At 72.4% G+C, this 55,969-nt stretch carries 53 protein-coding genes and 3 tRNA genes (1 of these 56 only partly in view); 18 read left to right on the top strand and 38 right to left on the bottom strand.

All coding sequences use genetic code 11. From position 1 onward, the window contains the following. The 4 genes from ACIA3K_RS15860 to rsmD all read right to left on the bottom strand — a co-directional run. Positions 1-365, bottom strand: partial view of a YceD family protein gene (locus tag ACIA3K_RS15860; protein ID WP_355051548.1) — the 5' portion only. It extends 199 nt beyond the left edge of the window; 365 of the gene's 564 nt are visible here — the first part of the coding sequence; it begins with the start codon at positions 363-365; its stop codon lies off the left edge, out of view. A 110-nt stretch (positions 366-475) separates the two neighbouring features. Further along, positions 476-973, bottom strand: coding sequence for a hypothetical protein (locus ACIA3K_RS15855; RefSeq protein ID WP_234590503.1), 498 nt, complete (start codon positions 971-973; stop codon positions 476-478). Between the two features lie 259 nt (positions 974-1,232). Beyond that, positions 1,233-1,721, bottom strand: a complete 489-nt coding sequence (gene coaD, locus ACIA3K_RS15850; RefSeq protein WP_396801706.1) for a pantetheine-phosphate adenylyltransferase — start codon at positions 1,719-1,721, stop codon at positions 1,233-1,235. After that, positions 1,718-2,281 carry a 16S rRNA (guanine(966)-N(2))-methyltransferase RsmD gene (gene rsmD / locus ACIA3K_RS15845; RefSeq protein ID WP_396801704.1) on the bottom strand — a complete coding sequence of 188 codons (564 nt, stop codon included), beginning with the start codon at positions 2,279-2,281 and terminating at the stop codon, positions 1,718-1,720. Before rsmD ends, coaD begins: the two co-directional genes overlap by 4 nt. A 305-nt stretch (positions 2,282-2,586) precedes the next feature. Here rsmD and ACIA3K_RS15840 point away from each other — a divergent pair, with 305 nt between their 5' ends. Continuing rightward, positions 2,587-4,116, top strand: a complete 1,530-nt coding sequence (locus ACIA3K_RS15840) for a cell wall anchor protein (RefSeq protein WP_396801703.1) — start codon at positions 2,587-2,589, stop codon at positions 4,114-4,116. Positions 4,117-4,904: 788 nt separating this feature from the next. Here ACIA3K_RS15840 and ACIA3K_RS15835 read toward each other — a convergent pair. The 3 genes from ACIA3K_RS15835 to ACIA3K_RS15825 form a co-directional block, all read right to left on the bottom strand. Next, on the bottom strand, positions 4,905-5,198 hold the full coding sequence (locus ACIA3K_RS15835) for a hypothetical protein (RefSeq protein ID WP_396801702.1): 294 nt from the start codon (positions 5,196-5,198) through the stop codon (positions 4,905-4,907). Positions 5,199-5,260: 62 nt separating this feature from the next. Beyond that, on the bottom strand, positions 5,261-7,459 hold the full coding sequence (gene recG, locus ACIA3K_RS15830) for an ATP-dependent DNA helicase RecG (protein ID WP_396801700.1): 2,199 nt from the start codon (positions 7,457-7,459) through the stop codon (positions 5,261-5,263). Then, on the bottom strand, positions 7,456-9,069 hold the full coding sequence (locus ACIA3K_RS15825; protein ID WP_396801699.1) for a DAK2 domain-containing protein: 1,614 nt from the start codon (positions 9,067-9,069) through the stop codon (positions 7,456-7,458). The genes recG and ACIA3K_RS15825 overlap by 4 nt, the downstream gene beginning before the upstream one ends. Positions 9,070-9,372: 303 nt before the next feature. Here ACIA3K_RS15825 and rpmB point away from each other — a divergent pair, with 303 nt between their 5' ends. Beyond that, on the top strand, positions 9,373-9,564 hold the full coding sequence (rpmB, locus tag ACIA3K_RS15820; protein WP_091671657.1) for a 50S ribosomal protein L28: 192 nt from the start codon (positions 9,373-9,375) through the stop codon (positions 9,562-9,564). Positions 9,565-9,657: 93 nt separating this feature from the next. On the opposite strand, the gene ACIA3K_RS15815 is transcribed toward rpmB, so the two are convergent. Continuing rightward, positions 9,658-10,119, bottom strand: coding sequence for a GNAT family N-acetyltransferase (locus tag ACIA3K_RS15815; protein ID WP_396801698.1), 462 nt, complete (start codon positions 10,117-10,119; stop codon positions 9,658-9,660). A gap of 29 nt (positions 10,120-10,148) precedes the next feature. Next, positions 10,149-11,081 (bottom strand): thiamine-phosphate kinase, encoded by a 933-nt coding sequence (locus ACIA3K_RS15810; protein ID WP_355051696.1) that lies wholly within the window; start codon positions 11,079-11,081, stop codon positions 10,149-10,151. A 153-nt stretch (positions 11,082-11,234) separates the two neighbouring features. Here ACIA3K_RS15810 and ACIA3K_RS15805 point away from each other — a divergent pair, with 153 nt between their 5' ends. Together ACIA3K_RS15805 and ACIA3K_RS15800 are read left to right on the top strand one after the other, a co-directional pair. Next, positions 11,235-11,468 carry an Lrp/AsnC ligand binding domain-containing protein gene (locus ACIA3K_RS15805; protein ID WP_007456453.1) on the top strand — a complete coding sequence of 78 codons (234 nt, stop codon included), beginning with the start codon at positions 11,235-11,237 and terminating at the stop codon, positions 11,466-11,468. A gap of 9 nt (positions 11,469-11,477) precedes the next feature. After that, on the top strand, positions 11,478-12,158 hold the full coding sequence (locus tag ACIA3K_RS15800; RefSeq protein WP_396801697.1) for a DUF3515 family protein: 681 nt from the start codon (positions 11,478-11,480) through the stop codon (positions 12,156-12,158). A 52-nt stretch (positions 12,159-12,210) separates the two neighbouring features. On the opposite strand, the gene ACIA3K_RS15795 is transcribed toward ACIA3K_RS15800, so the two are convergent. Together ACIA3K_RS15795 and ACIA3K_RS15790 are read right to left on the bottom strand one after the other, a co-directional pair. Continuing rightward, positions 12,211-13,311, bottom strand: coding sequence for a D-alanine--D-alanine ligase family protein (locus ACIA3K_RS15795; protein WP_396801696.1), 1,101 nt, complete (start codon positions 13,309-13,311; stop codon positions 12,211-12,213). 172 nt (positions 13,312-13,483) lie between these two features. Further along, complete coding sequence (locus tag ACIA3K_RS15790) at positions 13,484-13,702, bottom strand: hypothetical protein (protein ID WP_088946586.1); 219 nt, start codon at positions 13,700-13,702, stop codon at positions 13,484-13,486. A gap of 274 nt (positions 13,703-13,976) precedes the next feature. Between ACIA3K_RS15790 and ACIA3K_RS15785 the strand changes: the two genes are divergently transcribed. Together ACIA3K_RS15785 and ACIA3K_RS15780 are read left to right on the top strand one after the other, a co-directional pair. Then, positions 13,977-14,822, top strand: coding sequence for a helix-turn-helix transcriptional regulator (locus ACIA3K_RS15785; RefSeq protein ID WP_357131152.1), 846 nt, complete (start codon positions 13,977-13,979; stop codon positions 14,820-14,822). A gap of 7 nt (positions 14,823-14,829) precedes the next feature. Further along, complete coding sequence (locus ACIA3K_RS15780; RefSeq protein ID WP_396801694.1) at positions 14,830-15,030, top strand: DUF397 domain-containing protein; 201 nt, start codon at positions 14,830-14,832, stop codon at positions 15,028-15,030. Positions 15,031-15,103: 73 nt separating this feature from the next. On the opposite strand, the gene ACIA3K_RS15775 is transcribed toward ACIA3K_RS15780, so the two are convergent. From ACIA3K_RS15775 to ACIA3K_RS15755, 5 genes are all read right to left on the bottom strand, one after another. Next, complete coding sequence (locus ACIA3K_RS15775) at positions 15,104-16,153, bottom strand: ROK family protein (RefSeq protein WP_355051534.1); 1,050 nt, start codon at positions 16,151-16,153, stop codon at positions 15,104-15,106. Between the two features lie 189 nt (positions 16,154-16,342). Continuing rightward, positions 16,343-17,128, bottom strand: a complete 786-nt coding sequence (locus tag ACIA3K_RS15770; protein ID WP_396801692.1) for a putative protein N(5)-glutamine methyltransferase — start codon at positions 17,126-17,128, stop codon at positions 16,343-16,345. Beyond that, on the bottom strand, positions 17,129-18,247 hold the full coding sequence (locus ACIA3K_RS15765) for a cystathionine gamma-lyase (protein WP_396801691.1): 1,119 nt from the start codon (positions 18,245-18,247) through the stop codon (positions 17,129-17,131). It lies immediately after the preceding gene. Between the two features lie 7 nt (positions 18,248-18,254). Then, positions 18,255-19,262 carry an NAD(P)H-dependent glycerol-3-phosphate dehydrogenase gene (locus ACIA3K_RS15760; protein WP_357131168.1) on the bottom strand — a complete coding sequence of 336 codons (1,008 nt, stop codon included), beginning with the start codon at positions 19,260-19,262 and terminating at the stop codon, positions 18,255-18,257. Continuing rightward, positions 19,259-19,993 carry a lysophospholipid acyltransferase family protein gene (locus ACIA3K_RS15755; protein ID WP_396801689.1) on the bottom strand — a complete coding sequence of 245 codons (735 nt, stop codon included), beginning with the start codon at positions 19,991-19,993 and terminating at the stop codon, positions 19,259-19,261. Before ACIA3K_RS15755 ends, ACIA3K_RS15760 begins: the two co-directional genes overlap by 4 nt. 127 nt (positions 19,994-20,120) lie before the next feature. Here ACIA3K_RS15755 and cofC point away from each other — a divergent pair, with 127 nt between their 5' ends. From cofC to ACIA3K_RS15730, 5 genes are read left to right on the top strand one after another with little or no spacing between them, the layout of a single operon-like run. Then, complete coding sequence (gene cofC / locus ACIA3K_RS15750) at positions 20,121-20,768, top strand: 2-phospho-L-lactate guanylyltransferase (RefSeq protein WP_396801688.1); 648 nt, start codon at positions 20,121-20,123, stop codon at positions 20,766-20,768. Positions 20,769-20,820: 52 nt separating this feature from the next. Further along, entirely contained in the window at positions 20,821-21,018 is a 198-nt protein-coding gene (locus ACIA3K_RS15745; protein WP_007456426.1) for a cold-shock protein, read from the top strand. Positions 21,019-21,072: 54 nt separating this feature from the next. After that, complete coding sequence (locus ACIA3K_RS15740; RefSeq protein WP_396801686.1) at positions 21,073-23,418, top strand: RNA degradosome polyphosphate kinase; 2,346 nt, start codon at positions 21,073-21,075, stop codon at positions 23,416-23,418. A 24-nt stretch (positions 23,419-23,442) separates the two neighbouring features. Continuing rightward, on the top strand, positions 23,443-24,963 hold the full coding sequence (locus tag ACIA3K_RS15735; protein ID WP_396801684.1) for a CHAD domain-containing protein: 1,521 nt from the start codon (positions 23,443-23,445) through the stop codon (positions 24,961-24,963). Continuing rightward, complete coding sequence (locus ACIA3K_RS15730; protein WP_396801682.1) at positions 24,951-25,829, top strand: NUDIX domain-containing protein; 879 nt, start codon at positions 24,951-24,953, stop codon at positions 25,827-25,829. The genes ACIA3K_RS15735 and ACIA3K_RS15730 overlap by 13 nt, the downstream gene beginning before the upstream one ends. A 75-nt stretch (positions 25,830-25,904) precedes the next feature. On the opposite strand, the gene ACIA3K_RS15725 is transcribed toward ACIA3K_RS15730, so the two are convergent. The 4 genes from ACIA3K_RS15725 to leuC all read right to left on the bottom strand — a co-directional run bounded on the left by ACIA3K_RS15725 (position 25,905) and on the right by leuC (position 30,991). Continuing rightward, on the bottom strand, positions 25,905-27,956 hold the full coding sequence (locus tag ACIA3K_RS15725; RefSeq protein ID WP_396801681.1) for an endonuclease/exonuclease/phosphatase family protein: 2,052 nt from the start codon (positions 27,954-27,956) through the stop codon (positions 25,905-25,907). 144 nt (positions 27,957-28,100) lie between these two features. Beyond that, positions 28,101-28,772 (bottom strand): HU family DNA-binding protein, encoded by a 672-nt coding sequence (locus ACIA3K_RS15720; RefSeq protein WP_396801679.1) that lies wholly within the window; start codon positions 28,770-28,772, stop codon positions 28,101-28,103. 171 nt (positions 28,773-28,943) lie between these two features. After that, positions 28,944-29,531: a 3-isopropylmalate dehydratase small subunit gene (gene leuD / locus ACIA3K_RS15715; RefSeq protein ID WP_357392976.1), complete on the bottom strand. Its 588-nt coding sequence runs from the start codon at positions 29,529-29,531 to the stop codon at positions 28,944-28,946. A gap of 14 nt (positions 29,532-29,545) precedes the next feature. Continuing rightward, positions 29,546-30,991 carry a 3-isopropylmalate dehydratase large subunit gene (gene leuC, locus ACIA3K_RS15710; RefSeq protein WP_396801677.1) on the bottom strand — a complete coding sequence of 482 codons (1,446 nt, stop codon included), beginning with the start codon at positions 30,989-30,991 and terminating at the stop codon, positions 29,546-29,548. A 49-nt stretch (positions 30,992-31,040) separates the two neighbouring features. On the opposite strand from leuC, the gene ACIA3K_RS15705 reads away from it, so the two are divergent. Beyond that, positions 31,041-31,727 (top strand): IclR family transcriptional regulator, encoded by a 687-nt coding sequence (locus ACIA3K_RS15705; RefSeq protein ID WP_091671614.1) that lies wholly within the window; start codon positions 31,041-31,043, stop codon positions 31,725-31,727. 335 nt (positions 31,728-32,062) lie between these two features. Here the strand turns inward: ACIA3K_RS15705 and ACIA3K_RS15700 are convergent. The 4 genes from ACIA3K_RS15700 to ACIA3K_RS15685 form a co-directional block, all read right to left on the bottom strand. Continuing rightward, positions 32,063-32,135, bottom strand: a tRNA-Glu gene (locus tag ACIA3K_RS15700). A gap of 381 nt (positions 32,136-32,516) precedes the next feature. Continuing rightward, positions 32,517-32,589, bottom strand: a tRNA-Glu gene (locus tag ACIA3K_RS15695). 135 nt (positions 32,590-32,724) lie between these two features. Then, a tRNA-Gln gene (locus ACIA3K_RS15690) sits at positions 32,725-32,796 on the bottom strand. 108 nt (positions 32,797-32,904) lie between these two features. After that, a complete protein-coding gene (locus tag ACIA3K_RS15685; protein WP_357131201.1) occupies positions 32,905-33,708 on the bottom strand; it encodes a fumarylacetoacetate hydrolase family protein in 804 nt (267 codons plus the stop codon). A 174-nt stretch (positions 33,709-33,882) separates the two neighbouring features. Between ACIA3K_RS15685 and ACIA3K_RS15680 the strand changes: the two genes are divergently transcribed. After that, positions 33,883-35,400 carry a hypothetical protein gene (locus ACIA3K_RS15680; protein WP_396801676.1) on the top strand — a complete coding sequence of 506 codons (1,518 nt, stop codon included), beginning with the start codon at positions 33,883-33,885 and terminating at the stop codon, positions 35,398-35,400. Positions 35,401-35,434: 34 nt separating this feature from the next. After that, on the top strand, positions 35,435-36,298 hold the full coding sequence (locus tag ACIA3K_RS15675; RefSeq protein WP_396801674.1) for a 3-methyladenine DNA glycosylase: 864 nt from the start codon (positions 35,435-35,437) through the stop codon (positions 36,296-36,298). 11 nt (positions 36,299-36,309) lie between these two features. On the opposite strand, the gene ACIA3K_RS15670 is transcribed toward ACIA3K_RS15675, so the two are convergent. The 9 genes from ACIA3K_RS15670 to ACIA3K_RS15630 all read right to left on the bottom strand — a co-directional run bounded on the left by ACIA3K_RS15670 (position 36,310) and on the right by ACIA3K_RS15630 (position 43,615). Then, complete coding sequence (locus ACIA3K_RS15670) at positions 36,310-36,903, bottom strand: TetR family transcriptional regulator (RefSeq protein WP_396801673.1); 594 nt, start codon at positions 36,901-36,903, stop codon at positions 36,310-36,312. A 74-nt stretch (positions 36,904-36,977) separates the two neighbouring features. Next, on the bottom strand, positions 36,978-37,976 hold the full coding sequence (locus ACIA3K_RS15665; protein WP_396801672.1) for an aldo/keto reductase: 999 nt from the start codon (positions 37,974-37,976) through the stop codon (positions 36,978-36,980). A gap of 111 nt (positions 37,977-38,087) precedes the next feature. Then, positions 38,088-38,513, bottom strand: a complete 426-nt coding sequence (gene arfB / locus ACIA3K_RS15660) for an alternative ribosome rescue aminoacyl-tRNA hydrolase ArfB (RefSeq protein WP_396801670.1) — start codon at positions 38,511-38,513, stop codon at positions 38,088-38,090. Positions 38,514-38,547: 34 nt separating this feature from the next. Continuing rightward, positions 38,548-38,853, bottom strand: a complete 306-nt coding sequence (locus tag ACIA3K_RS15655) for a hypothetical protein (RefSeq protein ID WP_396801668.1) — start codon at positions 38,851-38,853, stop codon at positions 38,548-38,550. 99 nt (positions 38,854-38,952) lie between these two features. Further along, positions 38,953-39,813: a S1C family serine protease gene (locus tag ACIA3K_RS15650; RefSeq protein WP_396801667.1), complete on the bottom strand. Its 861-nt coding sequence runs from the start codon at positions 39,811-39,813 to the stop codon at positions 38,953-38,955. Positions 39,814-39,847: 34 nt separating this feature from the next. Continuing rightward, positions 39,848-40,807 (bottom strand): VWA domain-containing protein, encoded by a 960-nt coding sequence (locus tag ACIA3K_RS15645; RefSeq protein WP_396801665.1) that lies wholly within the window; start codon positions 40,805-40,807, stop codon positions 39,848-39,850. Then, positions 40,804-41,829: a DUF58 domain-containing protein gene (locus ACIA3K_RS15640; RefSeq protein WP_396801664.1), complete on the bottom strand. Its 1,026-nt coding sequence runs from the start codon at positions 41,827-41,829 to the stop codon at positions 40,804-40,806. Before ACIA3K_RS15640 ends, ACIA3K_RS15645 begins: the two co-directional genes overlap by 4 nt. Next, the gene (locus ACIA3K_RS15635) at positions 41,826-42,875 is read right to left on the bottom strand and encodes an AAA family ATPase (protein ID WP_396801662.1); all 1,050 of its coding nucleotides are present in this window, start codon (positions 42,873-42,875) and stop codon (positions 41,826-41,828) included. The genes ACIA3K_RS15640 and ACIA3K_RS15635 overlap by 4 nt, the downstream gene beginning before the upstream one ends. A 230-nt stretch (positions 42,876-43,105) precedes the next feature. Beyond that, positions 43,106-43,615: a hypothetical protein gene (locus ACIA3K_RS15630; RefSeq protein WP_396801661.1), complete on the bottom strand. Its 510-nt coding sequence runs from the start codon at positions 43,613-43,615 to the stop codon at positions 43,106-43,108. Between the two features lie 294 nt (positions 43,616-43,909). Here ACIA3K_RS15630 and ACIA3K_RS15625 point away from each other — a divergent pair, with 294 nt between their 5' ends. Then, positions 43,910-44,911 (top strand): endonuclease/exonuclease/phosphatase family protein, encoded by a 1,002-nt coding sequence (locus ACIA3K_RS15625; protein ID WP_396801660.1) that lies wholly within the window; start codon positions 43,910-43,912, stop codon positions 44,909-44,911. 49 nt (positions 44,912-44,960) lie between these two features. Here the strand turns inward: ACIA3K_RS15625 and ACIA3K_RS15620 are convergent, their stop codons facing one another. From ACIA3K_RS15620 to cimA, 5 genes are all read right to left on the bottom strand, one after another. Next, entirely contained in the window at positions 44,961-47,507 is a 2,547-nt protein-coding gene (locus tag ACIA3K_RS15620; protein ID WP_396801658.1) for a GDSL-type esterase/lipase family protein, read from the bottom strand. Positions 47,508-47,621: 114 nt separating this feature from the next. Further along, on the bottom strand, positions 47,622-49,370 hold the full coding sequence (locus ACIA3K_RS15615) for an ABC transporter ATP-binding protein (protein WP_396801656.1): 1,749 nt from the start codon (positions 49,368-49,370) through the stop codon (positions 47,622-47,624). After that, positions 49,367-50,896 (bottom strand): ABC transporter transmembrane domain-containing protein, encoded by a 1,530-nt coding sequence (locus tag ACIA3K_RS15610; RefSeq protein WP_396801655.1) that lies wholly within the window; start codon positions 50,894-50,896, stop codon positions 49,367-49,369. The genes ACIA3K_RS15615 and ACIA3K_RS15610 overlap by 4 nt, the downstream gene beginning before the upstream one ends. 11 nt (positions 50,897-50,907) lie before the next feature. Continuing rightward, positions 50,908-51,957, bottom strand: a complete 1,050-nt coding sequence (locus tag ACIA3K_RS15605; RefSeq protein WP_396801654.1) for an ArsR/SmtB family transcription factor — start codon at positions 51,955-51,957, stop codon at positions 50,908-50,910. 118 nt (positions 51,958-52,075) lie between these two features. After that, entirely contained in the window at positions 52,076-53,659 is a 1,584-nt protein-coding gene (cimA, locus tag ACIA3K_RS15600; protein ID WP_396801653.1) for a citramalate synthase, read from the bottom strand. Between the two features lie 246 nt (positions 53,660-53,905). On the opposite strand from cimA, the gene ACIA3K_RS15595 reads away from it, so the two are divergent. From ACIA3K_RS15595 to ACIA3K_RS15585, 3 genes are all read left to right on the top strand, one after another. Further along, entirely contained in the window at positions 53,906-54,436 is a 531-nt protein-coding gene (locus ACIA3K_RS15595; RefSeq protein WP_396801651.1) for a carboxymuconolactone decarboxylase family protein, read from the top strand. 155 nt (positions 54,437-54,591) lie between these two features. After that, entirely contained in the window at positions 54,592-55,050 is a 459-nt protein-coding gene (locus ACIA3K_RS15590; protein ID WP_396801650.1) for a PRC-barrel domain containing protein, read from the top strand. Between the two features lie 50 nt (positions 55,051-55,100). After that, positions 55,101-55,853: a tyrosine-protein phosphatase gene (locus ACIA3K_RS15585; protein ID WP_396801762.1), complete on the top strand. Its 753-nt coding sequence runs from the start codon at positions 55,101-55,103 to the stop codon at positions 55,851-55,853. Positions 55,854-55,969: the final 116 nt, after the last annotated feature.

Here is a 55,969-nt window from a genome sequence, read left to right as displayed (position 1 = left end):
CCCTGCATCCGGCCCACCTCGTCCTCGTCGGTCGTGGCGTCCGTGGTGCTGTTCTCGTACGCGTACAGCTCCTGGATCGTCACGGCCATCGATTCGTTGATCTCGCGCAGGCAGCGCCCGCACTCGCCCCGGACGGGACCGGTGATGGTCCCCGAGACGAGCACACCCTCGGACACCGACTGCAACCTCAGATCGAGGTCGAGGTCCGCGCCCTCCGGTACGGCGATCAACTCCACACCGAGGTCCACCGGTGCCGGCACGACCCGCTGGACCTCACGCAACGCACCAGGGCGGCGCGGCAGGTCTCTCGTGTCGAGGACCAGCGGCGACCTGGGGTCGAGTGTCGATGGCGAGTGCTTGGGCATAGTAAGACTCCGGCCGGTGAGAGGCCGACAAAAAAGGTTACCTGGGCGACCGCCCGGCCGTCGAACCGGGGGCGACGCCGAGGCGCGAATGTCGGCTGGTGAGGTGCCGCTCAGAAGGGTAGCGGGCGTTCCGCCTCATCCCCACCGAAGGTGCCGATCTCCCGCAGCGCGTGCATCTTGTCGCGGCCACGCTCTATCGAGGCGAGGGCCCGGGTGAGGAACTGCTCGAAGTTGGCCAGCGCCGTGTCGACGTAGTCGTCGACCTCCTCACGCAGCCGCTGCGCCTCGGCACGGGCCTCGGCGATGATCCGGGCACCCTCGTGCTCGGCTGACACGGTGATCTCGTTCACCGACACGAGGCGGGCGTGTTCTGCCTCACCCTCGCTGATGATCCGGTCCGCCTCGCGCTTGCCCGCGTCCATGATCTTGTCGCGCTCCTCCAGGAGCGCGGCGGCGCGACGCAGGTCGGCGGGGAGGTCCGCGCGCATCTCGTCCAGAGCGGCGATCATCTCGCCCCGGTCGACCATGCAGTTGTTCCGCGACATCGGGACGGAGCGCGCCTGCTCCACCATGGCGATCAGTTCGTCGATGCGATCGAGCGGGTCCACCGGTACCTCACTCCTGTCGTTCGTCGGCCGACCTCCATGATGCGGGCTACGGCCGGTTTCCCGCTGCGCCCATCATGGCCTGCCCGCCCCACCCGATCCCCCACCACCCCAACCCGGCGAGTCGCGACATGGTCACTCCCCGCCCCCCGCTGCCCCTCGATTCGCGTCGATCTTGCACTTTCGGTCGCCGCGAAGCACCCTGAAACGGGGTGATCCGGAAACAGTAAGTGCAAGATCGGCGTGAGGGAGAAGGGCCGGGTCAGGTACGGGGTGGGGGGCCCAGGCGGGACTGGAGGGCCTCGCGGACCGGGTCGGGGACGTGCGCGGAAATGTCGCCGCCCCACTTGGCCACGTCCTTGACGAGGCTGGACGAGAGGAACGAGTAGAGCGGGTTGGTCGGCATGAAGAGCGTCTCGACGCCGGCCAGCCCGATGTTCATCTGGGCCATCTGCAACTCGTAGTCGAAGTCGCTGACCGCCCGCAGCCCCTTGATCAGGACGCTCGCCTGCTGCGCCCGGCAGAAGTCGACGAGCAGTCCCCGGAACGACTCGACCCGCACGTTGTCGTACGACGAGGTCACCTCGCGGAGCATCTCGATCCGCTCGTCGACGGTGAACAGGCCGCTCTTGGACTGGTTCACCAGAACGCCGACGATCACCTCGTCGAACAGCCGGCTGGCGCGGCCGATGATGTCGAGGTGCCCGTTGGTGACCGGGTCGAACGAGCCGGGACAGACCGCACGTCTCATGATCGGCGACCGTACCAAAGGGTGGTCTCGCCGTACCGGCGACTGCGCTCCGGCGTGATCCCCTCCACCCACTCGAAGTCCCTGGTCCGGCGCGACCGCTCCACCACCACGAGGGCGTCCGGCGTCAGCCAGCCGCCGTCGACCAGCGTCGTCAACAGCGCGGTGATCTCCGCGTCCGGCACGGCGTAGGGCGGGTCGGCGAAGACCACGTCGTACCCGCCGCCGTCCGGACCGGCGGCCAGCACCGTCGCCACCTTGCCGGCCACCAGGCGTACGGCGGCGCCGGCCCGCAGGGTCGCCACGTTCTCCCGGATCACCCGGGCGGCCCGCGGGTCGGACTCCACCAGCAGGACGTGCCCGGCGCCCCGGGACAGCGCCTCCAGCCCGACCGCGCCGGAGCCGGCGTACAGGTCGGCGAAGCGCGCGCCGTCGAGGTCGACCTCGGACTCGACGGCGCTGAAGAGCGCCTCCCGGACCCGGTCGGACGTGGGCCGGGTGCCGGCGCCGGGCGGTGCGGCGATCCGTCGGCCACCGAGCGTCCCGGCCACGATCCGGGTCACCGTCTCCTCCTGCTCATGACCTGGACGCTACGCGATCAGCGGGACTCGACGGCCGACACGGTCGGTACCTCCACGCCGACCATGTGATCACTTCTCGTATATCAATGATCTCAACTTCATAACATCAGTCTTAGCAAATCCTGAGCACTGTCTCACGCGGGGCGATATCGCTAGGGTCTGCCGGGTGCCGGCGACAACCCGCCGGCCCACGGCTCGGGAGGGCGCCTTTCCGATCGGACGTGCGGTGACCGTCCACCGTCTCTCCCGTGCCACACCCCTGACGCTTCAGCACTCCAGGAGTACCCGTGATCCGTCCCAAGCTGTCGCTCCGGCGACCGCTGGCCATCCTGGGAGCCGCCATCGTCGGCCTCACCGGGGTCGTCGCGGTGGCCGCCCCAGCCAGCGCACACCACACCGAGATCAGCGCCACCGCCGACTGCGACCGGCAGACCGGCGAGCGCGTGATCACGTGGAAGGTGTTGAACAGCGAAGCCAACAAGGACGCGACCATCCAGAAGGTGACCACCGACCCCGGCACCCCGGTGACCTCGCTGGTCGTGGGGGTGAAGGAGGCGCAGCCGCTGCAGGGGCTGATCGTCCCAATGGGCTCCTACAAGCTGGCCACCCAGCGGGTGCCCGGCAACACCACCACGGCCCACCTCCAGGTGTACGCGGAGTGGATCAAGGAGGGGCAGGAGACCAAGAACCACACCGCCAACGGCGAGATCAACCTCGCTGCGGACAAGTCCTGCGCGCCGGCCCCGAAGTGCGTCGAACTCGACAAGGCCAAGTTCAGCCACACCTTCGACGGTCCGAAGGGCACCGCCACCGTCAAGCTCGACGGTGACCTGCCGATCTGCGGCGACGGCAAGCAGTACTTCACGCTGGTGTCGTACTTCGCGCCGCGGCCGCAGTTCGCCACCCCGCAGTACGTTTACGGCACGCCGGACAGCGACTTCGTCAGCGCCACCCAGACCGAGATCAAGCTGAACGTCGAGATCCCGGACTGCCACACCCAGGTCGACCTCATCTGGGGCGACAAGGACCAGGTCATCGACGAGATCGTCGACGGCGGCAAGCGCTACGACAACAAGAAGCTCGGCTCGCCGGGCGCACCGGGCAACCGGTCCAAGGGCCCGCAGGGCTGGTACAACGGCGGCAGCAAGAGCTGCGTCACCCCGGCCTCGACCTTCGCGTCCAACTGCGACGGTTCGGTCGCCGTGTCGCTGAGCAACGACGGCAAGATCAGCAAGTACGCCGTCGAGTTCGAGGTCAAGGGCGAGAACGGCTTCACCAAGAAGGTCTCCGTGGCCCCCGGCAAGGCCGACACCAGCATCGTGGTGCCCGCCGCCGACGCCGGCAAGATCGAGGTCCTGGTCGACGGCAAGGTCATCGAGAACGGCACCTACTCGTGGGCGCGCCCCGAGGACTGCCCGCTGCCGGCCGTCACCACCAAGGCCGACTGCAAGGAGTTCGCCCTCACCGTCACCAACCCCGAGGGTGGCCTGCCGGTGAAGACCACCTTCACCTACGGCGACAAGACCGAGACCCGTACGGTCGCGGCCGGCGCGTCGGAGACGGTGACCTTCAAGGCCGGCAAGGACAAGACGGCGATCGTCGCCCTGCCGGACATGGACCTGGAGCTTGAGGCCATCTACACCCCCGAGGGCAACTGCGGCGGTGGCGGTGGCGGTGGCAAGGACGACGACGAGCCGGGCCTCCCGGTCACCGGTGCGGCGGCGGGCGGCATCGCCGCCGGCGCGATCGCCCTGCTGATCGCGGGCGCGGTGCTCTTCGTCATCGCCCGTCGGCGTCGGGTGACCTTCACCGCCTGACCTGACCTGAGCTGAAGCCCGAGGGCGCGTCGACCACCCGGTCGACGCGCCCTCGGTCGCTTCCGTGGCAGCACCTGAGCGGTTCGGTGCGCTGCAAGCTGGAGATGCCTAGGCAGGGCCCTGCGGGTCATCCTCTGATCTGATCAACATCACACCCGCCACCAAGCGGTCGCCGCCGGGGCCAACCAGACCAACTCTGGCGGTCTGGCCGTCGAGAAGATGAGTCAGTCGACCAGCGGGGCCAGTTATCATTCCGACCGTCAAGACCGCCGCATTCGCAGGGTTACCCAGCCTTTGCCCCGCACGCACGACACCGCCCTCGGCTCGTACGGTACAAACCACAGAATCATCACGGACGTCCCGTACGTCGAGTATCCGCAAGCAATCTCGATCCGCTCCGGGAACCGGTTGGATCGCAAGCGCCGGTTGGGCAACCTCGAAGGTGCCGCGAAGCTCGTCCTCACTCAGCCCAGGCATGACGAAGTTCAAAGCTCTGATATGAGCATGGAAGTCGTCTGGCAGCGCAACGTCGTGTACGTCCACCAGATCCGCCGCGATCCGCGGCCAGACCCAAATGCCGTCGGTCAAGACGCTCTCCCCGCCCGGGACCATCGGGCCGGACGGCGTCAGCGGATCACGCATGCCGCCGGGCACGACCACTAGTGGCAGCCCAGCGCGAAGGTACGCCACGACAAGCGACTTGTCGCCGCTCGTGGAGCGTCCGACGTCCCTGAGCTTCACACCTTCACCGATGACATATCCAAGGTCTTCGTAGAAGCCGAAGTATCTCAGTCGTCGAGGAGCCACGAGTCACCCTCCACTTTATGTCCCACGGCTCGCGCGCAGACGACGCATACACCCTCCAGCCACTCGATCTTCCATTCGGAAGTTCGGAACAACGTGGCGAGCTCGTCCTCATCTCTCGCCCAGAAATCGCCGCCATCGGAGGGGTTCTCAAGGTCATCCACGAGATACACGTAAAAACCACCGGTGACGTCCGCGTCGAAGTGGACGTGCAGGAGGTAACCCTCACTCTCGCCCGCAAGGATCCGGCCGAATCTCTTCAGCGGAATCTCCGACATACTTCACCCCACCCCGGCGAACATAATATCGACTCGACAACCTACGTTTCGAGACGCGCAGGTCAGCCCTTCTCCAGGTACTCCGCGCGGTCCTCGTCGACGAGCGCCGCCACCGACGCGGCCAACGCCGGATTGCCGGTCAGCTCCGGGTCGTCCCCGATCAGGGTGATGGCCTCGGCGCGGGCGTCGCGGATCAGGTCGGCGTCGCGTCGCAGGGACAGCAGCCGCAGGTGCGAGCGGTGCCCGGACTGGGTGGCCCCGAGCACGTCGCCTTCGCGGCGCTGCTCCAGATCCAGTTCGGCGAGCTTGAAACCGTCGCTGGTGGAGGCCACCGCGTCCAGGCGTTCCCGCGCCGACGAGCCCTCGGCGGCCTCGCTCACCAGTAGGCAGAGCCCGGCGGCGGCCCCTCGGCCGACCCGCCCCCGGAGCTGGTGCAGTTGCGAGACGCCGAAGCGGTCGGCGTCCAGCACGATCATCACGGTGGCGTTGGGTACGTCCACACCGACCTCGATCACCGTGGTCGCCACCAGCACGTCCAGGTCACCGGCGGCGAAGGAGCGCATCACCGCGTCCTTTTCGTCGGCGGGCAGGCGGCCGTGCAGCACCCCGATTCGCAACCCGTGCAGCGGACCCTCGGCCAGCAGTGGCGCCACCTCGGTCACCGCCAGCGGAGGCCGCCGGCCGTTGTCGTCCTCCGGGGGCGGCTCCTCGTCCGACGTCGGGCCGTCTCCGATTCGCGGGCACACCACGTACGCCTGGTGGCCGGCGGCCACCTCCTCGCGCAGCCGACGCCACGCCCGGTCCAGGAACGCCGGCTTCTCGGCGGCCGGGACCACGTGCGAGGCGATCGGCGACCGGCCCCGGGGCAGCTGGGAGAGGGTGGACACCTCCAGGTCGCCGTAGACGGTCATCGCCACCGTTCGCGGGATCGGCGTCGCCGTCATCACCAGCGTGTGCGGCGGCTGGTCGGCCTTGGCGCGCAGCGCGTCCCGCTGCTCCACGCCGAAGCGGTGCTGCTCGTCGACCACCACGAGACCCAGGTCGGCGAAGTCGACACCCTCGTAGAGCAGGGCATGCGTGCCCAGCACGATGCCGGCGGCGCCGCTGGCCACCTCGCCGAGCGCCCGGCGGCGGGCCGCCGCGCCCAGCGAGCCGGTGACCAGCTCGACCCGGGTGGCGTGGTCGGCGGAGTCCAGCTCACCGGCCCGGCCCAGCGGCCCGAGCAGGTCGAGCATGCCCCGGTAGTGCTGCGCGGCCAGGACCTCGGTGGGGGCCAGCAGCGCGGCCTGCCCGCCCGCGTCCACCACCTGGAGCATGGCCCGCAGGGCCACCACCGTCTTGCCCGAGCCCACCTCGCCCTGCAACAGGCGGTGCATCGGATGCGCGGCGGCCAGGTCCTCGGCGATCTCCGCGCCCACCTCGCACTGGCCGGCGGTCAGCTCGTACGGCAGACGGGCGTCGAACGCCTCCAGCAGCCCGCCGGCGCGCGGCGGCCGGGGCCGGGCCGGCCAGTCGGCGGCCCGGTGCTTGCGCTGCACCAGCGTCAACTGGACGGCGAACGCCTCGTCCCACTTGAGCCGCCGTCGCGCCCGGTGCAGGGCCTCCTTCGTGGACGGTCGGTGGATCTCCCGCAGCGCCGCGCCGAGGTCGACGAGGTTGCGGCTGGCCCGGACGGCGGCCGGCAGCGGATCGTCCGGCGGGGTGAACGTGTCCAGGACGACCCGTACACAGCGGGCGATGACCCAGGTCGGTACGGCAGCGGCGGCCGGGTAGACGGGGATCAGCGCGCCCGCGAACTCCTCGATCTCGTCGTTGACCGCCGCCTCGCCCTCGCCGCCCTCGCCGAGCAGGACGTACTCCGGGCCGTTGAGCTGCCGTTTGCCCCGGAACTCGGTGACCTTGCCGGCGAACAGCCCCCACCGGCCGGGCCGCAGCTCCCGTTCGCGCCACGCCTGGTTGCCGAAGAACGTCAGCGTCAGAACGCCGCCGGAGCCGTCGCCGACGGTCACCTCGAGCAGGTTGCCCCGACGTTGACGCATCGGCCGTACGGCGGTGCGTTGCACCTGGGCCAGCACGGTGACCTGCTCTCCGACGTCCAGCGACCGGATGTCGGTGTGCTCGCCCCGCTCGTCGTAGCGGCGCGGGAAGTGGTAGATCAGGTCGCCCGCCGTGTGCAGGTCGAGCTGGGAGGCCAGCGCCTTCGCCGTCTTGTCGCCGACCAGCTTCTTCAGCGGCGTGTCCACCGTGGCCAGCTCACTCATTCGACCCCCACCAGGAGCGGATAGAACGGCTGACCGCCCGGGTACGCCTGCACCTCGACGAACGGCCAGCGTCGCGCGACGTGCGCGCGGACGGCATCGGTGAGCCCGGCGGGGGCGTCCACCCCGGCGAGCAGGGTGACCAGCTCTCCGCCACCGCCGAGCATCCGGTCGACGACGGCGGCGCAGGTGTCGGTGAGATCTGTGCCGATCAGGTGCACCTCGCCCTCGACCAGCGCCAGCACGTCACCGGGACGGCAGGGGCCGGCGACCGTGAGCGCCTCGCGGCTGGCGTGGCAGACCTCGGCGTAGCGGCAGGCGCCGGCCGCCTCGGCCATCGCGATCACGTCGTCCTCGAACCGGCGGGTGCCGTCGCGGACCGCGAGGGCCGCGAGGGCCTGCACCGGTGAACGGGTCGGCACCACGCTCACCTTGACGCCGTGCCGGTGCGCCTCGCGGGCCGCCGCGCTGGCGACCGCCTCCGTGTTGGGATCGTTCGGCAGGACGACCACCCGGGTCGCCCCGGTGCCGCGCACCGCGGCCAGCAGGTCACCGATGGACGGGTTGCCGCGCACCACCGTCGCGCCCTCGGCGGCGAACAGCTCGGCGATCCCGGCGCCGGTGGCCACCACCACGGCGGCCCGGCCGTCCTCGGGCGGACCGCCGGACGGCTCCGGCTGATCGGCGAAGCGGGTCACCGAGATCCGGTACGGGCGGCCGGCGGCGATGCCCGCCTCGACCGCCGCACCCACGTCGTTGACGTGCACGTGCACGGTCCAGGTGCCGTCCGGTTCGCGTCCGTCACCGACGACGACCAGCGAGTCGCCCAGCGCGTCCAGGGTGCGGCGCAGCGCGGCCACCGCGTCGGCGCGCGCGTCGAGCAGGTACTGCACCTCGTAGGCGTACTCCTCGGAACCGGTCTCGCGCGCGACGGTGGCCGCCGGACGGGCGGTGCGCGGCGGCGGCGCGGGTGGGGTGGCGCTCTCCCCGGTGAGGACCTCGACGAGGGCGTCGAGCAGGACACAGAGCCCGCGCCCGCCGGCGTCGACGACGCCCGCGCGGGCCAGGGCCGGCAGTTGCTCGGGCGTCCGGGCCAGGGCCTCGGCCGCCGACCGCGCCGCGTCCCGGGCCACCACCGCCAGGTCGTCGCTGCCCGCCCGCTCGGCCCCCGTGGCCGCGGCGGCGACAACGGTGAGCAGGGTGCCTTCGACGGGACGGCCGACCGCGGTGTATGCGGCGGTGGTCGCCGCCCGCAGCGCGCCGGCCAGGGCCCGCCCGCGCACCGCCGGCACGCCGACGACCGCGTCGGCGAACCCGCGCAGGATCTGCGAGAGGATGACCCCCGAGTTGCCCCGCGCGCCCAGCAGCGCGCCCTGCGCCATCAACCGCAGCGCGTGCCCGTGGGCGGTCGGGCCGCTGTCGGGGAGGGTGTCCAGGTCCATCGACAGGGCCTGCTGCGCCGAGGTGAGGGTGAGCACCAGGTTGGTGCCGGTGTCGCCGTCGGGCACCGGGTAGACGTTGAGCTGGTCGATCTCGCCCTGGTGACGCTTGAGCGCGACCAGCCCGCTCGCGCACCAGCGGCGGACCGTGGCGGCGTCGAGGGTGTCCAGCACGGGCAGAAGCCTACTGGCGCGCGCCGACACACGTCGGACTCGTCCGGCGTGTCCGGTTGCGCCGACGCCCGACGGGCCCCCACCCTCCCGGCCCGCACGAGCGGGATCCGCCCGCCAGGTACAGTTGCCGCCGGAACCACCCCCGTCACCCGGCGGGCCGGCCACCAGCCACTGAGCGGTGGGGCGGCTGCTCCGCGGGTCAGGGCGGTTGGTCACCTCGGCGGGGCATCGGGTAGGCTGACGCGGTTGCCCGGGCAGCACCTGCCGGCGACCTCATGAACGTTTCAATCCCAGGAGTATCCCGTGGCTAGCGTGTGCGACGTCTGTGGCAAGGGACCGGGCTTCGGCCACAACGTGCCCTGGTCCAAGAAGAAGACCAACCGCCGCTGGAACCCGAACATCCAGTCGGTGCGCACCCCGGCCGGTGGTGGCAACACCAAGAAGCTGCAGGTCTGCACCTCGTGCATCAAGGCCGGCAAGGTCACCCGCGCCTGACGCGGCAGCACCAACTCTTCTCGTTCGGCTCAGCCGGCGGGCCCTGCGGCCCGCCGGCTCTGTCGTGTCCGCACCCGGCTTGACGCCGGTCGCTCAGAGCGTGCGGCCGAAGGAGACGCAGCCCTCCGCGTCCTTGTAGAACCCGAAGTTGGGAATCCGGTCATAGCCGGCGGACGCGTACATGGCGATCGCCTCGGGCTGCTTGTCCCCACACTCCAGGACCATCCGCTTGCGGCCGTGCTCCCGGGCCGAGCGTTCGACGGCCGCGAGGACCGTGCGCGCCACGCCGCGGCCACGCGCGGTCGGGGCGGTGTACATCCGCTTCAGCTCGGCGGTGTCCGTGCCGTGGCTGCGCCAGCCGCCGCAGCCGACCGGCTCACCGGCCAGGTAGGCGACGAGGAACGCGCCGTCCGGCGGCTCGAACTCGCTCGCCGCGACCGGGGTGTCGTCGCCGGTGCCCCCGTACCGGGCGGCCAGGTCGGCCAACGCGGCCTTGATCAACTGCTGCGCCACCGGCGCGTCGAACCGCACCAGTCGAATCTCGATCTCACTCACGGTATCCAGCGTACGGCCGCCGAATGGCCTCACCGGAAGTGGTCCCAGCCCCGGGGCCCGTCGTAGGCGCCGCCGTCGACCGTCACCCCGACACCGTCCGTCACCGTGCCGATGGGTCGCCACTGCGGCGGCAACGCCACCGTCGGAGGGAAGGTCGCGGCCAGCGCGTGGTCCTCGCCACCCGCCAGGATCCAGGTGTACGCGTCGACGCCGAGCGCCTGCGCGGCATCCGCCATCTGCCGGGGCACCTCGAAGGCGTCGCGGCGCACGTCGATCGCCACACCGCTGGCCCGCGCCACGTGCCCCAGGTCGGCGAGGAGCCCGTCCGAGACGTCGATCATCGAGGTCGCGCCGAGCTGGGCGGCCTGCGGGCCGGCCGGGTAGGGGACGTTCGGCCTCCGGTACGCCTCGACCAGCAACCGGGGAGTGCGGAAGCCGCGGCTGAGCACGGTCAGCCCGGCCGCCGCGTACCCGATGCGACCCGCCAGGGCCAGCACGTCGCCGGGACGGGCGCCGGAGCGCACCACGGGCGCCCGGCCACCGAGGTCGCCCAACGCGGTGACCGCGATGGTCAGGGTGGGGCTCGACGACATGTCCCCGCCCACCACGCTCGCGCCGACCGTGGCGGCCTCCGCGGCCAACCCGTCGGCCAGGTCCTCCGCCCAGCTCGCCTGGAGGTCGGCGGGCATGCAGAGGGCGACCAGCAGAGCGGTCGGGACGGCGCCCATCGCCGCGACGTCGGCCAGGTTGGCGGCGGCGGCCCGGTGACCGACGTCGCGCGCCGACCCCCAGTCCCGCCGGAAGTGCCGCCCGTCGACGAGCACGTCCGTGCAGGCGACCACCCGGCCGTCCGGCGCGGCCACCACCGCCGCGTCGTCACCCGGCCCGAGCACCGTCGTCGGGCCCATCGACAGGCGGGCGGTGACCCGCCCGATCAGCCCGAACTCGCCGATCCCGGCCACGCTGGCGGCACTGCCGGCGTTCGACCCGTTCTGCCCGGCACCGCCGCGCTCGCTCACCGCTGCTCCTTGACCACCGATAGGGATCGGACCTGGTCCGTAAGGTAGTTTCACCCTTCGGGCCGCCTTCGGGCGGCGACGGACGGAGGTCGAGTCGTGGTACAGGCGTACATCCTCATCCAGACCGAGGTCGGCCGCGCACGGGACGTGGCGGGTCTCATCGCGGACATCGCCGGCGTGGTACGCGTCGACGCCGTCACCGGGCCGTACGACGTGGTCGTCCTCACCGAGGCGAACACCGTCGACGAGCTCGGCAAACTCATCGTCAGCAAGGTGCAGATGGTGCCCGGCATCACCCGCACCCTCACGTGTTCGGTGGTGCGGCTGTAAGTGGACGAGATGACGACCCCCTCGGCGGTTCGGGACGACGGCGAGCGGGAGCCGGCGGACACCTCGCCCGAGCCGGCTGAAGGTACCCGCGCGGACGCCGATCCGGCCGCCGACGCGCCGGCCGGCCGGGACCGGACCGTCCGGGGAGCAGCCCTGCTCGCCACGGTGATCGCACTACCGGTCACGCTGCTGGTGGCCGTGCTGGCCTTCGCCAAACTCGCCCCGGAGACGCCGGCCGCCGCGCCGAGCCCGTCCGCGAGCACCACCCGGGCACAGTCCAGCGCGCCGGTCGAGATGGCCGCGCCGGCGCTGGCCGAGCGCCCGGCCACGGTCTGCCGGGCGCTGCTCTCCCAGCTCCCCCAGACCATCCGCGACCTGACCCAGCGTCCGGTCACGGCGGGCCCCGAGCAGAACGCCGCGTACGGCGACCCCGCGCTCACCGTGGCCTGCGGAGGCGCCGAGCCGACCATTCCGGCCACCGACGAGGTCTGGGTGGTCAACCGGGTCTGCTGGCACCCCGTCGAGGAGACCGACATGACGGTCCTCACCACCGTCGACCGGGAGGCGCCGGTGACGCTCCGGATCCCGCGCTCCTACACGCAGCCGTTGCAGTGGGCCGCCCCGATCTCCAGCGCCATCGTGGCGTCGGTGCCCTCGGGCGGCACCGTCCCCGCCGGCTGCCAGGGCTGACGCGCCGACGCGTGGCCCGTACGACGGGCCACGCGTCGAGGACGTCCTCGGCTCAGTGCAGGCCGACGCCGCGCCGCTGGGCGGTACGGATCAGCCGGCTGACCAGCTTGGGGTACTCCAGGCCGGAGGCCGCCCACATCCGGGGGAACATCGACGTCGGGGTGAACCCGGGCATCGTGTTGACCTCGTTGAGGTAGATGTCCAGGTCCGGGGTGACGAAGAAGTCGGCCCGGGCCAGGCCGGCGCAGTCCAGCGCGGTGAACGCGCGGATGGCGTACTCCTGCACCTGGCGGGTCACCTTGTCGGGCAGGCCGGCCGGGATGTCGTACTCGCAGGAGTCGTCGAGGTACTTGGCCTCGAAGTCGTAGAAGTCGTGGTCGGCGACGACACGCACCTCGGCCAGCACGGAAGCCTCGGGGGTGCCGCCGGCCTCGCCCTCCAGCACACCGCACTCGATCTCGCGGCCGACGATCGCGGCCTCGATGATGACCTTGGGGTCGAACTGCCGGGCGGTGGCGACCGCCTCGTCGAGCTGCGCCCAGTCGGTCACCCGGGTGATGCCGAACGAGGAGCCGGCGCGGGACGGCTTGACGAAGACCGGCAGGCCGAGCCGCTTCTTGTCCTGCTCGCTCAGCGTCATCCCGTTGCGCAGCACCGCGTACGCGCCGACCGGGATGCCCTCGATGGCGCAGAGCTTCTTGGTGAACTCCTTGTCCATCGCGGCGGCGGAGGCGAAGACGTTCGCCCCCACGTAGGGGATGCCGGCCATCTCGAGCATGCCCTGGATGGTGCCGTCCTCGCCGTACGTGCCGTGCAGCACGGGGAAGACCACGTCCACGTCGGCCAACGCCCGGGGGCCTTCGGTCGGGTCGAGCACCATCAGCCCGTTGCCGGTGGGGTCGGCGCGCAGCACGATGTCCGCGCCGGACTCTGCGGTGATCTCCGGGAGCTGGCGGGCGTCGATGGCGAGCTGGGCGGGATCGCCGCTGGTCAGCACCCACTGGCCGGCGCGGGTGATGCCGACCGGCACCACCTCGTACTCGTCGGGGTCGAGGGCGCCGAACACGCTGCCGGCGCTGACGCAGGAGATGCCGTGTTCCGGGCTGCGGCCGCCGAAGACGATCGCCACGCGGGTCTTGCCTGGGGTGGTCACTCCGGTCACCTCTTCGTACGCGACTGCGGCTGGTCGTGCTCGCCGGTGGCGCTCACCCGGTTGACCTTACTGTGCGTGGCGATCAGGCGCGGCGATACCCGGCGAGCCACGATGCGACACGGCATTCGGTCAACAGAGCATATACGGTGTGTGACGGAATGGTGGGGTCGAATCAGTCCCGGGAGTGCCGGCGACCAACCGCGATCACCTTGACCCGTTGCCGGCCGGCCCGGACCATGCCCAGGGCCATGAAGGCGCCGGCGATCCGGTCGGCGGCCTCCCTGCTGCTCGCGCCCACGACCTGGCGGCGACGCTCGGGGGCGACCCGCTCGTTGCGGTCGATGCCCTCGACGGGACGCACGTCGGTGAGCACGACCAGGAAGCGGGTCATCTCCGAACCCCGCGGCGCGGGGGCGGAGACTTCGGACCGGTACGCACGTCGTCCCCTTCCGGCGGGCGGGCACGGGCGGCACGCGGCGATCGGGTACGGGGGAGAAACCCGATCGCCGCGCGCCCTATCCCCTCCGGTCGCTCACCACCACCGTCGCCACGACAACCGGCGGTGAGGACGCGATAACAGATTGACACGTCTACAGCCATGAATGCAACTCTCATCGGCCATCTCTCATGTACCCGTTCCCATAAATGTGTGCGACCATCGATGCATGGCCCCCAAGACCGCCCGTGCCCGCCGACTCGGCATCGCCCTACGCCAGTTCCGGGAAGCCGCCGGGTTGACGCTGGAGTCCGCCGCAGACGAGATCAACAGCACTCGAAGCACCCTCTCGCGCTACGAGAACGCCCAGACGCTGATCAGCCCGGCCACCGTGCGCGCCCTGCTCACCTCGTACGGGGTGACGTCCGAGGAGGTGGCCGCCGCGGTGCAACTCGCCAAGGACGCGCGCAAACCGGGCTGGTGGGTGTCGTACTCGTACCTGCTCGACCCGCGCACCATCGACTTCATCGCCCTGGAGGCGGAGGCCACCGCGATCTCCAACTTCGAGCCGTCGGTGGTGCCCGGCCTGTTACAGACCGCCGACTACATCCGCGGCGTGATGCGCGGCGGCCCGCACACCCTGGGCGACGAGCTGGTGGAGCAGCGGGTCAAGATCCGGCTCGACCGCCAGCAGCGGCTGACCGCCGACACCCCACCCATCCTCGACGCGATCATCGACGAGGGCGCGCTGCTGCGCCCCGTCGGCGACGAGTCGGTGATGGAGGGCCAACTGCGGCACCTCGTCAAGATGGCCGAGCTGCCGAACATCACCGTCCAGGTGATTCCCCTCTCCGCCGGCTACCACCGGGGCACCCGTGGCTCGCTGCACATCCTGGAGTTCGCCGATCCGGAGGACCCGATCATCGCGTCGGTGGAGACCGTCGCCGGTCAGATGATCCTCGACCGGGCGGGCGAGACGCGTACCTGCACCAAGATCATGGAGCATCTGCGCAGCGTGGCGCTCAGTCCGGCGGACAGCCGGGCGATGCTCCTGTCAGTCCTGAAGGGACGGTAGGAGACCGATGACACCGACGATCTCAGCGGCGTTGGCCACGGCGGCGTGGCGCAAGAGCAGCCGTAGCGGCGACGAGGGAGCCTGCGTGGAGGTGGCCGCGATCCCCCGACTGGTGGCCGTCCGCGACTCCAAGGACCCGGCCGGCCCGGCCCTGCTGTTCCCCCCGACCGCCTGGGCCACCTTCGCCCAAGCCCCACCGCGCCGCTGACCACTCAGTAGGACCCGCGCCCCGCCGACCGGGCACAACAAGCCCGGGACGCGGGGCGCGGCCAGGTGGGGGGTCAGGCGACCAGCGGACGGGGCTCCGGCGCGGCGCGTACGGCCTCCAGGGCGGCGATCGCCACGCCACGGGCGCCGGCCATGTCGCGGTCCGGCACGAGCGCGAAGGTGGCGACGGCGGCCTGCTCCGCGCGGAGCACGGTGTGCTCGCGGACCGTCGCCAGGAACCAGTCCCGGAATGCCGGCGCGGCCTCCACCACACCGCCACCGACGAAGTACGCGTGCGGGTCGGTGAAGTTGGCCGCCAGGGTGAACAGGCGGCCCAGCGCCATCGCCTGCTGGGTGAAGAGGTCGCGGGCCAACGCGTCACCCCGCTCGCCGTAGCCCCGCACGAGCTTCGCCGCCCGGGCCACCGGCTCGGCCGCGAGGGGGTGGTCGGGATACCGGGCCAGCCAGTACGGCAGCAGGTTGCGCTCGATGCCGGTGAGCGACGCGATGCTCTCGACATCGCCGGTGAAGCCGCAGGCGCAGGTCGGCTCCGACTGCTCCGGGCCGAGCAGGCCGCCCAGCGGGATGTGCACGTGACCCAGCTCGCCGGCCATGCCGGCGGCGCCGGCGATCACCCTGCCGCTCTCGACCACCCCGCCGCCGAGGCCCGTGCCGACGATCGCCGAGACCGACGACCGGGTCATCGCCTCGTCACCGAAGTACACGTGGTGGGCGTAGAGCGCCGCCGCGTTGCCGTCGTTGTGGTAGACCACCGGCAGGCCCAGTCGACGCTCCAACGCGCCTCGGACGTCGAAGCCACGCCAGGCCGGCTGCGAGAAGTTGGTCGAACCGCGCGACGAGATCACGCCGGTGGCGCTCGCGGGGCCGGGGGTGTCGAGCCCGACGGCCCGGACCAGCTCGCGCGGGACGCCGGTCTGCGCCAGCGCCCCGTCCAGCGCCCGCGCCAGCGCCTCGATCGCCGCCTCCGGGCCGGCCTGCACCTCGCTGGGGATCTCCAGCAGGCCGTCGACCAGGAAGCGGCCGTCCACCGTCAGCACGGTGGCGTTGTTGCTGGTGCCACCGTTGTCCAGGCCGACGACCACCGGCACCCCTGCGCTGCCCACCGCAACCGCCTCCCGCCCTCATTAGTGTGAGCCGAGGCTAGTGCCAACCCCGCTCCCCCGCCACGCCACTACCCCTCCCGCCCCTGGATCCCCGCGATCTTGCAGTTTCTGTGCCGACAAAAGGCACGTGAAAGCACATCTCCACCACCGAAAGTGCAAGATCGCGGGGATCCAGGGGGGCGAGAGGGGTCAGCGGGGGCGGCGGGCTGTTATCGCTGTTGCTTCGCGGTCTTCGTCGTGGTGGACGGCGGGGATCAGGCCGGCCGTGTGGAGGGCCGCGCACAGCGCGTTCACCTGCGGCTCGCCGGCCTCGACCACCAGGTGACCGCCCGGGGCCAGCCAGGTCGCCGCCTCGACGCCCACCCGGCGCAGCACGGCCAGCCCGTCCGGCCCGCCGTCGAGCGCCACCGGCGCCTCGTGCAGCCGTGCTTCCGGCGGCATCAGGGCCACCGCGTCGGTCGGCACGTACGGCGCGTTGGCGACCACCAGATCGAGTCGCCCCCGCCAGCGCTGGGGCAGCGGGGCGAACAGGTCACCCTCGTACACCTCGGCGGCCAGCCCGGCGAGGTTGCGCCGGGCGCACGCCACCGCCACCGGGTCGATGTCGGCGGCGGCCAGCCAGCGCGGCGCGAGCCGGTGCGCCAGCGCGACGGCGGCAGCCCCGGAGCCGCAGCAGAGGTCGACCACGGCCGGGGCGGGGCCGGTCAGCTCGACCGCCACCTCGACCAGCAGGGCCGTCCGACCGCGCGGCACGAAGACGCCCGGGTCGACGGCGATCCGCAGACCGCAGAACTCCGCCCAGCCGAGCACGTACTCCAGCGGCTCACCGGCCACCCGGCGGTCGGTCAGCTCGGCCAGCGCCACCGGATCGTCGGTGGCGGCGAGCAGCAGCTCGGCCTCGTCCTCGGCGTACACGCAGCCGGCGGTGCGCAGCCGGCCCACCAGGGCCGACCGGTCGATCGGCGGTGACTGCACTCAGGCCCCCGCGCTGGCGTCCAGCGCGACGGCGATGTCGGCCACCAGGTCGGCCGTGTCCTCGGCGCCGCAGGAGAGCCGGACGAAACCGGGGGCGGTGTCGTCGCCCCACTGGGCCCGCCGGTCTGCCGTGGTGTGCAGACCGCCGAAGGAGGTGGCGGCCGCCACCAGCCGGGCGGCCTCGACGAAGCGGGCGACCCGATCGGCGTCGCCCAGGTCGAACGACAGCACCCCGGGCATCCGGCGCATCTGCGTCGAGGCCACCGCGTACGCGGGGTCGTCCGGCAGCCCCGGCCAGCGCAGCCCGGTCACGTCCGGACGGGCTGCCAGCAGGTCGGCGACGGCGGCGGCGTTCGCGCTCTGCCGGGCCAGCCGCAGGTCGAGGGTCGCCAGCGACCGGTGGGCCAGCCAGGCGTCGAACGCGCCCGGCACCGAACCGGTGCTGGTACGCCAGAGCGTCGCCGCCTCCACCACCTCGGCGGACCGGCTGGCCAGGTAGCCGAGCAGCAGGTCGGAGTGGCCGGTGAGCGCCTTCGTGCCGGAGGCCACCACCAGGTCGGCGCCGAGGTCCAGTGGACGCTGCCCGAGCGGGGTGGCCGTGGTGTTGTCGACCGCGAGCAGGGCGCCGGCGGCGTGCGCCCGCTCCGCCAGGGCGGCCACGTCGACCACGTCCAGGCCCGGGTTGGCCGGGGTCTCCACCAGCACCAGCCGGACGCCCTCGAACGACGGGTACGGGCCGACGGTCGGCACGAAGAGCACCCGTACGCCGATCGTCTCCAGCACGGCGGTGGCGAACGCCCGCACCGGGAAGTACCCGTCGGAGGGCAGCACCACGGTGTCCCCCGGGCGCAGCAGGGTGAACAGCGCCGCCGTGATGGCGGCCTGACCGCTCGCGAAGACGCGGCACTCCCCGCCCTCCAACTCGCCCACCGCGGCCTCCAGCAGCCGCCGGGTGGGGTTGTCGGGGCGGCCGTAGCCGTTCGGCGACGCGTCCGGCCCCTGCCGCGGATCGAGGTGGTACGGCGCGGCGAACACCGGCCCCGGCAGGAACGGGTCACCCGGTGCCGGCTCCGGCAGGCCGGCGCGTACGCAGCGGGTGCCGTCTCCCCACTCGCTCATCAGGTCCTCACTCGTACGACTCGGGCTTGGCGGTGCGGCTCATCAGCGCCTGGACGGCGAGACGCGGGTCCATCCCCTCGTGGCAGATCCGTTCGACGTGCTCGGTGATCGGCATCTCGACGCCGTGCGCCCGGGCCAGGTCGCGGATCGCGAGGCAGCTCTTGACGCCCTCGGCGGTCTGTCGCGTGGCGGCCTGGGCCTGTTCCAGCGTCTCGCCCCGGCCCAGGTGCTCGCCGAAGGTACGGTTCCGGGCCAGCGGGGACGAGCAGGAGGCGACGAGGTCGCCCATGCCCGCCAGGCCGGCGAAGGTGATCGGGTCCGCGCCGAGGGCCACGCCCAGGCGGGCCGTCTCGGCCAGCCCCCGGGTCATCAGCATGGCCCGGGTGTTGTCGCCGAAGCCCATCGCCGTGGCGATGCCGTAGGACAGCGCGATCACGTTCTTGACCGCGCCGCCCAGCTCGCAGCCGATCACGTCGTCGTTGGTGTACGGGCGCAGGTACGGCGTCCGGATCGACGACTGGACGAGCGTGGCCCGGTCGGCGTTCGTGCCGGCCACCACCGTGGCGGCCGGCTGCTCGGCGGCGATCTCCGGGGCCAGGTTCGGGCCGGAGACCACCACCACCCGGTCCGCGGCCACCCCGGCGGTCTCCACGATGACCTCGCTCATCCGCCTGGTGGTGCCGAGCTCGATGCCCTTCATCAGCGACACGAGCGTCGAGTCCGGGTGCAGGTGCCGGGCCCACTCGGCGAGGTTGCCGCGCAGGGTCTGCGACGGCACGGAGAGCACCACCACCTCGGCGCCGGTGATCGCCTCGGCGGCGTCGGTGGTGGCGGTGACCCGGGCCGGCAGCAGCAGGTCCGGCAGGTACTCGGGGTTGCGACGCTCGGTACGGATGCTCTCGGCAACGGGGGCCCGGCGGGCCCACACCGTCACGTCCCGGCCCGCGTCGGCCAGGATCTTGGCGAAGGCGGTGCCCCAGGAGCCGGCGCCGAGCACCGCGACGTGGCCGCTCATGCCGCTTCGCCCTCCGGCCGCTCGACGGACGGTCGGGCCGGCCGTTCCCACAGGGGTGGCGGGGTCCCGCCACGGATCTCGGCGAGCATGTCCCGCAGCCGCAGCATGATGGCGTCCGTCATCTCTTCGAGGGTTTCCCGGGTCGGCGACGCGTCCGCCCAGCGGCTGAGGTCGACCGGGGCGCCGGCGACCACGGTCACCGGGATCCGGGGGCGTGGGTTGAGCCGGCTGGTGCGCGGGTCGAAGATCCGCTCCGGCCCCCACATCACCACCGGCACCACGGGCGCGCCGGTGGCCAACGCCAGGCGGGCCGCGCCGGTCTTCGCCTTCATCGGCCACAGCTCCGGCTGCCGGGTCGTGGTGCCCTCCGGGTAGATCACGACCGCACCGCCCTCGTCGAGCGCGGCGACCAGCGCGTCGAGCGAGCGGACCGCCTCGACGCTGCCCCGCTCGACCGGGATCTGCCGGCAGCGGTGCAGGATCCAGCCGACCACCGGCACCCGGAACACGCTGGCCTTGCCCAGGAACTGCGGCCACCGGCCGGAGTCGTAGACGAAGTGCGCGGAGACCAGCGGGTCGGCGTGCGAGATGTGGTTCGGCACGATGATCACACCGGCGTCACCGGCGAGGTGTTCCTGGCCGCGCCAGGTCCGCCGGGTCCAGACGGTCATCACCGGCTTGACCAACCCCACGGCGAACCGTTGCCAGAACCCCAGCCTCCGCCGTGCCACTGTGCCTCCTCGTCGCGCCGACCCCACCGCGCGCGCCCGACCCGCGACACCCGCAGCGGAAATCATGCCTGCTCGCCCCCGGTACGGCCAGCGAGGGTCCCGTCGTCCGGCTGGCAGGATTGCGGACGTGAGTCAGCCGAGGTGGGCCGTGGTGGTGCCGGTGAAGCGTCTGACCGTCGCCAAGAGCCGGCTGCGGGGCGCGCTGCCCGGCGTACCCCATGAGGAGCTGGCGCTGGCGCTGGCGGCCGACACCCTCCGCGCGGTGCTGGCCTGCCCGGCGGTCGCCGAGGCCCTGGTGGTGACCGACGACCACCGGGTGGCGCGGGCGGCGCGGGCCGTCGGGGCGCGGACGCTCGCCGATCTGCCGGACGCTGGCCTGAACGCCGCGTTCCGGCACGGCGCGGCACAAACCCCGGCGCGGTGGGTGGTCGGGCTCACCGCCGACCTACCGGCGCTGCGCCCGGACGAACTGGCCGCCGCGCTGCTCGCGGCGCAGCGCGACCCCGAGGGGGTACGCCGGTTCGTGGCGGACGCGCCCGGCACGGGGACCGTGCTGCTCGCCGCCCCGCCGGGCGTCGACCTCGACCCGCGGTTCGGCATCGACTCGGCGGCGGCGCACGAGGCGAGCGGGGCGCTGCCGCTGACCGGCGACTGGCCCAGCCTGCGACGCGACGTGGACACCGCCGGGGACCTGGCCGACGCCGCCCGCCTGGGTCTGGGACCGCGCACGGCCGCGCTGCTCGCCACGGTCCGCCCGGCGCGCGCCACGAGCTGAGGGCGCCGGCCGCGCGGCGCGAGAGGTGACCCCGCCGGTGTACGGTGCCAGCATGCAGGGCACGGTGGCCAGCTACGACGCGGCGACGCGCAGCGGTGTCCTGCTGCTCGACGACGGCACCGAGCTGCGCTTTCCCGCGCGGGCGTTCGACGCCTCCGGCCTGCGGTTGCTCCGGCTCGGCCAGCGGGTGCGCATCGACACCGATCCCGACGGTGAGGTCGTCCGGGTGACATTGCCGACGATGAACTGAGCTGGCAGGGCCAAGTTCATTTTGCGTTAACTCGAATCGGGTGATTATGAGCGGGTGAGCACCCCTCGCGAGCACCCGGTCACCCCGCCCGCCACCGACCCCCGCAACGGCGCCCGCATCCGCGGCACCGACGGCCGTTTCCGCCCGTCCCGGGCCGAACGGGCCGGCGCCGCCCGCGCCGACACGCTCGCCGACGACCCGGGTGGGGCCTCCTCCGGGCTGGACGAGGTCCTCGATCCCGCCGTGAGCGCCACCGAGACGGACGGCCCGGCGGCCGGTGGGGTCCAGCCGGCCCCGCCCTCCGCCGGGGACGACGAGGAGGCCCCGACCCCTTCCCCGCTGCCGGAGGACCGCTTCCTCAACCGGGAGCTGTCCTGGCTCGACTTCAACGCGCGGGTGCTCGCCCTCGCCGAGGACCAGAGCACTCCCCTGCTGGAGCGGGCCAAGTTCCTGGCGATCTTCGCCAGCAACCTGGACGAGTTCTACATGGTGCGGATCGCCGGTCTGAAGCGGCGGCTCTCCGCCGGCCTGCCGGTACGCGGCGGCGACCGCCTCCCGCTGCGCACGCAGCTCGAACTGATCGCCGAACGGACCGCCGAGCTGGGCGCCCGGCACGCCGCCTGCTTCGTCGACGACGTGCTGCCCAAGCTGGCCGACGAGGGCATCCGCATCCTGCGCTGGGGTGACCTCGGCGACGGCGAACGGGAGCGGCTGCGCACCTACTTCCGGGAACACATCTTCCCGGTGCTCACCCCGCTCGCGGTGGACCCGGCGCACCCGTTCCCGTACATCTCGGGACGGTCGCTGAACCTGGCGGTGGCCGTCCGCGACCCGGACGGCGGCTCCGAGCTGTTCGCGCGGGTGAAGGTGCCCAACAACGTCCCGCGGTTCGTACGCGTCGACCGGGACCAGCCGGGCGTACGGATGCTGCCGGTCGAGGACCTGATCTCGGTGCACCTGGGTCAGCTCTTCAGCGGCATGCAGGTGGTCGAGTGCCACCTGTTCCGGGTGACCCGCAACGCCGAGGTGGAGGTCGACGAGGACCGCGACGAGGACCTGCTCCAGGCGCTGGAACGGGAGCTGGCCCGCCGCCGCTTCGGTCCGCCGGTGCGGCTGGAGGTCGCCGCGTCCATCTCCGACCACATGCTGGAACTGCTCGTCCGCGAGTTGGACATGGACGACCAGGACGTGCTGCGGGTGCCCGGCCTGCTGGACCTGTCCGCGCTCTGGCAGGTGTACGGCGAGGCCGATCGCCCGGACCTGAAGGACCCGCCGTTCGTACCGGCCACGCACCCCCGGCTCACCGAGGGCGAGGTGCCGCGCAGCGTCTTCTCCACCCTGCGCGACGGGGACATCCTGGTGCACCACCCCTACCACTCGTTCGCGACGAGCGTGCAGCGCTTCATCGAGCAGGCCGCCGCCGACCCGAACGTGCTCGCCATCAAACAGACGCTCTACCGGACCAGCGGTGACTCGCCGATCGTGGACGCGCTCGTGGACGCGGCCGCCGCCGGCAAGCAGGTGGTGGTGCTGGTCGAGGTGAAGGCCCGCTTCGACGAGGTGGCCAACATCGGCTGGGCCCGGACCCTGGAACGCGCCGGCTGTCACGTGGTGTACGGCCTCGTCGGGCTCAAGACGCACTGCAAGACCGCGTTGGTGGTCCGGCAGGAGGGCAACCAGATCCGCCGGTACTGCCACATCGGCACCGGCAACTACCACCCGAAGACCGCGCGGCTGTACGAGGACTTCGGCATGCTCACCGCCGACCCGGAGATCGGGGCCGACCTCACCGACCTGTTCAACGTGCTGACCGGCTACAGCCGGCAGACCGCGTACCGGCGGCTGCTGGTCGCCCCCCAGGGCATCCGCAGCGGACTTATCGAACGGATCGAGCGGGAGATCGCGCACGTCCGCCTCGGCATGCCCGGCCTGGTCCAGTTCAAGGTCAACTCCCTGGTCGACGAGGGCGTGACCGACGCGCTGTACCGGGCCTCCCAGGCCGGCGTCCACGTCGACCTGCTCATCCGGGGTATGTGCACGCTGCGTCCGGGAGTGCCGGGGCTGTCGGAGAACATCCGGGTCCGCTCGATCCTGGGCCGGTTCCTGGAGCACTCCCGCATCTTCCGCTTCGGCAACAACGGCGAGGCCGAGTTCTGGATGGGCTCGGCGGACCTGATGCACCGCAACCTGGACCGGCGGGTGGAGGCGCTGGTGCAGGTGAGCGACCCGATCGCCCGAGCCGAGTTGGACCACGTGCTGACCGCCGCCATGAGCCCGGACGTCGACGCGTTCGAGCTGGCCGGCGACGGCACCTGGACCCGGCGTACCGGCGGCGACGAGACGGCCCGCGTGCATCTGCAGGAACTGTTGCTGCGCCGCGTCGGTGGCACGGCCGGCTGAGCGATCACCGCCTAGGCTGAGCTGATGGTCGAGGAGGAGCAGAAGTACGAGATCGACGACACCTTCGTGCTACCCGACCTGTCCGCCACCGCCCCGGTCGGTGGCCGGGTCCGGGCGCTGCCGCCGGTGACGCTCGTCGCCCGCTACCTCGACACGGTCGACCTGCGGCTGGCCCGTGCCGGGGCGACCCTGCGCCACCGCGACGGGGACGAGCCGCCGTGGACGGTGAAGCTGCCCACCGGCACGCCCGGCGTCCGGCACGAGATCTCCCGTCCCGGGCCGACCGGGCAGCCGCCGCCGGAGCTGGTCGAGCTGGTCACCGCCCTGCACCGGGGTACGCCCCTGGCACCGGTCACGGTGGTGCGTACCGTCCGGCACGCCCACGAGGTGTGTGCCGAGGACGGCACGGTGCTCGCCGAGGTGGTGGACGACCGGGTGAGCGTCCTCGACGACGCCGGCGCCAGCACGGGTGAGTTCCGCGAGGTGGAGGTCGAGCGCAAGGCCGGCGACCGCGATCTGCTGGGCCGCATCGGCGCGGTGCTGCGCGACGCCGGGGCGCGGGCCGGCTCGTTCACCCCGAAGCACGTGCGGGCGCTGGGGGCCTTGGCACAGGCCGAACCGGACCTGGTGGCACCGGGCGATCTGGCCGACGACCCGAGCGCCGGGGAGGTGGTCACCGAGGCGGTCCGCAAGGAGGTACGCCGGCTACTGACGCACGATCCCCTCGTCCGGCTGCACAACTCCACCGGCGACGGCGACAGCGCCGTACACCAGATGCGGGTGGCCTGCCGACGGCTGCGCAGCGACCTGCGGACCTTCCGTCCACTCGTACGTCGGAGCTGGGCCCGTCCGCTGCGCGACGAGCTGCGCTGGCTGGCCGGGGTGCTCGGCGGGGCGCGCGACGCCGAGGTGCTCCGCGAACGGCTGCGGCGCACCGCCACCGCCGACCCGCTCGGCCCACTCGACGCGGACGCGGTGGACCGGCTCGACGAGGCGCTCGCGCAGCGGCAGCGGCAGGCGCTCGCCGCCATCGACGAGGCGCTGCGTTCTCCGCGCTACCTGGCCCTCGTGGACGCCCTCGTGCTGGCCGCCCGCGCGCCCCGGCTCACCCGGCGGGCGGCCACCCCGGCGGCCCGGACGCTACCGAAGCTGGCGGCCCGTCCGTGGCGTCAGCTCACCGGCCCGGAGGGCGTCGACGGGCTCGACCCGCTCGCGCCCGACGACCGCTGGCACGCCGTCCGCAAGCAGGGCAAACAGGCCCGGTACGCGGTCACCGCCGTCCTCCCGGCGGTCGGCCGGGACGCACGGCGGCTGGCCCGCGCGCTGGCCCGCGTCCAGGACGTGCTCGGTGAGCACCAGGACGCCGCGGTGGCCGCCGACACCTGGCTCGCCCTCGCCGCGCAGCGTCCCGGCGACCACGAGATCGCGGTCACCGCCGGGCGGCTGGCCGAGCGGGAACGCGACACGGTCCGTCGGATGCGGTCCCGGTTCCCCAACGCGTGGCACCGGGCGACCCGGCGAAGGCGGACCAGATGGCTGCCGTGACGGGCATCCGGGCCGCCGGCGGGGTCTGCTGGCGGCCGACCGACGACGGCGTACGGGTCTGCGTGGTGCACCGCCCACGCTACGGGGACTGGACGCTGCCCAAGGGCAAGCTGGAACCGGGCGAACACCCGCTCGTCGCGGCGGTCCGCGAGGTGGCCGAGGAGGCCGACGTGCGGGGCGTACCTCAGGTGCGGCTGCCGTCGGTGCGCTACCGCAGCGAGGGACGGACCAAACTGGTCGACTACTGGTCGATGCTCGCCGTCGCCGAGGGGGGTTTCCAGCCGGGCACCGAGGTCGACGACATCCGGTGGCTGACCGTCGACGACGCGATCCGGCTGGTCAGCTACCCACACGACGCCGAGGTGCTGGCCGCGTTCGCCGCGCTGCCGTCGGTGACCGCGACTGTCGCGCTGGTCCGGCACGGGCACGCCGGCAAGCGGGCCACGTGGACCGGCCCGGACACCGCCCGGCCGCTCGACGACGAGGGGTGGGCCCAGGCGTACGCGCTGGCGCCGCTGATCGCCGTGGTCCGCCCGGCCCGGTTGCTGTCGGCGTCGGCACGCCGCTGCGTGCAGACCCTGGACCCGGCCGCCGCGCTGCTCGACCTGCCCATCGAGGTCTGCGGCGACCTGGACGAGCCGCAGCCGGGCCAGCAGCCCGACGAGCGGGTGCTGGCCACCGCCGCGCAACTGCTGGAGCTGGGCTGCGCCGGCGGGCAGGTGGCGGTGTGCAGCCAGGGCAAGGTGCTGCCCGGCGCGTTGGAGCGGCTGACCGGCCGCGCCGACGAGGACTTCACCACCCCGAAGGGCGGCGGTTGGCTGCTCGCCTTCGTCGGCGACCGACTGCTCGCCACCGATCGCCTCTGACCCCTGGGCGCGCTGATCCGCCCCGGTCAGCCGACACACCGGATCAGCGCGGCATCGCCGGCCCGGCGCGCCAGGTCAGCGCGGCGGCAGCGTGACGGTCACCGCCACCGGCAGATGGTCGCTGGCCTCGCCACGCGGCGCGACCGGGTCCGCCGCCGTCAGACCGGGTGAGACGAAGACGTGGTCGATCTGCTGCCGGGGGTCGTCGGCGGGGCTGGTCGCCAGCGGCCGGGCGGCCGCCAACGCGTCCACCAGACCCGCCCCCGTGAACTGGCCGAACGCCTCGTCACCCGGCTCGGTGTTCAGGTCGCCGGCCACGACGAGCGGACGGCCCGCCGCGTACCGGAGGGCGAAGTCGGCGACCGCACGGGCCTGGACCACCGGCCCCCGGCCGGGCGGCGGCTGGAGGTGGGTGCTCACCACGGCGGCACGCACGTCGTCGCCGAGGTCGAGGGTCACGGCGAGCGCCTGCGCGCCGGTCGGCGCCCCGACGGCCGGCAACGGCAGGGACTCCGGCGCGGTGACCGGCCAGCGGCTGAGCACCGCGTCACCCCACACCGGGTCGGCGGCCGGCCCGAAGACGTACGGCATGCCGAGCCGATCGGACAGCAGATCCAGCGTGTCGTGGCCGCCGTTGAGCAGCCAGCCCCGGTCCACCTCGCTGAGCAGCACGACGTCCGGTCGCTGCCGGTCGATCGCGGTGGCCAGTCCGGCCAGGTCGAACCGGCCGTCCAGGCCGAAGCCCATCCGGATGTTGTACGCCACCACCCGTAGCCGCTCCGGCGGGCCCTCCCGGTTGCTGGCAACCGGAAGTTCCTCGTTGACCAGCGGCGCGAGCAGGGCCAGCGCGGTCACCACGGCCGTGGTCGGCAGGGGCGCCAACGGTCCGTGGAGCCGGCGGCGGATGGGACGGGCCGTCACCGCCACCACGGCGACCACGCCGGCCACCACCACCGGCACGGCGGCGTTGGGGTAGCCGAGGTCGTAGGCGGAGTAGTAGCCGATCGAACCGACCACGAAGACGAGCATGCCGGCGGCCACCGCGTACCCCCGGCGAGCCGCCGCCCGCCGTCCCTCCCCCGCCTCGCCGGCCTCGTCCGTCCGGACCCGGTCGGGGTCGGCGCTGTCGATCAGGCCCGCGCTGTCGGTCGGGCCGGCGCTGTCGGTCGGGCCCGCGCTGTCGGTCCGGCCCGCGCTGTCGGTCCGGCCGGCGCTGTCGGTCGGGCCCGCGCTGTCGGTCGGGCCCGCGCTGTCGGTCGGACCCGCGCTGTCGGTGAGGGCCAGGCAGGCGCCGAGGCCGACGGCGCTGAGCAGCATGGCCGCGACCAGCAGGTCGCCACGATCGAGGGCGAAGAGCACCGCGCCCGCCAGCAGGGCCACCGGCCCGAGTGGGCGGGTCCACGGCCGGGTCGAGCCCGCCAGCGCGGCCAGCAGGAATCCGGCGACGGCGACCGGCACCGCCGCCAGGCCGAACAGCGGCGAACGGGCGACGGTCCCATCCGCTTGCAGGTACGACATCCCGGCCTGTGCCAGGGCCGGCGCGAGGGCCACCATGCCGGACAGCAGCAGCGTCGGCCCGAACAACAGCCACGATCGGGCCCCGCCCGGGCCGGGCGGCGCGGCGGGCAGGGTGGTGCCGAGCAGAAACAACGCCACCGCGACGACGCCGAGCAGCCAGGCCGCCCAGCCGCCGTGCCAGACGAGGTCGTAGGTGTCCAGCAGCGCGTGCCCAACGGCGTTGACCGCCAGCCCGAGCGCCAGCCCCGGCACCGGGCGGTCGGTGCCGGCGGCGACGCCGACCAGCCACACCAGCCCGGCCATCAGGCCCGCGGTGGCCAACCAGAGCTGCGGGCGGCCGCCCGGGGTCGCGGTGAGCGCGAGCCGGGTCACGGCCAGCACGACGGCCGCGGCGACGGTCACCGGGCGGGTACCGAGCCGACGGACCAGCGCCGGCGCGGCCAACGCCAGGACGAACCAGCCGAGCGCGAACGCGCCCATCAGCTCGGCCGGAGTGGAGGCGGCCTGCCCGAAGATGGTGATGATGCCGGGTAGCCAGACGCGCAGCACGTCGATGAGCAGGATGACGCCCAGCGCGAGCGATGAGGTGGTGAGCTGGCGGTAGCGCACCGGCGCCCCACTTCCCGTCGACGGACCGACTCGAAGGGGGGAGCCGGCACGGCGATTCTGCGCGTACCGCCCGGTCGGGTCAACGGTTCCGACACGCACGAGGGGCGTCCACCACGCGGTGGACGCCCCTCGCAGCTCGGTCGGTCAGCGCTTGCTGGCCGCCTTCTTGGCCGGAGCCTTCTTCGCCGGAGCCTTCTTGGCCGCCGTGCTCTTGCTCGCCGCCGCGGTGGTCTTCTTCGCCGTGGCGGACTTGGTCGCCGCGGCGCTCTTCTTCGCCGGGGCGGTCTTCTTGCTGGCGACCGTCTTGGTCGCGGTGGTCTTGCTCGCCTTGGCCGGGGCGGTCTTCTTGCTGGCCGCCTTCGTGGCCGTGGTGGTCTTGCTCGCCTTGGCCGGGGCCGTCTTCTTGCTGGCCGCCTTCGTGGCGGTGGCCTTGGTGGCGCTGGCCTTGGTGGCGGTGGCCTTGGTGCCCGTCGCCTTGGCGCCGGCCGCCTTCGCCGTGGTGGTCGCCGTCTTCTTCGCCGCCACCGTGGCCTTCGGCACCTTGCCGCTGGCCACCATCTCCTTGAACCCGGCGCCGGGACGGAAGGTCGGGACGGACGTCTTCTTGACCTTCACCGCCTCGCCGGTACGCGGGTTGCGCGCTGTTCGTGCGCCACGGACACGCTTTTCGAATGCTCCGAATCCGGTGATCGCCACCTTCTCGCCCTTGGTGACCGCCGCCTGGACCTCAGTGAGGACCGCGTCGAGCGCGGCCGTCGCCGTTTTCCGGTCCCCCAGGCGAACGGCGAGCGCCTCGATGAGCTCGGCCTTGTTCACGACTTCCTCCCGATTGTGCAACTGACTCGACGCGAGCCATTCTGCGCGCACCGTATGCCCTGTAGTGCCTGGACACAAACATTCGGCGGAAAAAATCCCTTGTGTCGTAACGGATTCGCCCCCACCGGTTGGACCGGTGAGGGCGAAATCCGATGTGCAGTACGCGTACGGCTATGCCACGGAGGGCAGGAACGGCGGTCGGCTGGCCTCGTAGGAGTCGATGTCGGCGGCGTGTCGGAGGGTGAGTCCAATGTCGTCCAGGCCCTCGATCAGCCGCCAGCGGCTGAAGTCGTCCAGCGGGAACGACCAGGTCGCGTCCCCGGCCCGGAGCTGTCGGGCGGTCAGGTCGACGGTCACCGGCGTGGTCGGATCGGCCTCGACGAGATCCCACAACTCCTCGACGGCTTTCAATTCCAACTCGACCGGCAGCAGGCCCTCCTTGAGTGCGTTGCCGCGGAAGATGTCACCGAAGCGCGGGGACACCACCGCACGGAAGCCCCAGTCCCGCAGCGCCCAGACCGCGTGCTCACGTGAGGACCCGGTGCCGAACTCCGGTCCGGCGACGAGGATCGACGCCCCGGAATAGGTTTCATCGTTGAGCACGAATGCCGGGTCTTCCCGCCAGGCGTTGAACAACCCGTCGGCGAAGCCGGTACGGGTCACCCGCTTGAGGTACACGGCCGGGATGATCTGATCCGTGTCCACGTTGGACCGCCGCAGTGGCACGGCCGTACCGGTGTGGGTGGTGAACTTGTCCATCTCGTCGGTCCCTTCTACAGGTCGGCGGGGGCGGCCAGCCGGCCGACCACGGCGGTGGCGGCGGCGACCGGCGGGGACACCAGATGGGTACGTCCGCCCCGGCCCTGCCGGCCCTCGAAGTTGCGGTTGGAGGTGGAGGCGGAGCGCTCGCCCGGCTTGAGCGTGTCCGGGTTCATGCCCAGGCACATCGAGCAGCCGGCGAACCGCCATTCGGCGCCCGCATCGGCGAAGACCTTGTCCAGACCCTCGGCCTCGGCGGCCTCACGTACGGCGGCGGAGCCGGGCACCACGAGCATCCGCACCCCGTCGGCGACCTGGTGCCCGCGCAGCACGTCGGCGGCGGCCCGCAGGTCCTCCAGACGGCCGTTGGTGCAGGAGCCCACGAAGACCACGTCGATGGGCAACTCCCGCAGCGGGGTGCCGGGGCGCAGATCCATGTACTCCAGGGCCCGGCGTGCGGCGGCGCGCTCCGCGTCGGTGGTGAACTCCTCCGGGTCGGGCACCGGCGCGCTCAGCGGCGCGCCCTGGCCGGGGTTGGTGCCCCAGGTGACGAACGGCGTGACGCGGCTGGCGTCCAGCGTCACCTCGGCGTCGAAGCGCGCGCCCTCGTCGGTGGGCAGCGTCCGCCACCAGGCGAGCGCCGCGTCCCAGTCGGCGCCCTGGGGCGCGTTCGGCCGACCCTTGAGGTACGCGAAGGTCGTCTCGTCCGGCGCGATCATGCCGGCCTTGGCGCCCCACTCGATGGACATGTTGGCGATGGTCATCCGCCCCTCCATGGAGAGGTTGCGGATCGCCTCGCCGCGGTACTCCACGATGTGCCCACGACCACCGCCGGTGCCGACCTGGGTGATCAGCGCGAGCACCAGGTCCTTGGCGGTGACGCCCGGCGCGAGCTGGCCGGTGACGTTCACGGCCATCGTCTTCGGCCGGCTCTGCGGCAGCGTCTGGGTGGCCAGCACGTGCTCCACCTCGCTGGTGCCGATGCCGAAGGCGAGCGCCCCGAACGCGCCGTGGGTGGCGGTGTGCGAGTCGCCGCAGACGATCGTCAGACCCGGCTGGGTGAGCCCGAGCTGCGGGCCGATGACGTGCACGATGCCCTGGTTGTCGTCGCCGAGCGGGTGCAGCCGCACCCCGAACTCGGCGCAGTTGCGGCGCAGCGTCTCGATCTGCGTACGCGACGTCGGGTCCGCGATGGTGAGCAGGTCACCACGGCGGGACCGGAACGCCGGATCGGCGTACCCGGTCGGGGTGTTGTGGTCCTCGGTCGCGAGGGTCAGGTCGGTACGACGCACCCGGCGCCCGGCGAGCCGGAGCCCGTCGAACGCCTGCGGGCTGGTCACCTCGTGCAGCAGGTGCAGGTCGATGAAGAGCAGGTCCGGCTCACCAGCGGCGGACCGTACGACGTGCGCGTCCCAGACCTTCTCGGCCAGGGTCCTCGGCTCAGGAGTGACTCCCACCATCTGGACATCCTAAATTCTGGGAGGTAAGTTTCGGCTTGTGGGACACAGTATGAGTGGTGTCGGCGTTCTCGACAAGGCGGTGGTCATCCTGGCCGCCTGTGTCGACGGCGCCAGCCTTGCCGAACTCGTAGAACGCACCAAGCTGCCCAGAGCCACCGCACACCGGCTGGCGCAGGCTCTGGAGATCCACCGGATGCTGGTCCGGGACACACAGGGCCGTTGGCGCCCCGGGCCTCGGCTCGGCGAGCTGGCCAACGCCGCGCCGGACGTCCTGCTGACCGCCGCCGAGCCCCTGCTCGCCGCGCTGCGCGACGCCACTGGTGAGAGCGCCCAGCTCTACCTGCGCCGCGCCGACGAGCGCATCTGCGTGGCCGCCGCGGAGCGCGCCAGCGGCCTGCGGGACACCGTCCCGGTAGGTTCGGTGCTGCCCATGACGGCCGGTTCGGCGGCGCAGATCCTGCTCGCCTGGGAGCCGCCGGAGGCGGTGATGCCGCTGCTCCCACGCAGCAAGTTCACCGGCCGCACCCTGGCCGAGGTACGCCGCCGGGGCTGGGCGCAGAGCGTCGCCGAGCGGGAGGCCGGTGTGGCGAGCGTCTCCGCGCCGATCCGCGACCGCACCGGCCGCGTGATCGCCTCGATCAGCATCTCCGGCCCGATCGAACGCCTCGGCCGCCGCCCCGGCGAACGCCACGCCATGGCCGTGGTGCGAGCCGGCCAACGCCTCTCCGGCCTCTAACCCCGCCCCCGCGCCCCTCACCCGCTTGCCCGCGGTGATCATGAAGTTGTTGTCACGACACGCCGACACGGGTGGCAATAACTTCATGATCAACGGGACGAGCCGGGCCGGAGCCCGACCGAGGGCGGGCGGGCGGGAGTCACCCCAGACCGGGTCCCGCCGACCCCGCCGGCCAACCCCTCCCGCCGACTTCCCCCGCTCGCCCCCGTTGATCAAGAGGATTGCGTCACGACACGCCGTTCCCGATGACGCGAATCTCTTGATCACCGAGGTGGGCCGGGTGGGCCGGGATATGGAAAAGGCTCACCTCGCGGAACGAGGTGAGCCTTTGGTTGTAGCCCCGACCGGATTCGAACCGGCGCTACCGCCTTGAGAGGGCGGCGTCCTGGGCCGCTAGACGACGGGGCCAGAACTTTCCTGTTCACCACCCTCGCGGGCGGCGCGGCTTGTAGTCTAGCGGCACCGCCCGCGAGGGCGAGAACCGGGTGCGGGGCAACGGCCGCACCCTCGCGGCCCAGATCGACTCGGGTTTCGTGAACTCGGGCTGTCAGCCGGCCCAGGACACCACGATTTCATGCAAGCCGAGTCGATCAAGCCAAGCCAGGCCGCGACCGACCGGCAGGCCACGACAACCCAGGCCACGAACAAGCCAGGCCACGAACAAGCCAGGCCACGAACAAGCCAGGCCACGAACAAGCCAGGCCACGAACAAGCCAGGCCACGAACAAGCGCCAGGCGGCGGACACGAAGCAGCCCGCCTCACCGTAGTGAGACGGGCTGTGCACGATGTAGCCCCGACCGGATTCGAACCGGCGCTACCGCCTTGAGAGGGCGGCGTCCTGGGCCGCTAGACGACGGGGCCAGAACAACTTTCGCTCCCCCACCCTTGCCGGGCGGAGGAGCTGCACTCCATCGGAGACCACTCTCCGCCCCCGTAGGGACGGAGTCGAACTCCGTCAGAATCCAGCGTCCGGGATTCTCGCGAATCCCAGCTGCGCTGGGGTACCAGGACTCGAACCTAGACTAACTGAACCAGAATCAGTCGGGCTGCCAATTACCCCATACCCCATCGGCCCCTTGCGGCGCCGGGAGTGAACATTACCCTCCCGGTGCCGGCAGGCCAAATCCGATCCCCCCGAAACACCCTTGAGCTGCGGAAACAGGGGCATCAGACCGATCAGGCGACGGGGACCACCGGGTTGCTGAGCTCGCCGATGCCCTCGATCCGCACGGAGACCGTATCCCCCTCGACGAGCGGACTAACCCCCGCCGGGGTGCCGGTGAGCACCACGTCGCCGGGCAGCAGCGTCATCACGTGCGAGATGTACGACACCAGGCCGGGCACGTCGAAGACCATGTCCTTCGTTCGGCCGAGCTGGCGTACCTCCATCTCGTCGGGGTTGCGACCGACCTCACACCGGATCTCCAGGTCGGAGACGTCCAGACCGGTGGTGATCCACGGCCCGATGGGGCAGAACGAGTCGAAGCCCTTGGCTCGGGTCCACTGCCCGTCGGAGCGCTGAAGGTCCCGGGCGGTCACGTCGTTGGCGCAGGTGTAGCCGAAGATGGCGCGTTCGGCGGCGGCGCGGTCAGCCCGGCGGGCGCCCGGAGCGCCGATCACGACGGCCAACTCCGCCTCGTGCTCGACCTGCTTGGAGAAGATCGGCAGCCGGATCGCGTCGCGCGGCCCGATCACCGAGGTGGACGGCTTGAGGAAGAGCAACGGTTCCTTGGGCACGTCGTTGCCGAGTTCGGCGGCGTGGTCGGCGTAGTTGCGGCCCACGCAGACCACCTTGCTGGGCAGGATCGGCGAGAGGAGCCGGACGTCGGAGAGGGCCCAGCGGGCCCCACTGAAGGAGAGTTGGCCGAACGGGTGACCCTCGATCTCGGCGATGGTCAGGCCCTGTGGCCCGGCCTCCGGTTCGCCCTCGACGGCTCCGAACGACATTCCCTTGGCATGAGCGAAACGAGCGATACGCACCCGGCCAATCTAGCCCCGCTTACGCGTCCACCGGCCACAACGCCTGGCGGGTGTGCGCAACCCGTCAGTGTCGCGGCACTTTAGCGCAGCTCGGGACGGCCGAGGCGGAATTCCGCACTTCGTACCCGCACGGTGGCCGGGCAGCCCTAGCGTCGGCTCCGGAGGTTCGTTCGTATGCCTGCATCGACACGACACCACAGAGCCCTCGCAGTGTTCGTACACTGCCTCGGCATCCTCGCCGCCGTGCCGGCCCTGCCCGCGGCGGCCCCGGAGGCGGCGGCCGCGCCACGACCGGCGGCCGTCACGCCACCGCCAGCCGCGCCACCACCGGCGGCCGTCACGCCACCGCCAGCCGCGCCACCACCGGCGGCCGTCACGCCACCGCCAGCCGTGCCACCACCGGCGGTCGGCACGCCACGACCAGCCGCGCCGCCGCCCACGACCGGGCCGACGGCGGTCGGACCGCCGGTGCCGGTGGCCGCGCGGGCGACCAGCGCGGAGCCCACGCCGCCCTCGGCGCCACCGGCGGTGGCGACGCCCACGCGGGCCGTCGTTCCGGCGCCCCCGCCTCCGGTCACGGTGGCGGTAGCGCCGGAGAGCAGTCCGGCGCCGCGTTACCGGATCCACGTTCGCAACGTGGGCAACTCGCCGGTCGACACCACGGTGCGTCAGGAGTTGCCGTCCGGATCGTCGGCGACCGCGATCAGCGCGGGCGGCCGGTCCAGCCGGTCCGGCGGGTCGACGGCCGAGGTGACGTGGCGGTTGCGGTTGCCGGCCCACAGCAGCACGACGCTGGGCACGGCCCTGACGGCGACCGCGCCGGGTCAGCCGTTGACCGCGCCGGCCTGCGCGTTCACCAGTGACGGCAGCCGGCCGTACGACTGCGCCACCGCCACCTGGCAGGCGGCGGCCGCAGCCCCGGCGGCGGAGGCCACCGAGGCGCCGCCGTGGCGGCGGTACCCGGTGCTGCTGGCCGGGTTGGGGATCCTGCTGCTGATCAGCGCCGCCGTGGCCTGGGTGTGGCGTCGACGACGGGGACGCCAAGGTCGACGGATAACCGCGGCCGCCCTGGCGGACGGTGGACGCGGAACGATCTACCCGCGCCCGGCGACGCCGAGCCCGAGCCGACGCCGGCGTACCCCGCCGGTCTGGCTGCTGGTCAGCGGCGCGGTGGTGGTCCTGGCGGGGGTGATCGGCACGGCCGGCTGGACGGCGACCCGGCAGGTCTCGTCGATCGACACCCAGAAGCAGCCGACCAGTGGCGCGTGGCGGGGTACCGGGGTCGCCGGCCCGATGGGCGTGCCGCTGCGGGAGTCCGCGTTCGAGTTCACCGTCTACCGGATGACGTGCGGCGTGGCGGGCAGCGCGGCCACCGCCCCGGGGGCCAGCGCACCACCGCCGGGCGCGCGGAGCTGTCAGGCCACCGTGGGGGTGCGCAACCTCACCGGGTCGCAGCAGCCCTGGCACGGCCAGTTGCAACGCGCCTACCTGCCCGGCAACCGCTGGGTGAGTACGGACGAGTCGGCCACCCGGGCGGCCAACCTGGGGCGGGACGTCTTCGCCAACCCGGTGGCCGCGGGCAGTCGGGTGGTGCTCCCGCTGGTCTTCACCGTCGACGGGCGGGACCCACCCCGGCAGCTGGAGCTGCGCAGCGGGGTGTTCTCGGCCGGCGTCCGGGTGCAGATGCCCTGACCGGCGTGCGGGCGGCGGTCGTACCCTGGGTTCCGTGACCGCCGCCCTCGCCCCCGCCGTGCTCGACGTGGCGACCTGGCAGGCCCGTCGCCGGGCCCACGAGGAGCGGGCGGACGCCTGGCTGACGCCGCACCTGGCGCGGCGGCGTCGTGGCGAGCGGCATCCGGTGGAGGACTTCCTCTTCACCTACTACTCGCACCGGCCGGCCCAGCTACGCCGCTGGCATCCCGGCGCGGGCGTCGAGCTGCGCGACGCCGACCCGGCCGAGTTCGGCCGGGACTACCGCGCCACGTCCGCCGGGGTCACCCTCGACACCGAGGGGGTACGCCTCAGACGCGCCGATTCGATCGCGTGGATCCGTTCGCTACTGGCGGCCACGGCGGGCCGGGCGCCGCACTTCGGCTGCTTCGGGATGCACGAGTGGGCGATGGTGTACCGGCAGACCCGCGAGGAGCTGCGTCACAACGCCTGGCCGCTGCGGCTGGCCCCGGAGCGGACCGCCGAGGTCGTCGAGGAGCGCGGTGTGCGGTGCAGCCACTTCGACGCGTACCGGTTCTTCACTCCGCCGGCCCGGCCGTTGAACGTGCTCAATCCGACGCGCGAGACGCAGCACGCGAACGAGCAGCCGGGCTGCCTGCACGCCAACATGGACCTCTACAAGTGGGCGTACAAGCTGTCGCCCCTGGTCCCGTCCGAGCTGGTGGCGGACTGTTTCGAGTTGGCCCGAGCGATCCGCACGCTGGACATGCGGGCCAGCCCGTACGACCTGGCGGCGCTCGGTCATCCGCCGGTGCGGGTGGAAACGCCGGAGGGTCGGGCCGAGTACGCGACGGCGCAGCGCGGGTTCGCCGACCGCGCGGCAGTGCTCCGCGACCGGCTGCTCGCCGCCATCCCCTAGCGCACGGGGTGTCAGCGCGGGCGGGCCCGCAGGCCGTCGAGGAGCAGCGCGACCACCGCGGCCAGGTCGTCGTCGAGGCCCGGCTCGTCCCACTCCGTCCGGTGCGACGGGTGATGGAAGCGTGCGGTGGCCTGCAGCAGCGCACGGCCGGCCACCGCCGGGTCGGGCACGGTGAACTCGCCGGCAGTCACCCCGTCGGCGACGATCAGACTGAGCTGACCGGCGAGGACCTCCAGGTGGTTGGCGACCGCCCCCTCGGAGAGCGTGGCGAGCTGGTGGAAGTTGTCGAACAGCTCCGGGTCCTCGCGGGCCATCCGTCGCTTGGTGCCGCTCAGTTCGGCCAGCCACCGGCGCAACCGCTCGGAGGCCGGACCGGTTGCGGTGGCGACGTCGACCAGCGGGGTCGACACCCGGGCCAGCCAGCGTTCGGCGACCGCCTCGCGCAGCGCGGCCTTGCTGGCGAAGTGCCGGTAGACGCTGCCGTGGCTGACGCCCAGCGCGCGGGCCACGTCGAGAACGGTGGCCTTCGCCGGGCCGTACCGGCGCAGCACCTCCTCGGCGGTGTCGAGGATGCGGTCGGCCGTCAGGGCGGTGGCGTCGCTCATCGTCCCAGCCTTCCTGACGACGTCGCCGGTCGTGGCGCGACCCCCGGCCCGGCTGTCGCGCCACGACGGAGCGGTCATGCCCGCTCGCTGTCCAGCATCGCCATCTGCACGTCGCCGTAGCGGCTGCCGGCCACCGCGTCGGAGGGTACGGCGGCCTCGATCGCGGCCAGGTCCGCCTCGGTCAGGGTGACCGTGGCCGCGCCGAGCGCCTCGGTCAGCCGCTCCCGGCGGCGGGCGCCGATCAGGGGAACGATGGTCTCACCCCGGGACAGCACCCAGGCGATGGCGATCTGCGCCACGGTGACGCCCCGCGCCTCGGCGACGGCGCGCAGGGCGTCCACCAGCGCGAGGTTGCGGTCCAGGTTCGCGCCCGTGAACCGGGGCAGGTCGGCGCGGAAGTCGCGGGCGGTCGTCTGGCGCTGCGGCGTCCAGTGACCGCTGATCAGTCCCCGGGACAGCACCCCGTACGCGGTGATGCCGACGCCCAGCTCGCGGGCCGTGGGCAGGATCGTGGCCTCGGGGTCGCGGGAGATCAACGAGTATTCGATCTGGAGATCTGCGACGGGGTGCACCGCGTGGGCCCGTCGCAGCGTCTCCGCGTTCACCTCGGACAGGCCGATGTGCCGGATGTGGCCGGCCTTGACCAGGTCGGCCAGGGTGCCCATCACGTCCTCGACCGGCACGTCCGACGGGAGCCGGGCGGGGCGGTAGATGTCGACGTGGTCGGTGCCGAGTCGGCGCAGCGTGTACGCCAGGAAGTTCTTGATCGCGACGGGTCGGAGGTCGTGGCCGATCCAGTTGCCGTCGACGTCGCGCAGGGAGCCGAACTTGACGCTGATCACCGCGTTGTCGCGGTTGCGACCGCGCAGGGCGTCGCGAAGCAGCATCTCGTTGTGGCCCATGCCGTAGAAGTCGCCGGTGTCGAGCAGGGTGATGCCGGCGTCCAGGGCGGCGTGGATGGTGGCGATGCTCTCGGCCTCGTCGGCGGGGCCGTAGAGGTCGGACATGCCCATCAGGCCGAGCCCGAGGGCGGAGACGGTGGGGCCGTTGCTGCCGAGGGTGCGGGTGTCCATCGGTCTTCCTCTCACGTGGGGTACCCGGATGACAGTACACCAATCGGCTGACAGATTCCAGATTCTGTCATTCAAAGGCAGGATGGGTCGTCGAGATGACGTCGGGTTAAGCTACTCGCCGTCCACGCGGCGGTCGCGCTTGCGCTGCGACTGGCGCTTCTTCTCGGCCAACCGGCGCTCCTTCGCGCCCCGCGACGGCCTGGTCGCCCGACGCGGTGGCGGGGGCGGCGCGGCGGCCTCGCGCAACAGCGCGACCATCCGCTCGCGGGCCGCCTCCCGGTTGGCAAGCTGCGCCCGGTGCTCGCTGGCCGCGATCGTCAACACGCCGTCCACCAGGCGGTTGGCGAGCCGTTCCAGCGCCCGCGACCGGATCCAGTCGGGTACCGACGGCGAGTTCGCCAGGTCGTAACTCAGCTCGACTCGGGAGTCGGCCGTGTTCACGCCCTGCCCACCAGGGCCCGACGAACGGGAGAAGCGCTCCCGCAGCTCCCCGGCGGGGACGACCCACCGGTCGGTCACCCGCAGTCCGTCGTCCACGCCCCGAGGCTAGCCCGCCGGGAGTCGCAGCGGGTCACCGGTGCGAAGGCTCATCCCGCGTCGTTGACGAGGTGGACGAGGTGGGCGCCGGGCCGGCGGTCTCGTCGTCCGAACCCGCCGCCGCGTACGCCACCGCCCCGAACAGCAGCAACCCCACGACCGCGGCCTTCACGGCCACTCCGCGGACCAGCCCCCACGCGCCTCGGCGAGCGCCGGGCACCGATTTCTTCGCGGTCTGGTAGTCGGTCCACCCGCGCCGTGCCCGGGCGTACGCCGACCCCACCGCCCATCCGATGATCAGGCCCACCAGCAGGAGGACCGTGAGAAGAGGACGCTCCACCTCAGCCAGTATCCATATCGAGCGTCATATTTCCATCCTGCGCTGACGTCGGGCCGGATATCCGACACTGAAGGCGGCCGGCAGGGCCGTTCGGGCAGGTCAGCCGCCCTTGCCGATGATCGTGTCGGCGGTCTGCTGGACCTGCTCGATGGGGATGGCGAAGCCGATTCCGATCGAGCCGTTACCGTCGATGGTGGCGATGGCGGTGTTCACGCCGACCACCTCGCCCCGGGCGTTGACCAGCGGCCCGCCCGAGTTTCCGGGGTTGATGGACGCGTCGGTCTGCACCGCGCGGTGCCGGTTCTTGCCCAACCGCACCTGACGGTCCAGCGCGCTGACGATGCCGGCGGTGACCGTCCCGGACAAGCCCAGCGGTGAGCCCACCGCCAGCACAGGCTCACCGACCCGGGTCGCGCCCGGCTTCGCCAGCGGCAGCGGGGCGAGTCCGGCCGACGGTGGCACCTTCAGCACCGCCAGGTCGCTGCCGGCCTCCCGGCCGACCACCTCGGCTTCGTACCGGCGACCGTCGGGCAGCTCCACCGTCACCGGTCCGCCACCCCCCTTGGCCAGGATGTGGTCGTTGGTGACCAGGTGCTGCTGGTCGTCGATGGCGAATCCCGAGCCCGTCGCGGACGCGCCGTTCGCGCCCCCGGCGAGCACCGACACCACGCCGGGCACGGTCCGCTCGGCGGCGGTGACCAGCTCCGCCGGCACCGGCGCGGCGGACGCGGCAGCCGGCCCGCCGGCACCGTCCCGGCTGGCCACCACGCCCCCGGCCAGCGCGCCCGAGACGGCCGAGACCGCCACGATCGCCAGCGCGGCGAGCAACCGACCGGGTCGCCGCCCTCCGGGGTCCCGGCCCGGGCCGGGAGCGTCCCACCATCCTCGCCCGTCCGGATCGAGGTCCGGCGAGATGAACCAGGGACCGCGCGGTTCGCCCAGTCCGGTCTGCACTGCCATGCGTACTCCTCACGGTCGACGTCGGCGCTGCGGGTCAGGGCAGCCGGGAGAACCAGCGCATCGATCCGGCGGCGGCCCCCATCGCGAACACCAGTCCGAGGCCGATGAACCGTGCCGACACGTCCTGGCGTTCGGTGCGGTAGCCGACCGAACTGCCGATGTCGTCGTAGACGGCGCGCAGTTCGTCGACGGTGCTGGCCTCGTGGAACATCCCGCCGGTCTCGTCGGCGACGGCCCTGAGCGTCTGCCCGTCGACCGGCACCTGGATCGGCCGTCCGCCCCGGTCCACGAACCCCGACGGGGTGCCGAAGGAGATCGCGTGCACCGGCACCTTCGCCGCGACGGCCTCCGCCGCCGCCTCCATCGGGTCCATTCCCGAGGTGTTGGCCCCGTCGGACAGCAGGATGATCCGGGCCGGCGGTGGTTCCGTCGCGGCCTCGCTGTCCAGGCTCTTGACCGCTCCGAGTGAGGTGTTGATGGCCTCACCGATCGCGGTGCCCTGCACCCCGGTCACCCCCTCGGCCAGCCGGCCGATGCCCTCGTCGAGGGCGTCCCGGTCGGTGCCCGGTGGCACCAGGACGGCGGCGCTGCCGGCGAACGCGACGAGCCCCACGTTGAACTCGTCGGGCAGGCCCTCGACGAACCGTCGAGCCGCCTGTTTGGCCGCCGCAAGCCGGTCCGGCTCGACGTCGGTGGCGAGCATCGAGGTGGACACGTCGACGGCAACCATCACGGTGGCCCGCTCGCGGGGCACCCGGACCTCGGCGCTGGGCCGGGCGAAGCCGACCACCAGCAACGCCAGCATGGCCAGGAACAGCCCGGCGGGTACGTGCCGACGCCAGGCCGGCCGTTCGGGCGCCACCCGGTCCAGCAGACGCAGGTTGGTGAAGCGGACGGCGTAGCGGGCGCGTCCGCGCTGCACCACCAGGTAAGCGACGACAAGCGCGAGCACGCCCACCAGCAGCCAGAGCCGCAGCGGGGATTCCCAGCTCACGCGGCACCTCCCCGGGCGGCCCCGGCCGGCGCGGCGGCCATCCGTCGCTGGACGTGCACGTGGCGGACGATGTCCGCGCTGACGTCGCGGTCGGTACGCAGCGCCAGGTGTGTCGCACCACTGCGGCGCAACGCCGTTCGGACCTGATCCCGCTGGGCGGCGGCTGCCGCGGCGTAGCGCTCCCGCAGGCGGCGGTCCGATGTGCACACCTCGCGGCGACGGCCGGTCTCCGGGTCGACGAGCGTGATCAGGCCGACGTCGGGCAGTTCCAGCTCGCGGGGGTCGGTCACCTCGATCGCCAGCACCTGGTGGCGCGCGGACAGCCGGCGCAGGGTCCGCTCCCAGGGTGGCGGGTCGGCGGGGTCGTCCGGAAGGCCGTCGAGGAAGTCGGAGACCACCACCACGAGTCCACGCTGGTTGGCCACCCGCTGCAACGCGTCGAGCCCGTCGGCCAGCTCCGGAGCCGGCGCGGTCGACCGTTGCCCCGGCCCATGGGCGGGCGCGCTGGCGCGCGGGGCCGCGAGCAACGCCCGCAGCAGGCCGAGCAGATGGGTACGCCCGCAGCGGGCCGGGAAGCGTCGCATCCCGTCGGCGGTCAACACCTGGGCGCCCAACCGGTTGCCGACGCCCGCGGTCAGGAAGCCGACGGCCGCCACGGCGGTCACCGCCAGCTCCCGTTTGTCCAGCTCGGCGGTGCCGAACTCCATGCTGGCGCTGGAGTCGACGAGCAGCCAGGTGGTCAGTTCCCGATCGGCGTCGACCTGGCGGACGTGCGGCACCGCGGTCCTGGCCGTCACCGCCCAGTCCATCCGTCGGACCTCGTCCTCCCCCGGCCGGTACTCCCTGCTGCCGGCGGGTTCGCTACCCGGCCCGGGCAGCAGGCCTCGGTACTGACCGTGCAGCAGGCCGTCGAGTCGCCGGGTGACGGTCAGTTCGAGTCGGCGCAGACGTTGGTCGGGAGTCAGCTCGGCCAGGCCGGGATCGGATGCCGCGCTCACCGACGCACGGGCGGCGCGTCTCATGCCGCCGCCAGGTCGGGCGTCTGCTGGAGGTGCCCGGTGCCCACCCGGGGCGGGGGCACCGCCTCGACGAGTCGCCGGACGATGCTCTCCGCCGAGACCCCGTCGGCCACGGCGTCGAAGGAGAGCACCAGTCGGTGGGACAGGACGTCCACCGCCAACTCCCGGACGTCCTCGGGCAACACGTACTCCCGCCCGCGCAACAGCGCCTGCGCCCGGGCTGCGGCGACCAGGCCCAGCGTGGCCCGGGGGCTGGCGCCGTACGCGAGCAGCGGCGCGATCTCCGCCAGGCCGAACCGGCCCGGGTCGCGGGTGGCGAGGATCAGCCGGACCACGTACTCGGCCAGGGCGTGATGGACGAAGATCCGCTCGGCGAGCCCCTGGAGGTGTCGCAGTCGTTGCGGGTCGAGCACCTGCCGCGCGCTGGGTCGGTCGCTGCTCATCCGGTAGAGGATCGCCAGTTCGTCGGCGTCGCCGGGGTAGTCGACGACCACCTTCATGAGGAACCGGTCGCGCTGCGCCTCGGGGAGCTGGTAGACCCCTTCGGACTCGATCGGGTTCTGGGTGGCCAGCACCAGGAACGGCGTCGGTACGGGCCAACTGCGCCCGCCGATGGAGACCTGCCGTTCGGCCATCGCCTCCAGCAACGCCGACTGGACCTTGGCGGGCGCCCGGTTGATCTCGTCGGCCAGCACGAGGTTGGCCATGATCGGGCCCAGCTCGATGTCGAAGGTCTCCTTCGAGGCCCGGTAGATCCGCGTGCCCACGATGTCGGAGGGGACCAGGTCCGGGGTGAACTGGATCCGGGAGAAGGTGCCGCCGACCACGGTGGCGAGGGTCTGCGCGGCGAGGGTCTTGGCCACGCCGGGCACGCCCTCCAGGAGGCAGTGCCCGTTGGCGAGCAGTGCGGTGAGCAGACGCTCGACGAGCCGATCCTGCCCGACGATCACGCGTTTGACCTCGAAGAGGGTCTGTTCCAGCTCGGCGCCGCTCGGCTCGGGATCGACCGAGGTGGGCATGCTGGCCAGGGTGTCCGAGATGTCCGTCACGGTGCTTGCTTCCCGGCCGGGACCCCCGGCAAACGTGGGATTGTGTGGGCCGGACCGGCCGGGAGCGCCCACAACGGGCACGGGCCGCGCGAAAGAGTGACGAGCCACGCGAGCCGGCCGCGCGGGGTCGAATCACCCACGGGAGCGGCCAGGAGGGCACACCGGTAGACGGCGGGTCACGCGATCCGACCCCCGCGCGGGTGCGCGGGGGTCGGGCCGTGTCAGCTCGCTCAGAAGGTGTGCGTGAGCAGCGTGAAGCCCAGGTCGGCCGGGACCCCGGACGAGTTGTAGGTCTGGACGAAGACCGCGTTCGGGGTGCCCAGCCGCGGGGCGACGGTGGCCTCCCCGGCGGGCGGGATGCAGCAGGCGTTGGCGCTCGAGATGGTCGCCAGGTAGGCGCCGGTCGAGACGTTCACGCCGAACTGCACCTCGTACTGACCGGCGCCGTACTTGATGACGGTGCCGGTGCCGCGGACCTTGGTGCCGTTGGCGTTGACGACGGTGTAGTAGGTGGCCGTCGCCAGGGTGCTGGCGTCGCCGGCCTTCAGCGCGGCCTTGGCCTTGCGGGCCGACTCCGCCGTCACCGGTGGCTGGGTGTTCGTGGCGCGGGAAGCCGGCTGGACGACCGCCTGCGGCGCCTTCGCCGACGGCTGGGCGACGGCGATGCCCCCACCCGCCAGGGTGAGTGCCGCGACCGCGAACCCGATCGCTGCCGCCTTACGTCGGAAGGATGTACTCATGACAGGTTCCCCCTTGTGTGACCGTGCGAATTCGGCCGACCCGCGGGGCGGGACGGATAACTGCCAAAATGAATTAGACGGTTGATTACTCGGTGATATTCACCCGCTCTGAGCTGGGATTACTACTCAGAGTTGCGTCGTTTCAACCAGATGGAACGTAGCACCGCGAAAAGCCGCAGGTCAATAGTTGATCTCGCATTATCGACCTGTCATCCAGCCGTCAGATAATTGTGAAAGGTGAACGGAGAACCATTCATGAAATTGCTCGACCGCGACCCGGTTAGGCTGAGCGCCATGATCGTCACCGACGACCCGCCCGCGCCGACCCGCCGCCGAGGTCTGATCCGTACCGCCCTCTGCTGGGTGGTCGTCGGGCCCACGGCCGCCTGGGCCGCCGTACGTCTGGCCGGACTGGACCGGGGACCGCTGGTGCAGGCGCTCGCCTTCACCCCGTACGTCGCCGCGGGAAGCGTGCTGGCGCTCGGGCTCAGCGTCGCGTTGCGGCGCTGGTGGCCGGCGGCGGTCGCGGCCCTGGCCGCCGTGGCGCTGCTCGGCGTGGTCGCGCCCCGGGCGCTGGCCGCGCCGCAGCCGACGGCTACCGGCCCGACGATCCGGCTGCTCACCGCGAACCTGCTCGCCGGTGCCGCCGACGCGTCGGCGCTCGTGGAGCTGGTCCGGCGGCACCGGGTCGACGTGCTCACCGTGCAGGAGTTCACCCCCGACGCGCAGGCCGCGCTGGACCGGCTCGGGCTAGACCGACTGCTCCCCTACCGGCAGCTCAACGCGCACGACGGGACGCCCGGCTCCGGGCTCTACTCGCGCTGGCCGCTCAGCGACGTCGGCATCCGTAACAACCGGGGCCAGGGCGGCTGGGGGTTCAGCCAGGCGTACGGCACCGTGGCCGTCCCCGGGGCGCCACCGGTCCGCGTCGAGTCGGCCCACCCGTCGGCGCCGTCCGCGCTGGACCAGGTCGACGCGTGGCGTACCGACCTGACCGCCCAACCACCCGCCACACCCGACGGTGAGCTGCGGATCCTCGCCGGGGACTTCAACGCCACCCTGGACCACGGGCCGCTGCGGGCGCTACTGCGCACCGGCTACGTGGACGCCGCCGACGCGACCGGAAAAGGACTGACCGGCACGTGGGGCCCGTACGACGGCGACCTGATCCCCCCGGTCACCATCGACCACGTCCTCCTCGACCGCCGCATAGCCGTCGACGAGGTGAAGGTGCTACCCCTCCCCAAGTCCGACCACCGCCCGGTGCTGGCGACCCTCCGCCTTCCCAACCCCTGACCCTGCCTGACGCGGGCCGCCGTCCGGGTGGACGGCGGCCCGCTGCCGGTTACAGGTTTCCGCCGCGGTTGAGCCAGGCCCGGACCGCGCCCTGGCGGTAGACGACGAGGTAGTCGGCCTTGCTGTCGCCGGTGACGTCGTTGAACTGGATGTACTCGCGCGGGTAGTGCGAGGCGTTGGACCAGTTCAGGTGCTGCTCGAAGCCGCCCGCGTCCTTGCCACCCCGGTTGAGGAACGCGTGGACGCTGCCGTCGGTGCCGACCATGAGGTAGTCGGCCCGGCCGTCGCCGTCGACGTCGGAGAAGCGGAGGCTGTTGAGCGAGGCGCCGTTGACGCCGGGGGCCCAGCTCAGCTTCTCCACCCACTTCGGCTTCTTGATCAGCGAGTCTCCGTCAGCGATGTTGAAGTAGGCGTGGACCCGGCCGTTGTCACCGATGCGCAGGGCGTCGTCGCGCCCGTCGCCGTTGACGTCGGCGAACCGGATGTGCGCGCGCTTGACGCCCTGCAACTGCGCCGGGCCGGCGTTCGCCATCTTGGTCCACCCCGGGGGTGAGGTGTTCGTGAGGGAGAGGTTGAGGTAGGCGTCCATGGTGCCGTCCTCGGTGACGAAGACGACGTCGTCGCGGCCGTTGCCGTCGATGTCGGCGAGGCGGATCTCGTTGCCGGGCGCCGCCGGGTTTGAGCCGGTGCCGACCTGTGCGCAGGTGGAGCAGGGATTGAACACTCCGGTGCCGCCGAGCCAGAGCGGCCAGGTGATGTGCCCGGGCTCGTCCTCGGTGTTGACGGCGACCCGGATCGAGCCGTCCTGGCGGATCTGGACGTAGTCCTGCCGCCGGTCGCCGTTCATCTCCGCGATCTCGGTCCGGAGGTAGTTCGCCGGCCGTTGCATGCCGGGCGCGATCACGCCGATCCGGCTCCAACCGGACCCCAGCGCCGTGCCGTCGTCGACCGGGTTGCCGGTCGCGTCGCACGGTGCGCTCGGCTCCGGCATCTCGGGCGTCCGGATCCAGCCCTGGTCCATGGCCTCCGCGATGCCGAAGTAGAAGGCGTAAGCGAGCTTGGCGTAGCCGCCGTCGTTCGGGTGGGCGTCGTTCTGCATGCCCTCACTGGCCTGGATGTTGCTGGTGTCCGCCCAGATCACGTGCTTGCCCTCGGCCCGCAGGTCGCGCACCACGTCGTAGATCGCCGGGTTGTAGGTGTCGATGCGGGGCTGGAGGCCGGACTTGTCGGTTGGCAACAGCTTGCCGACGACGACCGTGGCCCGGGGCGAGTAGGCGAGCGCCTTGTTGATGAGGTTCTTGAGGCGTTGGGGTGCGCCGGACAGGTCGTAGCTCTGGTTGATGTCGTTCGTGCCGGCCATCAGCGTGATGACGTTCGGTTTGTACTGGGCCACCTTGCAGTCGGCCACCCGGGTGATCTGGTCGATCCGCCAGCCGGGGTGCCCCTCGTGGTCGGGATCGTCCATGGTGCCGGCCTCCTGCGAGCCGACGAAGTCGACATCACCGGCGACGATGTCCAGCCCCTCGAACAGTTTCCGGCGATAGCCGTTGTTGTCCGAACTCTCCACACCCGCGGTGATCGAATCACCGAGCGGCATGACCCGAAGCTCGGTGGAGGCTTGCTCCAGCGCCTGCCGGCCCCGGGCAACGATGGCCGGCATCAACTCCGGCAGCTCGATGGTCACGCTGTCGAGCGCCTGTCTGGTCCCCGTACGGGCCCCCAGCCACACAAGCAGGTTGTAGAACGAGGTCCGCAGGTAGGTCTGCAGGCGCAGGGCGAGGGCCGCGCCACCTTCCTGGGCCCAGTTCATGATCGCGCCTCCGGCGTAGGCCAGTCCGGCACCCACCATTCCCGCCCAGAACGCCTTGGCCCAGACCTCACTGTTGCCGAGCGACTGACCATCGAACATCGCGGCGAACAGTTCGGTGAACAGGCCCCCGAAGAAGCCGGAGAACGGGCCGCAGGCGGGGGCAAGCGCGGGAAGGGCACCCGCCGCGACACCGCAGATGGCAACGGCCAGGAGGGTGATGGCCCCCGCACCAACCGTGATCACCACCCCCTGCCAGAAGCTCACGGTCGCCTGAACCTCCCCCGCCGGGATCACCACCACGAGGGTGGCGCCGACGGTGACCAGTTTGCCGTCGAAGGCGAGAGCAGGGGGCGCCCATTCACCAGTGGGCGGTACGACGCCAGGACGGTTCAACGTGAACCGGTCCCCGAGGAACTCGCCGAGCGACGTACCGCTGGCCTTCGCCCGCCGCGAGTCGTCGGTGAGCCTCTGCATGGAGTCGTGGAAGTGGTCCTGGTACTCGGCGCCGTGACCGGTGATCTGGAACATCGCGTCGTCGTCACTGTCGGCCAGCGTGCGCAGGTCGCCCGCGTGTCTGGCGCATCCCAGGCGCAGTGTGACGTCACCGGCCGCCGTTCCCGTCGGCAGGGTGAACGCGCTCTCCCCCCGGTCGCAGGGATCGAGACCCGCGGCCAGCGCCGGCCGGCCGGCCGTCAGCCCCAGCACCACGACGAGGATGCAGAGCGCACCGGACAGGAGTCTTCGGAAGGTGGACAAGGAATCAGCCCTGCCGGAACGAGTAGCCATGCGTTCTCCTCGGATGAGCGGAACAATTTGTCCATAGTGGACTGTCGGGATGAACTCTCGGGACCGTGTTCAGGCGGACGGCCACGTCGCCCAGCGACGGGGGTGCAGGCAGGGTCAGGTTGTTGACGCCGCCGGGTGCGACCATGCCGACCACAGAGCGGTGTAGGCGCCACCGCGGGCGATGAGATCGTCATGCGTACCGATCTCGACGATGGATCCGCCTTCCAGGAGGGCGATGCGATCACACGCCCGGGCCTGGGTCAGCCGGTGGGCGATCACCACTGCCGTGCGGCCCTCGATCAGCGCCGCGGCCGCCCGGTCCAGGTCACCGGCACCCGCGCTGCCGGCTTCGGCGGTCGCCTCGTCGAGCACGACGACGGGCGGGTCGCGCAGGAGCAGCCGGGCCAGCGCGAGCTGCTGCGCCCGTGCCGGCGGCATCGGGCCGGCTGCCCTGTCCAGCAGGTCGCGCGACACCCAGTCGCGCGCGCCGACCGCCGCCAGGGCGGTGAGGATGCGGTCGTCGTCGGCGTCCGGCGCGGCGTAGGTGAGGTTGTCGCGCAGGGTGCCGGTGAAGACGTGCGTCTCCTGCGACACCAGGCCGATCCAGTCGCGCAGCACGGCGGGGTCCAGGTCGGCGACGCCGACCGAGGTGTCCGGACTGGTCAGCGTGATCCGGCCGGCGCGTGCGGGGAAGGTGCCGGCGATCAGGTTCGCCAGCGTCGTCTTGCCGGCGCCGCTGCCGCCGACCAGCGCGAGCGAGGTGCCCGCCGGCACGTCGAGGTCGATGCCGGCCAGGACGTCGGGTTTCCCGCCGTACCCATGCCGTAGCCCGCGCACGGTGACCGCGACCCTTCCCGGCGTGCCCGGTCGCTCCCGCCTGCCGGCGGCGGGCGGCGGCACCAGCAGGACTCCGGCGGTACGCGCCATCGATGCCTGCGCGCGCTGCACGTCGTCGAAGGAGAGCAGCAGGGTGCCCAGCGGAGTGAACAGGCGGTGGAACAGCAGGGCGGCTGCCGTCACCGCGCCGACGGTGACCAGATCGGCGCGGACCGACCAGTAACCGGTCAGCAGAACAGCGGACAGCCCGGTCGCCTCGGCCGCGTTCATGCTCTTGCTGAACCACAGGAAGCTACGGGCCGCGCCCAGGGTTGCGGCCGAGTGGTCCCGTGACGCCGTCGTCAGCCGCTCGGTCTGCAGCGCGGCCATCCGGTACGCCGACACGGTGTCCCGTCCGTCAAGTGACTCCAGCAGTACCCGTCCGCGCTCGGCGGCGAGTGATCGCTCCTGTGCGTAGAGGCGGGCGGCCCGTGGCAGGTAGGTACGCAGGCTGAGTGCGTAGATCGGGAAGACCACCAGGAAGGCGAGCGCCAGCCGCCAGTCCAGGGTGAGGAAGCCCGCGACGGACAGCAGGACGGTGATCAGTGCGCGCAGGACCTCGGCCAGCAACGGGATCGCGGTGACGACGTTCTCCAGGTCCTCGGTCACCCGTGACGCCACCTCGCCACGGCCGGCGTCCTCCAGTACGGCCGGCGGCAGCTCGAGGGTGCGGTGGACGGCCCGGGCCCGCAGGTCCGCCGCGACGTGCGCGCCAAGGTGTTCGGTGGCGCGTAGGGCCAGCGCGGTGGCGGCGGCGCCGGCCAGGACGACAGCGCCGAGCCCGGCGGTCAGACCGGTCGCATGCGAGGCCCTGCCGGCGCTGACCGCGTCGACCAGCCAGCCCAGCAGCAGCGGGGCGGCAACGGTGGCGGCGGCGCTCAGCACGGTCCAGAGGAGGGCGGCGACGACCGCGGCTCGATGGGAGCTCAGGACCCTGGCGAGCAGAGTGAGGCTCTGCCGGCCGGTGGCGATCGGGAGCGCCGTCATCGCAGGACCGCCGCGGCGTATTCGGCGTCGGTGACGAGTTGGTCATGGGTGGACACCCGCGAGGTCCCGACGCCGGACAGAAACGCGACGCGGTCGCACCGGGTGAGCAACGTGGGGGACGTGGTCACGATGACGGTGCTGCGGCGGCCGTCGCGCCGAATGGCGGCCAGACCCGCGCCGACCCGGTCCGCGGTGACCGCGTCGACTGCGGTGAGGGGATCGCGCAGGACCAGCAGCGACGGCTGGGCTGCCAGGGCGCGGGCGAGCGCCACCCGCTGGCGCTGTCCGCCGGAGAGGTTGGTGCCGCCGTCGAGCAGCGCCGCGGTCACCTCGGTGGCCTGCGCCGCGCCGACAGCCCGACGCAGCGTCGCCGGGTCGGTGTCGCGGCCGGTGTCGAGGGCCTCGGCCAGCGTGCGGCCGAGAAGATGCACCAGGTGCGGCTCCACCAGCACGTCCTGGTGCGTCGCCGCCAGCGTGGCGATCAGGGTGTCGGCGGAGCCGGAACCGGTGGCGACGACGCCGAGCAGTTCACCCTCCCGTACGGAGAGATCGCACGCCGCGTCCGTGCGTGCCGGGGCAGCGCGGCGCGGCTGCGCACCGTCGAGCAGGACGGCGATGCGGATGGCGCTGGCCCTGGAGATCGCCAACTGCTTGATGCCGGCGGCGATCCGGTCGACCGGCTCGCCGGCGAACGCGACCATGGCCAGCACGGTGACGAAGCCGCCGACGCCGATGCGCCCAGAGAGCGCCATCGCGGCCGCGGCGGCGGTGGTGCCGACCAGCACGAGGCCACTGGTCACCGCGCCGATTCCTTCGGCGGCCGCTGATGCCGTGGCGCTTCGCAGCGCGGTGTCGCGGGAAGTCAGGTTCACCGTGCGGTAGCGGCGGACCGCTTCGGCGACGCCGCCGAAGCCGCGCAGCGGTCGCAGGGCTTGGACAAGCTCGGCGGCGAGGGCGGCGGCTGAACCGGCGGTGTGCTGCCGATCGGCGATCCTGCGCTCAAGCAAGGGGCTGATCCGGTTGACCGCCAGCCCGAGCGCGGGCACCCCGGCGGCGACGCCGAAGCCGAGCCAGGGATCGATCGAGAGCAGCACGGTCACGGTGACGAGCAGCCCGGCGACGCCCGAGATCAGCAGTACGGCCGCCCGCAGCACCTCGGCGGTGGCTTTGGAATCGGAGACCAGGACCGTCGACAGGTCCCCGGGCATCCGGTCCGCGCCGACGCCATCGGTCAGGATGCGGCCGGCCGCACGCACGCGCAGAACGTGGGCTTCCCGGGTGGTGGCGGAGGTCAGCCGCCAGTAGTTGACGCCACCGCCCGTGGCCAGAACAGCGAACAGGGCCAGCACTCCCCCGACAGCCAGCACGATCGACATCGGCGAGCCACCGTCGACGGCGTGGTCGACGGACAGTCCGATGGCCAGTGGAATCAGGGCCTCGCAGATCTGGTGACCGGCCGAGGCGGCACAGGCGAGCGCGAGCGAGCGCACCCTACGGTGCAGGACGCCCGCGAGAACGGGATGCATGGCTCCGGACGCTAGGAGTCGCGCGCGGCCGCTTCCAACTGCTCGGCAGATGCCGAATCCTCGAAGGTAGCCAGGAGCGTGTCACCCTCCGGCCGGCGCGCGTAGAAGACCTGCCGCCCGAACCGCGTCCGGCTGACGGCGCCGGCCTCGCGGAGGGCGCTGAGGTGTTCGGAGACCGTCCCGGACGACAGGCCGAGAGCCGCGGCCACACTCGTCGTGGTCGTGGGTTGGGTAAGGGCCCGCAGTACGGCGGCGCGCCCCGACCCGATCAGCCGGGCCAGCCGGTCGCGCTCGCGATCGGACGGCGCCGGATGCTCGGCCAACGCCGCCGCCCCGCGGGCCTGATACGTCACCATCAGGATCTCGGGGTGATCGGTGGAGCAGGTCATCCTGTTCTGCAGGAGCAGCACGGGCACGAGCACCAGACGCCGCCCTCGCGCATCGAGCACCGATTCGTGCTGCCTCGACAGCGACAACACGGGCCGTTCCCACCACGCGGCCCCGCGCAGGCCGCTCAGCAGCGCTTCGGGGCCGGCCACGGCAAGCGTGCGGGCGCGCAGGAGCACCTCCTCGTCGAGCGCGGCCCGCATGGCCGGCCAGTGCGCGGCGGTCGTGAGCTCCCAGAACGCGGCGAGGGCATCGCCGAGCCGGCCGAAGGCGCGATCCGGGTCGTCACGGTAGGGCGCCAGGAAGGCGGGAAGCCCCTGCGGATAGTGCTTCGCGAACTGCTCCCGGACGACCGCGTGCGGCGTGCGGCGCAGGTCGTCGAGCTGCGCACCGAGAGTCGGGTTCGCCGCCGACGGCACGGGCGTGAACACGTCCGGGGTCGGTCGGTTGTGGCTCTCGCCGTACAGCTGCGCGTAGATCCTCAACGGAGCCGTCTCGGGAACCGTCCGCAGCACCTCGCGGGCCCGCGCGACCCATGCCGTGTACGGCCAAGGCGCGGCCTGGCGGCCCCGTTCTCGATGCACCATGTCCAGGCCGCCGACCAGCTCCGAGATCGGGCTGACGGCGATCCGCGTGCGGTCGATCGAGGAGTCGTCGAACCGGATCCGGATCACACCGAGAGCCTAGTACCGCCGAGACTTCCGTCGATCTTGCACTTTCTGTCGCCGCATCAGCGACAAAAGTCGCGTTTCGTCGACACAAAGTGCAAGATCGCGGGGGACGGGTGGGGGGTTAGACCGGGGTGGGGGCTAGGCCGTAGGTGAGGGCGTCTACCAGGGCGTGCCAGCTTGCCTCGACGACGTTGGGGTGTACGCCCACCGTCGTCCAGTCCCGGCCGGTGCCGTTGGCGGTCTCCAGCAACACCCGCGTCACCGCGCCCGTGCCGTGGCTGCCCTCCAGGATGCGCACCTTGTAGTCGGCCAGCTCGAAGTCGCGCAGCTGCGGGTAGTGCCGCGCCAGCCCGACCCGCAGTGCCTCGTCCAGTGCGTTGACGGGGCCGTTGCCCTCCGCCGTGGCGATCACCCGCTCGCCGCGTACCCGGATCTTCACGGTCGCCTCGGAGACGACCGCGCCGTCTTCACGGTGCTCGACCAGCACCCGGTACGACTCAAGGGTGAACGGCCGCGCCGGGCCGCCCTCGGGCAGTTCGGAGCGGACGAGCAGCTCGAACGAGGCGTCGGCGGCCTCGAAGGACCAACCTCCGGCCTCCAACTCCTTGACCCGCTTGGTGACCCGGGTCAGCGCCTCCGGACGGCCGGCCAGGTCCAGGCCGAGTTCACGGCTCTTGAGCTCGACGCTGGCCCGGCCGGCCATCTCGGTTATCAGGATCCGCATGTCGTTGCCCACCACCGACGGGTCCACGTGGTTGTAGAGCAACGGGTCGACCTTGATCGCGCTCGCGTGCAGCCCCGCCTTGTGGGCGAAGGCGGCGGCCCCGGCGTACGCCTGGTGGGTGTCGGGGGCGATGTTGGCGATCTCGGCGATGGCGTGCGAGACCCGCACCATCTGCGCCAGGCAGCCCTCCGGTAGGAGGGGCATGCCGAGCTTGAGCTGGAGGTTGGCGACGACCGCGAAGATGTCGGCGTTGCCGGGGCGTTCGCCGTACCCGTTGGCGGTGCCCTGCACGTGGCGGACACCCGCCTCGACGGCGGCGATCGTGTTGGCGACCGCGCAGGCCGTGTCGTTCTGGGCGTGCATGCCGAACAGCGCGGCGTCGACCCCGAGCCGGTCGGTCAGGTCGTGGATCGCGGCGGTCACCTGGGACGGCAGCATCCCGCCGTTGGTGTCGCAGAGGACCATCCGCTCGGCGCCCGCGGCGAGCGCGGTCTGCACCACGGCGGCGCCGTACGCGGGGTCGTGGCGGTAGCCGTCGAAGAAGTGCTCACCGTCGACGAACACCCGGCGTCCCTCGGCGACCAGGTGGGTGACGGTGTCGTGGATCATCGCCAGGTTCTCCGCGCCGGTGGTGCGCAACGCGCGCTCGACGTGGCGGATGTCGGCCTTGGCGACCAGGGCGACCGCCGGGGTCTGCGCGTCCAACAGGCCGCGCACCTGAGGATCGTCGGCGACCGCGACACCGACCTTGCGGGTGGCGCCGAACGCCACCAGCACGGCGTGACGCAGGGTCAGCTCGGCGCGGGCGCGGCGGAAGAACTCGGTGTCCTTGGGCACCGCGCCCGGCCAGCCGCCCTCGATGAATCCGACGCCGAACTCGTCGAGCAGCCGGGCCACCGCCAGCTTGTCGACCACCGAGTAGGTGAGCCCCTCGCGCTGGGCGCCGTCTCGCAACGTCGTGTCGAAGACCTGGAACGTCATCAGGATCCTTTCTCGGAGCAACAAAAAGACCCCCCGCGGGATGCGGGAGGTCTGCGCGCTCGGCGGAGGGGAGAGCCGGCGCGCTAGGTCGCAATAATCAGGGCGGTGCAGGTCACGATCGCTACTCTGCCACCCACTCCCGCTTTTGGGAGAGACAATCCATATGGTGGGACATCCCGTCCACAAGGAGGCTCCGTGCTCACCGTGTCGCTCGACACCGACGCCCCGCCCGCCGAGGGCTGACCCGTGGGACTGGACACGATCCGGGCGGCCCTGCCCGCGTACGCCACGGACATCGCCCACAACCTCGACTCGACGATCGGCGCGTCGACGCTGACCCCGGCGCGGACGTGGGGCACGGCGCTGGCCTGCGCGGTGGCCGCGCGCAACCCGCTGGTACTGCGCGAGATCGCCGCCGAGGCGCTCGACCACCTCGGGCCGGACGGCGTCGAGGCGGCCAAGGGCGCGGCGGCCGTCATGGCGATGACCAACATCTACTACCGCGCCACGCATCTCCTGGGCGACGAGGAGTACGCCTCGATACCGGCCCGCCTCCGCATGCAGCTCGTCGCCCGCCCCGGCGTGGACAAGAGCGACTTCAAGCTGTGGTGCCTCGGCGTCTCCGCGATCATCGGCTGCGAGATCTGCCTCCAGACGCAGGAGAAGGCGCTGCGCCGTCGTGGCGTACCCCGGGAGCAGGTGCACGAGGCGTTGCGGATCTCCGCCGTCGTTCACGCGGCGGCGGTCACGCTGGACGCCGAGGCCGCCCTGGCCTGAGGCCCCTCGTGCGGCCCGGACCGGCCGGCGCTCGGACCCCGGCCCGGACCGGACGGCGCTTGGAACCGGTCGCCGTTTCCGGGCCCCCGCCGCCGGGTAGCTCCCCAGGGGGCAGCACGACAGCCCCACGTCGGCGACAGTCAGGAGCGAACGGCATGGACAGGATCGACCCGCACACCGCCCACGCCGGGCCGGACCCGCTGCGCGGCGGCGACCAGGGCGCCGTGGCCGGCGGGGCACCGGCCGGCACGTTCGACCCGTGGCGCTACCGCGACACCGCCGGCGTGGCCGACGCCGACCTGGTGGGCTACAAGGTCGAGGCCAGCGACGGCGGTGTCGGCAAGATCGACAGCGCCAGCCACGAGGTCGGCGGCAGCTACCTGGTCGTGGACACCGGGCCGTGGATCTTCGGCAAGAAGGTGATGCTTCCCGCCGGCACGGTCAACCTGGTCGACCACGACCAGCGCAGCGTCTCCGTCGACCGCACCCGCGACCAGATCAAGGCCGCCCCGGAGTACGACGAGGTCAGCCACAGCGACCCGGCGTACCGGGACCAGCTCGGCGGTTACTACGACGAGACGTACGGCGCGCTCCCCCCGGGCACCGCGCGCTGACCGATCCGACCCGACGGCCGGTGGGACATGAGCCCACCGGCCGTTACCGTGTGCACGTGGACGCCATCGACGACGAACGTCACATCACGCTGCCCGCGACCTTCAACTTCCGCGACGTCGGCGGCTACCTCGGCCACGACGGCCGCACCGTACGCCGTGGTCGCCTCTACCGCTCCGACTCCCTGCACCGGCTCGACGAGCAGGACCGCGACGCGTTCGCCGCGATCGGCATCCGCACCGTCGTCGACCTGCGCCGCCCCACCGAGGTGGAGCGCGACGGTCGGGTGCCGGCCTACCAGGGGCTGACGTACCGGCACATCCACCCGGAGCACGAGGACTGGTCGCTGACGCCGCACGAGAAGGGCACCGACCTGGCGCGCTACCTCGCCGACCGCTACGCCGACCTGGCCCAGACCGGCACCGCGGGCCTGGGCGAGGCGATCGGGCTGATCGCCGACTCGGCGAACGCCCCGGTCGTCGTGCACTGTGTGGCCGGCAAGGACCGCACCGGCATCGTGTGCGCCCTGACGCTCGCCGTGCTGGGCGTGGACGACGCGGACATCACCGCCGACTACGCGCTGAGCAGCGAGGCGTCGGCCCGGTTCAGCGCCTGGCTGGCCGCCACCATGCCGGCCGGCGCGGAGGTGCCGGCGCCGTTCCTGGCGTCGCCCGCCGAGGCCATGCAGATGTTCCTGGACGAGCTGCGCGAGGGGCACGGCTCGATCGAGGCGTACCTGCGCCATGCCGGGGTGACCGACAAGCAGCTCGCCGCGCTGCGCGACCACCTGCTCGACGAGGGTTAGGGCGGCCGACCGGCCCGTTCGACGGGGCCCGGGGGCCCCCGCCCGCAGCGGGCCCGGGGGACCCCAACCGGCCGGGGGGGGGGCGAGGCCCCCGGGGTGTGGGCCCACACCTGACG

This window comes from Micromonospora sp. NPDC051543, from assembly GCF_044454415.1.
Taxonomy (GTDB): Bacteria; Actinomycetota; Actinomycetes; order Mycobacteriales; family Micromonosporaceae; genus Micromonospora.
Note: the sequence above shows the minus strand (reverse complement) of the source record. Positions and strands in the feature narration are given on the sequence as shown.

Excerpts from the sequence above, each read along its gene's own strand:
- ACIA3K_RS15835 (WP_396801702.1), bottom strand. The coding sequence starts at position 5,198 with ATGTCGGAGATTCCGCTGAAGAGATTCGGCCGGATCCTTGCGGGCGAG.
- ACIA3K_RS15735 (WP_396801684.1), top strand. The coding sequence starts at position 23,443 with ATGGTCGAGGAGGAGCAGAAGTACGAGATCGACGACACCTTCGTGCTA.
- ACIA3K_RS15780 (WP_396801694.1), top strand. The coding sequence starts at position 14,830 with ATGACACCGACGATCTCAGCGGCGTTGGCCACGGCGGCGTGGCGCAAG.
- ACIA3K_RS15620 (WP_396801658.1), bottom strand. The coding sequence starts at position 47,507 with ATGGCTACTCGTTCCGGCAGGGCTGATTCCTTGTCCACCTTCCGAAGA.
- leuD (WP_357392976.1), bottom strand. The coding sequence starts at position 29,531 with ATGGACAAGTTCACCACCCACACCGGTACGGCCGTGCCACTGCGGCGG.
- ACIA3K_RS15785 (WP_357131152.1), top strand. The coding sequence starts at position 13,977 with ATGGCCCCCAAGACCGCCCGTGCCCGCCGACTCGGCATCGCCCTACGC.
- leuC (WP_396801677.1), bottom strand. The coding sequence starts at position 30,991 with ATGGTGGGAGTCACTCCTGAGCCGAGGACCCTGGCCGAGAAGGTCTGG.
- ACIA3K_RS15615 (WP_396801656.1), bottom strand. The coding sequence starts at position 49,370 with ATGACGGCGCTCCCGATCGCCACCGGCCGGCAGAGCCTCACTCTGCTC.
- ACIA3K_RS15680 (WP_396801676.1), top strand. The coding sequence starts at position 33,883 with ATGCCTGCATCGACACGACACCACAGAGCCCTCGCAGTGTTCGTACAC.
- ACIA3K_RS15705 (WP_091671614.1), top strand. The coding sequence starts at position 31,041 with ATGAGTGGTGTCGGCGTTCTCGACAAGGCGGTGGTCATCCTGGCCGCC.
- ACIA3K_RS15670 (WP_396801673.1), bottom strand. The coding sequence starts at position 36,903 with ATGAGCGACGCCACCGCCCTGACGGCCGACCGCATCCTCGACACCGCC.
- ACIA3K_RS15630 (WP_396801661.1), bottom strand. The coding sequence starts at position 43,615 with ATGAGTACATCCTTCCGACGTAAGGCGGCAGCGATCGGGTTCGCGGTC.
- ACIA3K_RS15790 (WP_088946586.1), bottom strand. The coding sequence starts at position 13,702 with ATGACCCGCTTCCTGGTCGTGCTCACCGACGTGCGTCCCGTCGAGGGC.
- ACIA3K_RS15760 (WP_357131168.1), bottom strand. The coding sequence starts at position 19,262 with ATGAGCGGCCACGTCGCGGTGCTCGGCGCCGGCTCCTGGGGCACCGCC.
- cimA (WP_396801653.1), bottom strand. The coding sequence starts at position 53,659 with ATGACGTTCCAGGTCTTCGACACGACGTTGCGAGACGGCGCCCAGCGC.
- ACIA3K_RS15610 (WP_396801655.1), bottom strand. The coding sequence starts at position 50,896 with ATGCATCCCGTTCTCGCGGGCGTCCTGCACCGTAGGGTGCGCTCGCTC.
- ACIA3K_RS15745 (WP_007456426.1), top strand. The coding sequence starts at position 20,821 with ATGCAGGGCACGGTGGCCAGCTACGACGCGGCGACGCGCAGCGGTGTC.
- ACIA3K_RS15730 (WP_396801682.1), top strand. The coding sequence starts at position 24,951 with ATGGCTGCCGTGACGGGCATCCGGGCCGCCGGCGGGGTCTGCTGGCGG.
- ACIA3K_RS15800 (WP_396801697.1), top strand. The coding sequence starts at position 11,478 with ATGACGACCCCCTCGGCGGTTCGGGACGACGGCGAGCGGGAGCCGGCG.
- ACIA3K_RS15665 (WP_396801672.1), bottom strand. The coding sequence starts at position 37,976 with ATGGACACCCGCACCCTCGGCAGCAACGGCCCCACCGTCTCCGCCCTC.
- recG (WP_396801700.1), bottom strand. The coding sequence starts at position 7,459 with ATGAGTGAGCTGGCCACGGTGGACACGCCGCTGAAGAAGCTGGTCGGC.
- ACIA3K_RS15590 (WP_396801650.1), top strand. The coding sequence starts at position 54,592 with ATGGACAGGATCGACCCGCACACCGCCCACGCCGGGCCGGACCCGCTG.
- ACIA3K_RS15765 (WP_396801691.1), bottom strand. The coding sequence starts at position 18,247 with ATGAGCGAGTGGGGAGACGGCACCCGCTGCGTACGCGCCGGCCTGCCG.
- ACIA3K_RS15640 (WP_396801664.1), bottom strand. The coding sequence starts at position 41,829 with ATGAGACGCGCCGCCCGTGCGTCGGTGAGCGCGGCATCCGATCCCGGC.
- ACIA3K_RS15650 (WP_396801667.1), bottom strand. The coding sequence starts at position 39,813 with ATGGCAGTGCAGACCGGACTGGGCGAACCGCGCGGTCCCTGGTTCATC.
- coaD (WP_396801706.1), bottom strand. The coding sequence starts at position 1,721 with ATGAGACGTGCGGTCTGTCCCGGCTCGTTCGACCCGGTCACCAACGGG.
- ACIA3K_RS15625 (WP_396801660.1), top strand. The coding sequence starts at position 43,910 with ATGATCGTCACCGACGACCCGCCCGCGCCGACCCGCCGCCGAGGTCTG.